Below are 56882 nucleotides of genomic sequence, written 5' to 3' on the forward strand. Positions count from 1 at the left end.
AGGAAGTGATTCAGTTTGTAGAAGCGATGCGTGAGGTAGGAGGCGATCGCGTTTCTTTAGCGATCGAAGAGTAAACTATTATGCGTTCTCGCAAAAAGCATCCCAGTTCGCGCCTTCCTGAAGTCAACTTGATTCCGATGATGGATGTATTGATGACGGTTTTAACGTTCTTCATCATCATTTCCATGACGCTGACGGGACGGCAGGTAGTGAATGTAGAGCTGCCAGAGTCTATTTCTCAGGGGCCTGAAGAGGCGGAACTGCTGTCAGAGGACAGCCAGCCCCTCGTAGTGGGGCTGAGCCAAGATAATCAAATTGTGCTAGACAATGAGGCGGTGAACTTGACCCAACTGGCCCAGACGGTACGGGCTTACGGGGCTGAAAATCCTGACGGCCAGATTATCTTGAAGGCGGATAAGACGCTGCCCTACAGCCAGGTGGCGAAGCTGCTGAATGATATTCGAGACATGGGGGCAAATCGGGTGTCGCTGGCGGTGGAGTAAGCAGCCCGTGGCGATATGATGAACTAGGTTTTGGGAAAGAAAAGCATGGACGGCGATCGCTACGCCCAGTTCACCGAGGCATATCGTAATCTCAACCTGTTCCCTCTGGTTAAAGCGGACGAGATTGAAAGATTTCGGGTGGCTTATGGGGAGCGGGCGCGGCTGCGGCTAGAAGATGAAATTCTGGCGATGGAGGCTGACGGCAAGCTAATCTTCACCGGACATCGCGGCTGCGGTAAATCGACTCTGCTCAATCAGCTAGCGAGAAATCTGCGTCAGCAAAACCTGTTTGTCGCCAGCTTCTCGATTGCCGACATGGTGGAAATGTCGGACGTAAACCACATCAACATTCTCTATTCCATTGCCCTAAAGCTGCTGAGTCAGGCCACTAAGCGACAGGTGCCGATTCCAGAAGGTACCAAAAACGCTCTGCTCAACTGGTTTTCTCAAACCAAGTCTCGCACTTATAGTGAGCAGCTCAAGCAAGAGCTGTCAGCCGGAGTCAATATCTTTGACTTCTTCACTGGCAAGCTGCAAAAAGAGGGGGCTTTTCGAGAAGAGATTAAAGAAACCTACGAGCGCCGCGTTTCGGAGCTTTCTCAGCAGATAGATCGCATCGCCATTGCCATTCAAAGCACCACTAAAAAAGAGGTGCTGGTCATCATTGACGATCTCGACAAGCTGGATTTGGCAGTGGTTGAGTCCATCTTTCAGGACAATATTAAGGCTCTGTTTTCGCCCAATATTCGGGTGGTTTTTACGATTCCCATTGCCGTTGTGCGTGAGCCAAGGCTGCTAGCTACGCTGGAGTCTGAAAGTCGGATCTCGCTGCTGTCGGTGACGAAGTTTTTTACGCAGGATGTGGCTCACCAGCCGGAAGCTGAGCCAATCGAAAAAAACGTGCAGATGTTGCAGCGGGTTCTAGAAAAGCGGATTGCGGCTGACCTGGTGGAAGGCGATATTTTGCGACAAATTGTGCTGCTGAGCGGTGGCGTGCTGCGGGAACTGGTGCGGCTAGGGCAAGAGTGCTGCCGTGAGTGCATGTTGGAGCTGCGGCTAAATCCAGAAGTGACTGACCTGAAGATTAACGCTGAGATTTTGACGGCAGCGGTGAAGTCTTTGCGCAATCAGTTTGCGCGGCCCTTGGGCAGTAATCTCTACGGTTTGCTAGTGGAAACGTACAAGCAGTTTACGCCGCCGGATGCGAAAAGCGATGCGTTCTTAGAGATGCTGCATGGGCTGTATGTGCTGGAATATGAGAATGACGATCTGTGGTATGACCTGCATCCTTTGGTAGCGGATCTGCTGCGGCGTAAGGATTTGATTTAGGTTTCGACTTCGCTCAACCACCAGGGTTTTGACTTTGCTCAACTATCAGGGTTTCGTTTCACTTGACCGGCAAGGCTGCGCCTAATTAACAGCAACTCCATCTAATCAGCAACAACCAACTCGTTCACAATAGACATATTCAATCCATGCTCCCTGAGCGGAGTCGAAGGGAGCGTTTCCCTCAACCCATCCCCCTCATTTCGCCCCCATGCCTGTTTCTGACCTGAATGCGCTGAATCAACGCGAGTTTCGCAAGCTGGTGCTGTCGGTTAAGGCGAATACGCAGCAGTTGGAGCTATTGCTGGCAATCTGCGACGATCGCAATTTGCAAGACACGCTGATCTCAGCCTACGAAGCAGAACTCCAAGCTGAAGGGATTACGCCGCTGCGAGCGCGGCTAAACCTAAAGCAGCCCAGTTTACGGGCAACGCTGGAGGCTCTAGCAGCTCAGGAACCGGCGCTGCAAGCAGGCGATCCGGCAGTGGTGACGGTGCTGAATGCGGGGGAGCTGCTAGGGGTGCGGCTAGCGGCGGAGAAGTCGGAGCAGGAGCGCTTTTTCTTTTCCTTGCAGTGGACGCGGGAGGCGCTGCGGCAGTTTCACTTTCCGATTGTGCTGTGGCTGCCGGATGGAATTGCCACCCGCTTGGCGCAGCAGGCTCCCGACTTTTGGAGCTGGCGGACGGGGGTGTTTGAGTTTGTGGCGGCGGGGCGAGAGGTGGCAGAAATACCAAGGCTGATGCCCCTAATGCCGGAGCGGGAGCCGGTGGATGAGAGCGCTCAGGTACCGCTGGTGGATTTGCTGGCTCAGGTGGCTGAGCTAGAGCAGTCTACGCCAGAGTCGCCGCTGTTGGTGACGCTGTATAACGAGGTGGGGCAGGCGTATGAGCGGCGGTATGAGTATCAGCAGGCGTTGGAGTTTTATGAGAAGGGGTTAGCACTGGCTGAAAAGAAGGGAGATTTGGCGGGGCAGGCTAAGTCTCTGAAGAATATAGGCAATTCACTACAATCCTGCGGGCGACCGTTTCAAGCTGTTGAGTTTTATGAGAAGGCAATAGCGATTAATCAGGAAATTGGCGATTGCAATGGCGAAGCCAGTTCTTTTATGGGTCTAGGGAATGCGTACTATTGGCTGGGACAGTACCAGCGGGCAATCGACTTTTACCAGCAGTTTTTAGAGATCAAGCGCGAAATTAGCGATCGCAACGGTGAAGCCAGTTCTTTGATGGGTTTAGGGAATGCGTACGATTCGCTGGGACAGTATCAGCGGGCAATCGACTTCTATCAGCAGGCTTTAGAAATTTTCCGTGAAATTGGCGATCGCAACGGTGAAGCCAGTTCTTTGATGGGTCTAGGGAATGTATACGATTCGCTGGGCCAGTATCAGCGAGCCATCGACTTCCAGCAGCAGGCTTTAGAAATTTTCCGTGAAATTGGCAATCGTAATGGCGAAGCCAGTTCTCTCTGTAATCTAGGGAATGCATACTGTTCGTTGGACCAGTATCAGCGGGCCATCGACTTTTATCAGCAATCCTTAGAGATCTTTCGTGAAATTGGTAACCGCAACTTCGAAGCAAATTCTCTCAACAATCTAGGGAATGTGTACGGTTCGCTGGGACAGTATCGGCGAGCAATTGACTTCTATCAGCAGTCTTTAGAAATTAAACGCGAAATTGGCGATCGCAATGGCGAAGCAAATTCTCTTATGGGTCTAGGGAATGGGTACTATTCGCTGGGCCAGTATCAGCGAGCCATCAACTTTTATCAGCAGTCTTTGGAGATTAAACGCGAAATTGGCGATCGCAATGGCGAAGCAGCTTCTTGGTTCAACAAGGGTAATGCACTAGCTAGAATTGACCAGAAGTGGGAAGCCCAATCATCTTACGAAAAAGCACGGGCTTTGTACGAAGAGTTAGGACTACAGAAAATAGTTGAGCGGTGTGACACTGCTATTCGAGAATTAGGAAAAAAGTAGTTGTTCCTACCAAGCAAGCACCTGCTATTGGCGGCGAACCTGCAAAACCGCGAAATCGGCGGCGAGTGCCGATAGCGATTTGGTTTGTGCTTGGCTTGGGACTGGCCCTGCTAATCTGGTGGCTATCTCAGTAAAGCGCTTTCAGATCCCTGGATTCTGCCAGCGTAGTTCAATAAATCACAACAAAGCTGAAGAATCCAGGGATCTCGGCAGGCTCGCTCTCACCTCTTAATCTCGCCGTCGCTGTGCCCAGAGGCTGATCACCTCATCTTCTTGCGGCGTCTGCTCCGGTTTGCTCCAGCGGCTCATCTCCACAAAGCCGAGCGCGTGTAGTCGTCCCATCATGCCTCGTACCCAGGACGGTGCACCGATTAAAATCATCTGGTTCGATCGCGTTTTGGTTTCGTCTGCCTGTTGATCCATTTTTCATCTAGATTTGGTTAACGTTCGGTATTCGCCGGTAAGGGGCAAGCGCACGCTGCTCCTACCGGGCAGGTTCGTGATTGACTAGGAAAAAATGGGCCATATCGATACAGCCGATCAACACAGCCCATAACCACCATGTTTGTAGTTGCAAACAAGACAAGTCTATCACAAGTGTTTGTAGCTACAAACATTTACGTTGCTCAAACCCTCTGACACCATTGATTCATGGCAAAAGCGGGTGAAGCGCTCAGAAATGTTTTGAAAGTACACGGCATTAGTCAAAACAAACTTGCCGTCACGATGGGCATTAATCGCTCCACGGTTCATCAATGGATACACGAAGTTAGCGATCCGCAAGCCGAAGCCGTCACTGAAATCGCCGCTGCCCTCTATCGCCTCAACCCTGCCGCCGCCAAAGACTTTATTCAGCGCTACTTCAGCCCTACCCATCAGGCTCTTTTCCCTGATGCCGACAGACTTTAGCCCTGACTAGCCCGCCTTATTTCTCAGCCCGTACCGCCCGAAACATGCCAAAGCGACACAGTCCGGCACCAAACCCCAGACGCATCAGCAAGATAGTCGGCACTTCCCGCACCGACTTAATGAACCCCGGCAAGCCAAACTGTAGCCAGCCCTGAGGGCGGATAATTCCCTGCCAGATAGTGTCTAGCCAAGACGGCAGCGTTTCTTCTGTCCAGTCAGCAGTGACAACCTCACCCGCAACCAGTCCGGTTTCCTCCAAAAGCTCCGCAAAGCCCTCAATGCTAGCAAAGGCCGGATGCGACCACTGATCTAAGAGCTGCCGCATTACCGGCCTTTCCCAAAAATTCAGCGGTCGGCGGCGATCGTCGCGCTGATTCCAGTCAGCCACCACTAAAATGCCGCCGGGCTTCAGCACTCGCAGCAGTTCCTTCGCAAAAACCGCCTTATCGGGCATATGCGGCCCAGCCTCAACCGACCACACCACATCAAAGCTGCCGTCTGGAAAAGACAGGGCCATCGCATCGTCTACCTGAAACCGAGCACTTACCCCTGAGGGCGTAAGCTGCTGTGCCCGCCTCACTTGCTGGGGGCTGATGGTAATGCCCGTCACGTCAAAGCCATAGTCGCGCGCCAAAATGCGGCTGCTGCCGCCAATCCCGCAGCCCACATCTAGAACCGTGGTTTCTGCCGGGAGCTGGTCTAACCTCCCCCAACGCACCATCTCATGCACAAAGTCTGACTTGGCCCTGAGAAAATCTTTGCGCCCCGGCGGCGAGCCGTAGTGCCCCAGGTGAATATGTTCGCCCCAGTAGTATTCCAAAATGCCGTCTTCCGTCCAGGCATCATAGGCATTGGCGACGGTGTTAGATGACTGGTAGCGGCGAGCGGTGATCAGGTACAGCAGACCCCCCAGAATGACAAGGGTTAGCAGCACCCCAAGCGCAACAGAGAAACTCATGGAGCCGTTATATTTCGTAACAGTTTGTCTATTGTATAGCGATCGCCCCCTAGGCGCGACCCTGCCAACCTCTATCGCAGGGCAAACTTACGAACCGCTAGCAGACTCCCCATCAGGCCCACAACGCTGCCTAAAGCAAAGAGAGAAGTGGGCAGCAGCAGGGTTTGCTGGGCTGAGAGCTGTAGGCCATCAATCAAAAATTGAATGAAATCTGGCTGCTGGGTCGCAAACTTTTCTAAAAAGTGGTGAATCGCCAGCATCAGCCCCCAGGACAGCCCGGCCCCAATCACGCCGAAAGTAGCTCCCTGCAAGATAAAAGGCAGATAAATCCAGGCGCTGGTAGCTCCTACAAGCTGCATCACCTCAATTTCGTGGCGACGGGCCATGACGATGAGGCGGATTGTGGTGGTGATGACGGCGATCGCGGTCAGGCTCAAAATTACAATCACAAACAGGCTAATCCACTGTAGCCCCTCATTGAGCTGTGCCAGTCGCTGCACTGCCTCCGTGACATAGAGGACTTCATCAACTCCCTGCATCTGATTCAGCTTGCTGGCTAAGGTGGCGACCTCGGCAGAGGAACGGGCCTTGACCTTTAGCTCATCTACCAGCGGATTGCCGTTGAGCTGCTCGGTGGCACCCGCAATGTCAGAAATGCCTAGCTCTTTAACCAGATTTTCCCAAGCTACTTCCTTGCTAACTGTCTCGACGGCGATCGCCTCCGGCATCTGCTCGATGTTGGGCGCTAGGATATGCGCGTCGAAGCCGCTTTCCAGATAGACCGAGACTTCGAGCTGACTGCCAAACTGGTTGAGTAGCCCTTCCATCTGCCAGGTAGACTGCAGGCTGATGCCAAAGAGAAACAGCAAGACCGTCATGGTGCTGACCGCGGCCCAGTTCATCCAGCCGCCCCGACGCAGCCCCAGCAGAGTTTCTCGAATTAAGTAGTCCGCTTTGGTAAAAAGCTTCAGCATTGGCTCACCTCCGAACTATTGGAAAAGCTTCATCAGCACACCCGTCAGTCCGCCCATTAGTTTGGCATGTCTATTGCGGATTGGGAATTAGCGAGTTGAAAAAGTTTGGATTGAAGCGGGGAGATACAGGAAGGGCAGAGAACGGGTACGCTTTGCTTAACCCATCAGCGAGAGCCAGGGACAATATTTTATCGGTCTAACTCGAAGTGAGTTTGTGTTGTTAGGATAGAAAAGATTGAACAATATTTTTCATAGCTTATGGCGGCCTCAGTTTTAGTTGAAAAGAAAAAGCTAAAGAATCCACCCCTAGACATTCATTTTTTGGGCGATCGGGCGCTACGTCAGCCAGCGAAGCGAATTTCTCGGGTAGATGAAGAGGTGCGGCAGCTAGCGAGAGAAATGCTGCGCACAATGTACAGTGCTGATGGTATTGGCCTAGCAGCGCCGCAGGTAGCGGTGAACAAGCAGCTCATCGTCATTGACCTAGAGCCTGATAATGCGGCCAATCAGCCCATCGTGCTGATCAATCCCAAAGTCACCCACGCTAGCAAAGAGCTTTGCACCGGGCAGGAAGGCTGTCTGAGCATTCCAGGGGTTTATCTAGACGTTATTCGGCCCGCCGCGATCGAGGTTTCGTTTAAAGATGAAAACGGTCGGCCCCAGAAGATTAAGGCAGCGGACTTACTGGCCCGCGCGATTCAGCACGAAATGGATCACCTCAGCGGCGTCATGTTTGTCGATCGGGTTGACAATGCCCTGGCGCTCAACCAGGAACTCCAGAAAAATGGTTTCTCGGCCAATGACGTGCAGCACTACAGCAGCAAGTAAGTAATTTTGCTTGTTTGAGCGGCGATCCGGTTTAATAGGAGAAGCTATCGTAGCGATCGATTAGCGTGGCGATGGTTCGGCCAGGTGACAGCGATCGCCGCTGTTGCGCTTTGCGGTTCCGTGTAGACAAAATTTAATTATTAGCGATTCAAAATATGATGACGCCTAAAAGCGGCCTTTTTTTGGCCGGAGCCTGTCTAGCCGCGATCTCAGCCGTGGCTGCTATTTTTGAACTCTCTTCTGGTGAACCCGATTGGGGCGCTACCCCTACGATTGCGCTCTTAGCCGTCTGCGTTCCGCTAGTGGTTCTCTTTTTCATTGCGGCAGTTCGCGATGCCCGCGCCAATCAGCAGTAGTTGTCGGCTTAATCGCGCGTAGAAGTCACCTCATCGCCTGCAAGCCTCGTAGCTGCAAGGCTTTGTCCTGTAGCGGTGGCAGCAGTGCTAGCGGCACGTGGAGCTGATTCAAGCCCGTATGCTCGCTAAAGTCTTTGGCCGGGCCGTGATAGTCGCTGCCGCCGGTAGCCAGCAATTCATACTGGCGGCATAGCTTCAGCAGTTTTTCCACCTGGCGCGGTCGATGGTTGGGATGATAAACCTCAATTCCTACCAGTCCGGCCTCAACCAGCTCCGGCAAAACCGCTTCTACGCTGCCGCCTCTAAAGAGATAGGGGTGGGCCCACACCGGCACCGCGCCGCAGTTGCGCAGCAGCTGAATTCCTGCTGTCACTGAAAATTTTTCGTAGGGCACATAGGCTGGCCCTTGATCCCCCAGCCAGCGCTCAAATGCTTCCTGCGTCGTTTTGACATAGCCAGCCGCTACCAAAGCTGCAGCAATGTGGGGTCGTCCCGGAGACATGGCGGCTGACATAGGCGGCAGCTCAACCGGATAGCCCAGTTCAGCCAACTTTTCTACCATCTTTTGGGCTCGCCGCCGCCGCCCAGCAATTCGCTCTTGCAGAGGATCCTGGAGGCGATCGCGGTCGGGGTAAAAGCCTAGAATATGGAGCGATCGCTCTAGATGAACTGTGCTCAGCTCTAAACCCGGCACTATTTCAAGCGGATAAGGCGCCGCCGCCGCGATCGCCTCGTCCCATCCGGCCATAGTGTCATGGTCAGTAATGGCTAAGGCTTTAACGCCCGCGGCTAGGGCTGACTGAACAAGCTGAGTGGGCGTTAGCGTACCGTCGGAAAAGGTCGTGTGGCAGTGCAGTTCTAGCATGTTAGCTGTAAGCAGATACCTTTATCCTAGCGCCTAAATTTACGTCAGGTTGGCGTGGCATCAGCGCTGGGGTGAGGGGAGCTTAGCTGCTTAGTTGCTAACAGATATGATTTGAATTTAAATGATGCCGCTCAGCATCAGGCGGCGTGAATTAATATGGCTCAATACTGGCCTTGAAAGCCGTGATGGTAAAGATATGGAATTAAAAGTGTAATTTAATACAGTAAACACGTAAGTGATGATAACCTGTTGAACGGCTAAGCTTTAACTAGCCGCTGGATCGCCTTAGCTATCGCTATACCTCTTGTTCAAAAGCAGGGAGGATCCTAACCCTTCCCGCTGGTGCCTTCAATTCTGAACTGCGTAACTTCTGTTTGTTTGGCCGTATAGGTATGAATGTCAAGCCTTGGAAAATCCGCAACCAGACTTTTCTCTGGGGGCAGCGTACGTACCTTATGGGTATTCTTAACGTCACGCCGGATAGCTTTAGCGATGGCGGTCAGTTCAATAGCTTAGAGATGGCCGTCAGCCGCATTTGCTATTTGGTCAGCGCCGGAGCTGATTTGATTGACATTGGCGGCCAGTCAACCCGTCCGGGGGCTGAGCAAATTTCAGTTGAGGCCGAACTACAGCGAGTAATTCCGGTGATTCGAGCGGTGCGGCGCGATCCTAATCAGGCTCTTAGCTCGACTGTGATTTCGGTAGATACCACTCGCGCTGCTGTAGCCCAGGCTGCTGTTGAGGCCGGAGCTGATATCATCAACGATATTTCTGGCGGTACGTTTGAGCCTGAAATTTTCAAAGTCGCGGCGCAGCAGCAGGTGCCCTACATCATGATGCATATTCGCGGCACGCCGCAAACGATGCAGCAGATGACTGACTACACAGACGTCGTGGCTGAAATAACTGCTTTTCTGCAGCAGCAAACTGAGCGGGCGATCGCCGCCGGTCTTTCTCCTGAGCAGATTGCCGTAGATCCGGGCATCGGCTTTGCCAAAACCTACCCGCAAAATTTAGACATTCTGCGGCGGCTGCCAGAGTTTAAGTCCCTCAACCTTCCTATTTTGGTGGGGACTTCGCGCAAGAGCTTTATCGGCTGGATTTTGAACCAGCCTGATCCCAGTCAGCGGGTTTGGGGCACGGCAGCCACCTGTGCCGCAGCGATCGCCGGAGGAGCCGATATTTTACGAGTTCACGACGTTGCCGAAATCCATGATGTCCGCCGGGTCGCAGATGCTATCTGGCGCAACTGCACGCCTTAGTGAGGCGGTACCTCAACCCAGCGCCCCTGCTGGCTAGACTGGTGGGTCAAATCCATGAGTAGTTGCGAGTAGTAGCCCTCTGGCAAAGCAGGGGCTGTTACCTGACCGCGATCGATACAGTCTACCCAGTGATTTACCACTCGGATAAAGGGGGCCAGACGACCATCTTCGTAGGTTTGAGGAAAGGCCAGCCGTTTGGGAATTTCTAGCTCAGTTAGGGGTTCTCCGGCAGGGGCCCCATAGAGCTTGAAGCCGTGAACATAGTCGCTGGAATTGCTGCTGCCCAGGACAAGGGTGCCGCGATCGCCGTAGATCTCTAGCCAGTGTCCTCTCCCCTCATAGGCCACGGCGCTTAAAGCCATCTGACAGGGCGTGCCATCCTGCAGGTCTAGCATGAGGGTGCAGGTGTCATCGGCATCAACGGGTTTGAGTTCGCCGCTGACGGGATCGGGGCGCTGGGTAATGGTGGTGCTGAGGCGAGCGCAAAGTTGTTGCACTGGGCCAAACAGCCAAGCAATATAGTCAAAGGCATGGGAACCAATTGCGCCTAAAGCCCCACCGCCTTTATCTTTCAAGGCGTACCAATTCCAGGGGCGATCGGGATTGGCGCGGCTGCCAGCCAGCCAGTCAATCTTAATTAAACGCTTGTTGCCGACATAGCCTGCGGCCAGCAATTCGGCTAAACGCTGCCAGGCGGGTACGAAGCGAAACTCAAAATCCATCACGCCGATGAGATTGCGGGCCTGGGCTAGCTCATTGAGTTCCCGCGCTTCAGCCGCCGAGAGAGTTGTGGGCTTTTCTAGCAGCAGGTGCTTGCCCGCCTCTAGCGCCATTTTTGCCATCGGGTAGTGCAGAAAGGGCGGGGTTGAAACGGCAACGGCCTCGACTTCAGGTAGGGCCAAGGCTGCTTCGACGCTTGGGCAGGCGTGAGGAATATCGTGGGCCTGGGCGATCGCTTTGGCTTTGTCTAAGTCACGGTGATAGACGGCGACGGGACGGGTGCGGTGATGGGCCTGCAGTCCGGGAATGTGAATCTTCTGACCGAAGCCAGTACCAATAACGGCAACGCCGAGTGTGGATGTCTCTGTAGCCATGCTTACGCCCCTGGGCTGTTCTCAATTAGGGTACAGTTTGGGCAATGCCTCTGACAACTTAGCCGCATTGCTATTTGCTGGCAGATAGTACAAAATTACTGTGTGCTTTCTGGGCGACTGCAGCGATCGGATTTCAGATATGAATGCTTTAACGCAGTGTTTATCAACAGCCGAAATCAGCCAGCGCATTCTCGACATGGCGGTGACTGGGGTTTACCGGGAGTCGGTGATCGAGGCGTTCTATCCGCTGGCTACGAAGAAGCAGATTCGTCAGGCGATCGCCCAGGCCAAGCAGCTTGGGGTGCGATCGGTGCCGCAGCTGCGGGATGAAACCCTGGGCACCTACTATCAAATTGATGCCAGCAGCTATGCGGCGGCTCAGGCGGTTGTCAGAGCCGAGATTGCGCGGGGAGCAGAGGCGTCTCCGGCAGAGCGGTTGTTATTGGCGACGCAGGCGCTGCGAGCGATGCTGGGGGTTTCGGTGACGTTTGCCCTATTGCTGGGCGTTTGCAGCACTCTACTGTGGTTAAACGGTCAACTACTCTGGGGAACGGGGACGCTGCTGGGAAGCCTGAGCGCGGCGGGAATTTGGCTGATTCAGAAGAGGCTGGCAAGGAATCTGATATGAGCAATGGCTGAGCAATTTCTCGCTTTTGACAGACGTTTGCCAGCGGGCGATCGCGCTATCTTGACTTTGATAAACATGCAACAGCCCCTATGCAGCCTGACTCTCCGCCTAACCCTGAACGCCACGAAATTGTCACAACTCACGGTTTATCAGACCGACGGGCTTTTGCCGAAACTCAGCGGACAGTCATACAGCTAGAGGGAACCGGCGTCAGCGACTTCCAGTTTTTTAATGCGCTAGCCGATCTCTACCATCGCCGTGGTCGCTCTGAACTGTCAGCCATGATGGCTGAAGCGGCTTATCACTGCTATCAGCAGTCAGACTAAGGCAGATTAGGGTGTAATCTCAGTAACCACCCGGCCACCACTGATGACTATTGTTTCCTCGTCTAGCTGTCCGACGGCGCGGGGGCCTCGTACCTGTACTGGCGGCTCGCTTTGCTGATAGTTGACGTTGCCTTCCGCGACAACTTGCTGAGAGTCTAGATTCCAGGTAACGCTGTCTGACTGTAGCTGGGACTGCTGGCCCTCCACAATATTGACGCCCTGAGTTAAATAGACGATCTGCTGATCAAGATTGAGTTCTCCCCGGCTGGCGCTGATCTGCACTTTTTGCTGGGGCTGGTTAGCTTGGAGAGCTGCCGGAATCACAACCTGAGCTTGCTCTACATTCCAAATCGCCACTTGGCTAAAAATTTCCAGCGGCAGTTCTAACAGCTCTAGCTTGACATCTTCAGTGAGCTGCACCACTTTCTCTGCTAGATCTACTTCCCCCTGCTGGCCTATAACGCGATCGCTTACCTGATTGTCCTTAAGCTGCTCGACTTTAATTTGGCGATCGCTCCTGACTTGCTCTTCATTAATCAGCCAAGTGAGCTTTTCGGCCTCCATTCGCAGAAAAGGCGCTTCGGTGGTGTTGGCAACTACGTTTTGATCAAGCTCTAGCCGATTTTCGCGGTTATAGATTTTGGCTGACTGGGCCGCCGCTTTGAGCTGGGAGTGGGTGCCCGTGATTTGGTTACGCACCGTCATCAAATCTAGCTCTGGCTGCCATTCCAGCTCCTGCCCTTTGAGGACAATTTTGTTCTGAACGCCTGTCGCCAGAATATTGTCTTTCAGGAAAATAGATTTTCCATCCTGCCGGACTTCGCCGCGATCGGCTTTGACCCGGTAAATCACTTGGCCATCTTGAAATAGCTCACCATCCGGATTAGTCACCTTGGCCACTTTTTGATCAGGGCTGTAGGTGACTTCATCGGCATGAACCCGCCAAAGCAGGTTGCCGTTTTCGTCAGGCTGCTCCAGCGTGACATCTTTAAGGGTTAGTCCGGCTTCTGCAGTGTCATCGGCTGTACTTTCAGGCGTAGCCAGCGGGCGCTGATTGGCTAGCTGACAGGCGCGAACGCCCCCCAAAATCACCGCAATCAGAACCACTACACCGGCTAGGCGATACCATTTTCCCATGCTGATAGTGCTCGATGGCAGAGAATATTGCGCAGTTGCGACATGTGCTGTGTCTTAACCGCGATCGCGGCTAAAACAGCAACGTCACCTATTCTAGAACTCCACAGCGCTAGCTGAGTTCGTGCTGGTGTTCTTCCTCGTCCGAAAAGCCAAGGCTAGAGAGCGGGCGATAGGTGTAGGGATGGCTGCGGGGCGTTTTCCGGATGTCGTCTTTAATTAAGTCAAGGTCGATGTAGCGATCCGAGACATTAATCAGGCTGTCGCTGGTCATCGAGCGCAGACTGACAACCTCAACTCGGACGCCGCGATAGCTAGCCGCATCCACCGCATAGGCTAGGTCGCCATCGCCGCTGACCAACACGGCAGTGTCGTAGGCACCGACTAGCGCCATCATGTCTACCGCAATTTCAACATCCAGATTGGCTTTTTTGGAACCGTCTGGAAGCTGAACCAAATCCTTGGAAATGACCCGATAGCCATTGCGTCGCATCCACAGCAAGAACCCCTGTTGCTTTTCATTGGTGCGATCGACGCCGGTATAGAAGAAAGAGCGCAGCAGCCTAGATCCCGCCGTGAGGCGACAGAGCAGCTTGGTGTAGTCAATTTCGATGCCTAACTGCAGGGCTGCGTAAAACAGATTAGAGCCGTCAATAAAAATGGCAACCCGGCCTCGGTTTTCTAAAACCTGCTCTGGCGTGAAGAGGGCTTCGTGCTCGAAGCTAGAAGGATGATTAAGCATGATATTTTATATCCAAATTATTAAGGGTCCTAAAAACCACAAGTATAGTTCCTGGTTAATCGGCAGCTAGAAGTCCATCATTGCCAGGGGAGGAGGTGTTTCGCAGCTTGAAAAGTTCAGGCTGTTATAAACTAGGCGTTCTATATCTAAAGAAAGTTTTTATTTCTTACTCAGTGAAGATCCTAGAAAACTAGTTCTAGTATGCCTGCATAAAACTCAGATGGGCACTAATCTTTAACTTCTCTCAGGCTTTCGATAAAAATCTGAATCCGGATACCATCAAAACGGGAAAAAAAGGCGAATCTACTGAATTTGAATAGGTTGTCGACAAGTGTTAACAGTTCTCCACAAACAGAAATTTCTATTTGCCAGCTGAAGTTTTTCATCCACAGCGCTTTTGACCTATCTGCCTAACCAACTTGGTATAAGGCCAAATTAATGATGTCCATAATCAGCCCTGTATCCTCTACAACTGCTGCCTGGATAAACAGCTAACTTCATAGCCAGATCCATAATTTACTATGATCTATCCAAAAGCTGCACGGCAGCTAGGTTGACGCCCTATGGCGATAGCAGTCCCGACTTGGGGAGGATTTCGCTACTCTCAAAATTGATTATGATGGAAATGTAAACGTATGTAAATCTCTATTTTTACGCCGCTACTGATTATTTGTTTTCGAGGTCTTTGCAGGCTTCAAGGTTTTTTCAATGGCTTTGATTGCATCATTTCACGAAGATCTATCAAGACTGAAGCGCGCAGTCTAACTTTAGGATGATGCTTTATGTTCCCTTCGTTCCAACTAAAGATGCTGGATAGCCCTTTATCACTTTCGCATGGCTTGCTGACGCTGTTTGGGACTCAAACAACGGCTCACTATGCTGAAAGAATTCCGTCCGCTCAGGCGATCATTATCAGCAATCACCGCAGCTTTCTAGACGCGCCGGTGCTAATGGATGCGCTGCAGCGACCGATCCGATTTGCCTGCCATCACTACATGGGGCAGGTACCCCTGCTGAAAGAATTTGTAGAGCAGCTTGGCGGTTTTCCGCTGGCCGAACCTAAACAGCGGCACTTGAGCTTTTTCCGGCAGTCTGTTCGCCTGCTCAAAAGCCAACAGTCGGTGGGGATTTTTCCCGAAGGGACGCGGTCGATGGTAGAGATGGGTCATCCTGCCAGTGTTTATGATTTCCATCGGGGCTTTGCTCACTTAGCGCTGAGAGCACCGATTGAGGAACTGCCCGTTCTGCCAGTTGCGATCGCTTCTCCGGAAAAAGGCATGGTTTCGCCCATCCCCTTGCGGTTTTTTGGCCTATTCGATCCCTCTGAACCTCTGTTCGACCAGACAGGCTTTCATCCGGTCGTAATCTACGATCGCGTTGATGTGCTAATTGGTAAACCCATCTGGATTACGCCGACCCAGCGGCAGCAATATCGCGGTAAGCAGGCAACCGAAGTGGTCGAGGAACTTACCCTTGACTGCCAGCAGGCGATCGCTGGACTGTTGCGCCAGGGCTTATATTAGACCAAGGCAGCCGCCACCATTTGGGATTACGAGCTTCAATTAGCTATGCCGACAATTCAGTCTAATATTCACCTGCTGCGGCTGACCTCTATCCGTCCTCATTTGCCTGTGCTTTTGTTTCTACCCGGTATGGACGGGACAGATGTTTCATTGCGACCCCAGCTAGCCGATCTGCAGCTCTACTTTGACGTCTACTGCCTGATGATTCCGCCGGATGACGACTCAGACTGGGTGACCCTGGCCCGGACGGCAGCGGAGGCTCTCAGCCAAAATCATATTTCTGGACGCCCTGTTTACCTGTGTGGTGAGTCTTTTGGGGGCTGCTTGGCGCTACAGATTGCAGCTACCTATCCGCAAATATTTCACCACCTGATTTTGATTAATCCCGCTTCCTCCTTTGGCCAGCACTTTTGGATGGGTTGGGGGGCTGACCTGCTACCGGCGCTGCCTTACTATCTGTATTACGTCTCAGCCTTTGGGTTACTTCCTTTTCTTGCTGCCTTTGATCGCATTGAGATTCATCACTGCCAGGCTTTGCTGACCGCGATGCAGGCCGTGACCCAGAAAAGCGCTCGTGGACGGTTGAGGCTGCTCAGTTTGTTCAAACCCGACTGGGTCCGGTTGAGGCAGCTCAAGCAGCCAACGCTGATTGTAGCTAGCCGCGCCGATCGGCTTTTACCTTCAGTGGCAGAAGCGGAAAAACTGCAGCAAGCGATCGCTCAGGCCCAGATTTCACTTTTGCCGAACAGCGGCCATGTTTGTTTGCTGGAACGACAGGTAAAGCTAATTGATATTTTACAAACCCACAAATTCGTTCCAGATCAGGCATTTAGCACTTTGGATGCGAGGTATGATGAAACCTATAAAACAATTTAAACAGCCAGATCTTTGTCAAATTGCTTCACACTTTGTTACAAATAGGGTGGTACATCCATAGGTCTCGTAAAGGATGCTTGGCGGTTTGACCGGGTTCAAACAATCTCCTAATGCTGACTTCGGCGAACGGATGCTCAATTCCGTCGCCAGCCAGTCCATTCGTCACTTGTTTACATCTAGTGAGCAGGTAGAGGTGGAAATTCGCTGCTCTCCGGCGAGCAAGATGCTGCAGGGCAGCATTGATAGCTTCAAGATGCAGGGTAAAGGATTGGTGATTCGGCGTGAGTTTGAAACGAAGGAAATGTCTTTCGAGACTGACGCGGTGGCAATCGACGTTGGGGCACTGCTGGGGGGCAAAATTCGCCTGCGGCAGCCTACCCAAGCGATCGCTCAGGTGGTGCTATCCGAAGCAGCTATCAATAAAGCTTTTGAGGCTGAACTGGTACAAAAGCGCCTCACCAACGTCACCCATGAAGAGCTAACAAATCTGTCAGGGGGGGAACCTATTTCCTTTCGAGACGTACGGCTAAAGCTAAAGCCCAACCAGCGGGTAGAGATCTGGGCCGTTACTGATTTGCCTAATCGTCAGGATGTTCCTATCAGCCTGTCGGCTCAGGTGACAGTCGAGAAGCGACGGCGGATTCAGTTTGAGGATGCTCAGTTTGAACCGGACAATGTGCCTGATGATGTTCAGGGACTCTCTAAGGTTCTAACTCAGGGATTCGTGAAGGTGCTCAACGGTATGGTAGATTTAGAGCGCTTCAACTTAGATGGGGTGATGCTACGGGTCAACCGTTTGGAAACAAAAGGAACGGATCTCGTCTTCAGCGGCTACGCTCAGATTGAGCATTTCCCTGGCACTCAATAATCTCTCGGCATCTATCTATGCCCTTGCTTCGGCTTTTTACCCTAGGTGGGGTCGTTATCTGGCCCTTACTGGGCTTCTCTCTGCTAGCCACCGTGCTGATTTTGGAGCGCTGCTGGTTTTGGTGGAAGCTGCTGCAGCGTCAGGAGCCAGTCATTACAGCGGTGTTGAAAGCCTATACCAGCAATCCCCAGGTGGCTTTGACCAAGCTGAAGCAGAATCTGGATTTGCCTTTGGTGCGTATTTTTTTAGCGGCCCTTAGCCTGGGGCAGGCCACACCGGAGGAGTTTCGCCTAGCTCTGGAGACAGCCGCTCAGGCAGAGTTGCCCTTACTGAAGCGGTTCAACACTGTTTTTGACACGATTATTGGCGTCGCGCCCCTGCTAGGACTGTTGGGAACGGTCCTGGGACTCATTGAAGCCTTTGCCTCTTTACGACTGGGTGATGTAGGCGGCGTTGAGTCCGTAGGGGTGACGGCGGGAATTGGGGAAGCGCTGATTTCTACGGCTGCAGGGCTAATTGTGGCGATCGCAACGCTGCTATTTGCCAACCTTTTTCAGGGACTTTATCGACGGCAGCGAGCTTTTATGCAAGAGGCGGGCGGGCGCTTAGAAATTCTGCACCGCCGTCTCTATCGCCAGCAGCTACAGCCGCCTAGAGACCAGTATGGGGGAACTGTCCGGTAGCTCAATCTGGAGCCGGCATGGCCCGTGCTTACGGTAACGGCAATTCTTTGACGACCCTGACCTTACTGGCCTTTAAATGAGAGGTGATGGCGGCAACCGCTGCTTGCACATCCTGCTGGGCGATCGCCTGGTAGATTTCTTGATGCTCTTGTCGTACCTCTAGAACGCTGGGATTTTGCCGGGTCGTCTGCTGGCGCAGCAGCATCATTTTGCTGAAGACCTGCTCTAGGAGTGATATCAGACAGCGATTACCGGAGCTTTCAGCAATCAGGTGATGAAAGCGGTAGTCTAGCGCTAAAAGCTGCTGGCCTAAGTGACCGGCAGGCGATCGCTTGGCCCAGGTTTCTGCCTGCTCCACGCATTGGGCGAGGGCTGCTAGCTGGGTAGGGTTGGCCTGCTGGCAGGCTTCTGTCACAGAAAGCGTTTCTAGCGCGATGCGGCAGTTGTAAAGCTGTATAGCCTCTGTCGCTGAAACCGTCGCTACCCGCAGCCAGCCATTGGCATCAGCCGTGACCAATTCTTCCTGCTGGAGCTGGCGCAGGGCCTCACGGATGGGAGTTCGGCTGACCTGAAGCTGCTGAGCGATTTGAGTTTCAATCAGGCGATCGCCGGGGGTTAGGGCCCCGCTCAAAATACTTTCGCGCAGCGCTTCATAGGTCTGAGCATAGAGAGATTTGCGGCGCTGCAGAGATTTAGCTAGCGGCCCCAAAGCGTTGGCTCCCTGGAAGAATCAAGCATAAAAATAGTTGGAACAGATTTTTGTTCTGTATACAGGATACAAGGTAGACGCAGGGTTCGCTAAAATTCGGTTGTAATGTTTTGGTCTCAAACGACTGTGGCTTGGGGTTTCATGCCGTCGCCGGAGTCGGCAATTTTAGGTTGGAGCTAGGGTTTGCCAATAAGGAAGAATTTCAGTTTTGTTCTTTGCTAAGACAATAGTTTTAGATCAAGCGCAGTAGTTTATTGCTGACAAAGGTACCTCAATGGCAACTCTCAACATCAAAACGGCGACTGTCGAAACTGACAGCGGTGACATCAAAATTCCAGCTTATCTAGCTCAGCCGGTCGAAGTAGGCGCGTTTCCCGTCGTGGTGGTGATTCAGGAAATTTTTGGCGTCAATGCCCATATTCGCGATGTGACTGAGCGCGTTGCGAAAGAAGGCTACGTAGCGATCGCCCCTCACATTTACCATCGCCAGATTCCCAATTTTGAAGTTGGTTACAGCGATGAGGACTTGGTGCTAGGACGCAAATATAAAAACGGCACTCAGGCTGATGAGCTGCTGCGAGATATCCAAGGGGCGATCGCGTACGCTAGAGCTTTGGCGAATGCTAAGCCGGGAGGCGTCGGCTGTATTGGCTTTTGCTTTGGCGGACATGTCACCTATCTGGCAGCCACGCTGGCAGACGTGATAGCTGCTGCCGACTTTTACGGGGCGGGCGTGACGACGATGCAGCCGGGGCGAGAGCAGCCTACCTTGACCCTGACGCCCCAGATTAGCGGCACGCTCTACGGCTTTTTTGGTACCGAAGACCCGCTGATTCCGAATGAGCAGGTAGATCAGATCGAAGCGGCTCTAGAGCAGCACCAAATTCCGCACAAAATTTTTCGCTATCAGGGAGCAACACACGGCTTCTTTTGCGATCGCCGCGATAGCTATGATTCTCAAGCGGCAGCGGATGCCTGGGAAAAAGTTAAAACTTTCTTCAGCGAAAAGCTGTAGACCCTAAAATTAGGCAAAAAAAAGGAGAGCCGCGAGCAGCTCTCCCTACCATCAGGGTGCATCTACATACCAGATTATGACACATCTGGGAGGAGGGGTGTCACCCCCTATGTAAAGTTTTCTGAAGAAAAGGGCGGTTTTCCTATTGATTTAGCTTTTTGCCCAAAATCTGATTGGTCATTTTGGGATCGGCTCGGCCACTGGTCTGCTTCATCACTTGGCCGACAAAGAAGCCCTGTAGTTTCTTTTTACCGGCTCGGTACTTTTCTACTTCATCGGGATGAGCTGTCAGAATCTCGTCAATGATTTTCTCTAAAGCACCGCTATCCGAAATTTGGCTCAGCCCCTTATCCTCAATAATCTGCTTCGGCGAGCCACCCACTTTGAGCAAGTCGGGCAAAATCTCCTTGGCAATTTTGGTGCTGATAGTGCCATCATCAATCAGCTGCACCATTTCCGCCAGCATCGTGGGCTTGAGCGCAATTTCAGCAATTGTTAGCTTCTCTGCATTTAGATAGGCTGCTATATCCTGAGTGACCCAGTTGGCCGCCGCCTTGGCATCGGCGCCAGCGGTCACCGCCAGCTCAAAGTATTCAGTAATGGTGCGATCGTCGGTCAGCACGCGGGCGTCATAGGCAGACAGGCCTAATTCTTCTTCGTAGCGATGCCGTTTGCTTGCAGGCAGTTCTGGTAGTTCTGCTTGCCAAGCCTCTAGCTGCTCAGGCGTCACCTCAATCGGCGGCAGATCCGGCTCTGGAAAATAGCGATAGTCGCTAGAGCCTTCCTTCACCCGCATACTGCTAGTGCTTTGGCTGGCTTCATCCCACAGCCGGGTTTCCTGAACCAGAGTCTCGCCTGCTTCAATAGCGGCAACTTGGCGCTCAATCTCGTAGTCGATCGCCTTTTGAATGGCGCTGAAGGAGTTCATATTTTTGATCTCTACCTTCGTGCCAAATTCTTGCTGTCCTACAGGGCGTACGGAGATATTCACGTCGCAGCGCAGCGAACCTTCCTGCATATTGCCGTCGCTTACCCCTAGGTAGCGGACAATCCGCCGCAGCTCTTGGGCATACTCAGCCGCTTCCTGCCCCGATCGCATATCGGGTTCAGAGACGATTTCTACTAGGGGCACCCCTGCTCGGTTAAAGTCCACCAGAGAATAGGCCGATCCGGCTAGGCGATCGCTGCCGGCATGTACCAGCTTGCCCGCATCTTCTTCCATGTGCAGGCGAGTAATGCCGATGCGCTTAGTTTTGGCCTTGCCGTTTTCGTCTAGCAGCGGTTTCCCTTTTTTGTCAGTCAGCTCAATTTCAATCCAGCCGTGTTCGGCAATGGGCAGATCAAACTGGGAAATTTGATAGTTTTTAGGCAGGTCGGGATAGAAGTACTGCTTGCGATCGAATTTGCTGTAGGGAGCAATCTGACAGTTAAGCGCAAGTCCTGCCTTGACGGCATATTCTAAAACGGTCTGATTCAGTACAGGCAGAACACCCGGCAGCCCCATGCAGATTGGATCAATATAGGTATTAGGCTCAGCCCCAAATTCTGTGGAGCTGGGCGAAAAGATTTTGGTTGCGGTACTGAGCTGGCAGTGAGTCTCTAGGCCAATGACAGCTTCGTACTGAGTTTTGGCAGGCGCAGTCGTCGTCATAACTTTCGTGCGATCTAAACCTATGCGCTGTTATTGTAGCGCTGACCTGTGAATGAAAACGCTTAGACCTGATAGATCCGGCTTCTTCTGTTGTAGACCGAACTGAAGCGATCGCCCAGGGGAGAAAACCGTTTGTTTGCGTTTGTCTACTTGGGTATTTAGATCCATAAAAGCAAAAGGGCAGACAAAAAAATGCCTGCCCTGGAAAAGTCTGGAACGAGCCACTCTAGCGACCGGCTCGTTTAATGATTGTCTTAGAAGGAGCTGCGACGATAGCTACCGCCACTGCTGCCAGATTCGCTTCGGGGTCTGGCCTTATTGACCTTCATTTCACGACCCATCCACTCGGCACCGTCTAGGGTTTCAATTGCCTTTTCCTCTTCAGCTTCAGCGGACATATCCACAAAGGCAAAGCCGCGTGGGCGTCCGGTTTCGCGGTCGGTGGGTAGGCTTACCCGATTAACGTTGCCGTATTCAGCAAATACTCGCTCTAGATCTTCGCGAGTGACATCGTAGGACAGATTGCCCACATAAACAGACATAGGAACATCTCCTTAGTCAACAACATGTAGCGAGTCAAACGGAGATGTACCTGTAATCGAAATCGAAATCGACATGGAAACAAGCGTGCTCTACCGAAAACTAACTCTCTCTAGCTTAGCACTATTGCACAAAGGCGTACTTTTGAAACCGCCAGTTTTGGGCTTGCTGATATGACCTTAAAAGAAGCTGTAGATCTAAGCAGATCGCCCAGGCCAAAATGCTAAACGGAATAATCTTTAAACAGCTCGATCTCAAACTTCTATTTAGCGTTTGCCAAGCTGCGCTCAGCGATGAGAACGATCTAAAAGTAAGTTAGAAACCTGTCCGTGCATGAAGGCAATGTTGGGATCGCGCTGAATTGCCTGATAGTAGCGCTGCTCAAATTCATTACCCTGCTCTGCCGGACGCAAAAGCTGGCGGGCATCTGTCAGCAGCGCATTCACCTGTCCCAAGGTCATGGGTTCTTTAGCATCTAAGGCTTCGTCAATTTGAACAATAAACTTAGATATTGCTCTTAGCCAGCTAAACCACTCATGTTCAACCACGAGCTGAAAAAATTCGCCGCTGGAGCGAATACGGCCATGCCTTTGTTCATAAACAATTTTTTCTGAATCGAGCAAGGCTTTGTGCAACTTTAGTAAAGCAGCTCGTAGCTGCCGCAGGCGATCAAAAGGAATGTTTGAGGCAGAGTCCATTACGGTTACGTTTCAAATCGGGCATTTCCTTCATCTTGTCACAGGATTTCCCTCAATTGAAATGTCACAGGAACAATACAAATTAGAGCTATAGAGAGATTATGGGGGAGTCTCTAACTTGGCTCTCAGCTCTGCCTTGATCCGGCTGAGAATTGATCTCTCATCTAAGGACTCTAAAATGCTGTTGACAATCGCCTTAGGGCCATCTGGCCCCCAAGAGGCTCCGTTGGCCAGATAAACCTTGATCACCTGGCCGATGCTATAGGTTGAGACTCCGGCTACGGCGGCCTGAGTAATGGCGACTGGCAGATAAGGCGCTAGGGAAAGTCCCCCTGTGGCTAAGGCCGAGGCGCTCAAGATAGATTTGAGTGAGCTAAGGCCGAACGTCACTAGCATTTCGCTAGCGCCTATGCCCCCTAGCCCAATTGCTACTTTTTGCAGCAGCTTCAGCGCCCCTGACTGAGTCATGGCAATGCCGTAGAGACGCGATAGGGTAAGAATCATGGCCACATCGATTACGGCCCCGCTCAGCATATCGGCTACGGTAATCGGATTGAGCGCCACGGCGATCGCCTTTGTCATCACCCCGTTCCAAATGGTGTCATCTGCCACGCGATCGCGAATCTGCAGCTTGCGGCTGACTAGCTGCTCATTGACCTCTCCGGCATAGAGCAGGCTATTTAAGGCCACCAGCGCTTTACCTTCGCGGTGTAGAATCTCCAAAATCTTGAGTTTGAGGTCGTCTACCTGAGGCTGGCCGCGCTCTAAGCGCGGCTGCAGCTTGCCCTCTGGCGTCCGGGTGGCGATCGCCACCAAAGGCGAAGCTGCTGTCATCACAATCTCATCGGGCGAAATCAGATCGCGCAGCCTATCATCTCGCAGTTTTTCGTAGACGAGCTGGCGGTCAGCGGGCGGATACTGATCAATCTTGTTGAAGATGAGCAGAATGGGCTTACTGGCGTCTCGGAGCTGCCTTAATGCCTCAAACTCTACCCGCGTAATATCTCCGGCGACAATAAACAAAATCAAATCGGCCTGATGGGCCACCTGTTTAGCTAAAGCAGCGCGGGCTTCTCCCTTCACTTCGTCAATGCCGGGTGTGTCAATTAGCTCAATACGGGAATTGCCTAAGCCCTGCAGGACTACTCGCAAAATTGTCTGGTTGTCCGTATGGGCGATCGCCTCTTGGTCTACTTGCCAGTCCACACTTTCGATCTGCTGGGTGACTCCGTGAGTTGGCCCGGTGGCAAATACGGGCTGACCGACTAGGGCATTGAGCAAAGACGACTTACCCCGGCCCACCATGCCAAAAACAGCAATATGAACCACCGTATTCTCTAACTTATAGAGCAGGCCATTGAGACTGCTAATTTGGGTCTCTAAGCCAGTGCGTTCGCGCGGCGTTAAATCTAGGCGATTGACCAAATCTCGCAGGGTCTGTTGTGCCTGCTGATAGTAAAGGTCCGTCTGCAGCTCAGAAAAGTTTTCAACAGCTTGAGTCAAATCGTCCTCTACGGCCAAGGTATCGGCTAGCGGGTCTAAATTGGCATCGGAAAAAGTTTCTGACATCGCTGTTGAGAGTTGCCTCCAGTCAAGCCAAGCAAGCTACCTCTTCTATGATGACAAATGCCAGAAACCGCCGTGAATTTGCTGCAAATCCCAGCCGCTTTACCTGGAATTTGCCTCAGCACAACTGATACCTATAAAAGAAGTGAGACAATTGGGATCGCCCATCAAGGATGCAAAATTGCATGGAGTTTAAAACAGCCGCTCAAGAAGCCTGCTACCAGCGTATTACCCCCTGGATGCACGAATTGTTTGAAGGTGCCGTTGTCACCTTTGAAGATGAACCGCTGTTTATTATTAATCTAGGATCGGCTGTCGCCTCGACGCGCGTGATTGCCTGGCAGGAAGATGAAGCGTTGGTGACGACCCGTTCCTATGTAGTCACAGATATTGAAATTACGCCGGATTTGACCCACTATTTGCTGCGAGAAAATAACAGCATTTATTTTGGTCGCTTTGCCCTCGATAGCGAGAACGACATTGTCTTTGAACACAGCCTTTTGGGGTCAACCTGCGACCTCGACGAGCTGAAGCATTCTGTGACAACTGTTATTCAGCTCGCCGACAGCTTTGACGATGAAATCGTGGTGCGCTGGGGCGGGAAACGGGCGCTTGATCGCTGGTCTTCCTGAGCGGACTAATGTGGCTAGCGAAATTAGAACTTGATCCGGATCAGTAGATGCCGAGTCAGCAAGAATTGAGTTATAAAGCTTTATAGTTTACGACTCAATCAAAGGCACTATGAGACGACAACTGTGGGTGTGGGGTTTGAGCCTGCTGGTTTTCTGTATTGCAACAGTCGGCATTGTGCGATCGCCTGGGTTTAATCGGCTGCAGCCTGTAGAAACGATCACCGGACTGCCGCTAATGGAAAAATCTGCCCACGCAGCCCTAAAGCCGACTGCTAAAACCGAGGCGAGTCAGGACTTAGATTTACAGTTAGAAATCAGTCAGATACCTGTAGAAGCCGGTCAGACGCCTGCGCCAGCCCCCGCTGCCACGCCGGTAGAAGCGCCCCCCGCGATCGCCCAAGCTGTCCCTAGCTATCAGCCCCGCGAAGAAATGGCGCTAGCAGATCCGACCAATTATGGCGATCGCTATGCCACTGATGCCTATGGTCGTCCAGCCTACAACGATTTTATTGCAGTCATTCATGAAACGGTTGGCTCAGCTCGCAGCGCCATCAATCTGTTTCAAACCCCCCACCCCAGAGACGAAGATCAGGTCAGCTACCATACCCTGATCGATCGCGACGGCACCGTTATCTATATTGTCCCTCCTGAAAAACGTGCTTTTGGAGCGGGCAACTCTGTTTTCAACGGCCCTAATGGCCCGGAAGCGGTGCTGACGAATCCGGACTTTCCGGCCTCAGTCAACAATTTTGCCTACCATATTTCCTTGGAAACCCCAGCAGACGGACGCGGTAACGGTCAGACCCACAGTGGTTATACCCAGGCTCAGTATGAGTCTTTAGCCTGGCTGATTGCCCGCAGCAGCATTCCCGATAGTCGCATTACCACCCATCGCGCCGTCGATCGCTCCGGCAACCGCATTGATCCGCGCAGCTTCAACTCCCAACTCTTCTATAGCCTGCTGCATCGCTATGCCGGTCGTAGCTGATGGTTGGCCTAATTTGTGGTTATCTTTACCGTTAGCCTACAATAGGCTTCTGGTACAGGATTTGGGATAACGCCTAGGAGGCGGTTTGGCAGCGCAGTTACAGTCATCAGCAAGTCGATCCTGGCCTTTTTGGCCAGCCGTGCCGCTTTATCCCTACGGCAAGCGACGGACTCTGCGCCAAGAGGTGGTCAAAGAAACCATTTGGACGTTTGACCAGTGCCAGGGCATCTTCTACGTGGCGGTGCCCATCCGCATGACGGTAGTACGGCTAGAGGCGGGCGGTCTGCTGGTCTATGCGCCAGTAGCACCCACGCAGGAGTGCGTCAGCCTGATGCGCGAGCTAGAAGCCACCTATGGTCAGGTGAAGTACGTTATTCTGCCAACCGTTTCTGCGATCGAACACAAGGTCTTTGTAGGGCCGTTTGCCCGCCGCTTTCCGCAGGCACAGGTTTTTGTGGCGCCGAATCAGTGGAGCTTTCCGCTGAACTTGCCGCTCAACTGGCTCGGTTTTCCCCTCAGCCGCACCACGTTTCTGCCATCAGATAGCGCCCAAGCTCCTTTTGCTGACGAATTTGACTATGCTCTGCTAGGGCCAATCAACCTCAATTTAGGTCCCTATGCTGAGGCGGCTTTTTTTCATCGGCGATCGCAGACACTCTTGGTCACTGATGCCGTGATGTCGATTCCCCACGATCCGCCCGCCATTTTGCAGGCGGATCCCTATCCCCTACTGTTTCATGCCCGCGACGATGCCCATGAAGCGATCGCGGATACTCCCGCCAACCGGATTAAAGGCTGGCATCGAATCGCGCTGTTCACTTTTTATTTTCGGCCCAGCGTTTTAAGCGTAGTGGGTCTAGGCAAAACCCTCCAAAATGCCTTCAAAGCGCCCAATCGCTCCAAAAAAGCCTACTTTGGCCTGTATCCTTTTCGCTGGCAGGCTGACTGGCCTCAATGTTTTGAAAAGCTGCGCGGCCAGGGACGGCTATTTGTCGCCCCGATTTTGCAAGGGCTGATTTTTAACCGTGGGCCGCAGGCCGTTCTGGGCTGGGCAGATGCGATCGCCCAGTGGCCATTTCAGCGCGTAATCCCTTGCCATCTTGATTGTCCCATTGCCGCCAGTCCGGCTGAATTTCGCCGCGCCTTTGAATTTTTAGAAAAGCCAGCTGCCGCCGCAACTTCCGATAATGCTTTTCTTCCAGAGGTAGATTTTGCCGTGATTCGCCAGCTCGATCAGCGGCTCAACCAGACCGGCCTGACCCCTCCGGCTGAAGTCAATTGGCCCTAAATTCCTAGTTTGCACGGAGACTTAGCTTGCCACAATCCATTCGCCAGGTTCAGCCGAAGCTGCAGTTTATTGCGCCCAATTTCAACCCTTGGATCTTGAAAGCGGTCTACTGGGTTTTGCCGGTCGTGATGCGGCTGCGGCTGCGCCCTTGGCTACCAGCGGGAATTTCGCGGGTCGAGGTTGAGCACATCGAAACGCTAGTTGAGCTATATCAGCAGTTTCAGGCCGGTAAGATCCGCTTTTTGATGGCCTGCCGCCATGTGGAGGTAGATGATCCGCTCTGCGGCCTTCATTTGCTCTCTCGTGCTGTGCCCAAGGCAGCCCAGCAGCAAGGTGTCTCTTTGCAGCAGCCTCTCCACACCCATTTTGTCTACGAGCGAGGCATGACGATTTGGGGCGGAGACTGGCTGGGCTGGCTGCTTTCGCGGCTGGGCGGTGTGCCTATTCACCGGGGTAGACGGCCTGACTGGACAGGACTGCGAGCAGCCCGCAAGCTGATGGCGGAAGGGCGATCGCCGATGGTGGTAGCCCCGGAGGGGGCCACCAATGGTCACAGCGAGCAGTTGGGGCCGCTGGAGCCGGGCGTGGCTCAGCTGGGCTTTTGGTGCGTGGAGGATTTGCAAAAGGCCAATCGACCTGAAGCGGTCGTAGTGGTGCCCATTGGTATTCAATACTATTACGAGCAGGCTGATTGGCAGCGGTTAGGGCAGCTCCTAGCTCAGCTCGAAACCGATAGCGGCCTGCCTGCTGAAACGACAGTTATGGGAACGGACAGTAGCGATCGCTGCTACCAGCGCCTTTTGCGTTTAGGGGAGCATTTGCTGACGCAGCTAGAGCAGTTCTACAGTCGCTTCTACCACCAGGTATTACCTGTACCAGCTTTGTCAGAGTCTGCTGCGCTGCCGGAGCGCCTAGCCGCCCGCCTAGATGTTCTACGCGAGACGGCTCTGCAAGTTGCCGAAACCTATTTCAATATTCGGCCTCGTGGCAACCAGGTGGATCGCTGCCGTCGCTTAGAAGAAGTCGGCTGGATGCATATCTACCGAGAAGATATCACCGATTTGCAGGCCCTTTCTAAGCTGGAACAGGGACTTGCGGACTGGGTCGCAGAGGAGGCTAGCCTGCGCCTGCTGCATATGCGTCTGGTTGAAAGCGTGGTGGCAATCAACAGTGAGTACGTCACCCAAAGGCCTTCCTTTGAGCGCCTGGCTGAAACAGCGCTGCTGCTGTTCGACGTGCTGGCGCGGGTGCGGGGCGATAAGCTGCCGCAGCGGCCACGTCTAGGCGATCGCTGGGTGCAGATGACCATTGGTGAACCCATTTCGGTGAGCGATCGCTGGCCCAACTACCAGGGCAATTCCCGCGCTGCCCGCCGCGCTGTCGCTGACCTGACGGAAGAGCTGCGAGTTGCTTTAGAGGGGATGATTCCTTAGTCATTATCGTAGGCGACCCTGTGCTCAAGCCTAACGCTTTGCCCTCAACAGTCATTATGGCTAACGTTGGCGATCGCCAGTGTCCCAATGCCTCACTCTTCAGCTAACCGTAGAATACTCTCAGCCAACTGCTGTCTGAGTTCCGTTTGGCTAGTAGCCGGAGCTTGACAGGTCAGTCCCTGACAGACTAGCCCAACGCTATCGGCAGGTAGAGACTTTTCCAGCTTATAGACGCTGGTGGGCCAATATTCTGGCAGCAGCGATCGCAGTACCTGAGCATCTGAGCGCACGAGAGTATGGTGATAATAGCTGTCTAACCCAGTGAGCAGACTAGGGCAGGCGCGGGGGGCTTTGGCGATCGCAGTGCTGAAGGCTTGTAAACTCTGTTCGGCGCGATCGAGGTAAGACAAATCTTCGCTGAGTAGAGCCAAACGAATTAGATTGCTCACCGCCACGCCGTTGGCGGCTGGTATGGCACTGTCCTGATAGGTACGCTCTCGCACTAGCAGATTTTCACTGGCATCTTCAGCGGTGTTCTGATAGCCGCCCAGCTTCTCATCCCAAAAGTTTTGGTCAAACTCAGCTTGCACTTTGGCCGCTGCTGCCAGCCAATCAGTCTCAGTTAGGCAGTCATCAAAGCCGATCTGCGCCTGCTGAATATCTAAGAGCGCTTTAACTAAACAGGCATAATCCTCTGCTTGAGCCGGGAGGACAGGGGCTGCTCCATAGTTCAGGCGATGGAGTCTATCTCCTTGCCACTGATGAGTCAAGATAAACTGAGCCACCTGACCGGCTAGCTCTAGATAGGCTTGCTGGTTGAAGACTGCTGCCGCTTTAGCTAACCCAGAAATCATTAGGCTGTTCCAGGCCACAATCATTTTGGTGTCGGTGACGGGGGGAATGCGGCCAGGCCAGTGAGTTGATTTAGCCGCTTGGTTATCCTGCGCGCTGAGGCAGGTTTTTAGCTCGGTGGGAGGGGTGCCGTAGCGGTGAGTAAACAACTTAGTCAAGGCGCTAATAACTGCCTGGCTCAGCTCGCCCGGCTGCTGCCGCTGGAGCACGTTAGCTCCTTCAAAATTGCCCGCTTCAGAAACTGTGAACTGTTCAGTGAGCTGCTGCAGTTCCGGCTCGCTCAGCAACGCCTGCAGCTCGTCATAGCGCCAAATATAAAATGCACCTTCTTCCGGTTCGATCGCCTCAGCATGAATGAAACTATCTGCGTCTTGGGCTGCGTAGAAATAGCCTGCTGGGGCCATCATTTCTCGCTGTAGCCACTGTACTGTCCCGGCGATCGCCCGTTCAAAGGCAGGTTCTTCGACCCCTGCACTCCACAGCTCAGCCAAATACTCTACGATTTGGCCGTTGTCATAGAGCATTTTCTCGAAGTGGGGCACCGTCCAAGTAGGGTCAACGGTATAGCGATGAAAACCACCAGCGACATGATCATAGATCCCCCCTAGGGCCAAATCCAAGCCACGCTGATAGCAGAGCTGATAGGCATTTTCGGGGGCTGCGCTGGTTTCAAACTGGGCATAGCGCAGGGCTGCCAGCGCTTGGGGAATCATGGGAAAGCTGTTTCCCGGTGTGGGTTTGAGCAGGCGCACATTAGCTGTCAGCCCAGATTTTAAGAGGCCCGCTGAAAGCGCGGCGGCGGGCAGCTCCCCGGCAGCGCCTTGCAGGTTCGCCAGAATTTGAGATTTGACCGTTTCTACCTCCCCTTGACGGCTGGTATAAAACTGGTGCAGTGCTTGCAACACCTGTAGAAAACCAGGTCTGCCGTACTTAGGCTCCGCTGGAAAATAAGTCCCCCCATAAAAAGGAACGCGATCGCTAGGGGAAAGAAATACGTTGAGCGGCCAGCCACCCTGGCCGGTCATCAGCTGCAGCGCCTGCATATAAAGACTGTCAATATCGGGGCGCTCCTCTCGATCTACCTTGATGGGCACAAAATGGCTGTTTAGGTAGCTGGCGATCGCCGGATCAGAAAATGCCTCCCCCTCCATCACCGTGCACCAGTGGCAGCTAGAGTAGCCAATCGACAAAAAAATGGGCCTGTCTTCCTGCTCGGCCAAAGCAAGCGCCTGATCGCACCAAGGCCACCAGTCAACCGGGTTGTCAGCATGTTTGCGCAAATAGAGGCTCTGAGACTGAGCTAAACGGTTAGACATGGCACTTTTGAAAAATTGGCAGTAGTCATAGTCATCAGCAAAGGGATAGTGCCTGACACTAGCAGTTATTTCCTAGCTGGGTCACTGCTTTCAACTGTACAGCCTTGCTGTCCGGCAGCAGCCTGAAATCCTTAGCGCCACAGGCGATCGCTTGCGGTTTGACCCTCAGGATTGAGCTAGCTTTTAGAGGGCGATCGCTTATTTCCGTTCCAGCCAAGCATGACTGTGTCCCAGATTGCCGTAGCCACAGCCCGTGACCGACGACAGCTCATACGCTAGATAGATTCTTTGGCGCAGAGGGATAGCGTCTTGACGCAGTTTAGGTAAGATGAGGACACAAAATTGTTGCGCTCATAGCAAATCAGCCGTGTCACATTCTCCTCAAGAACCTCCCTCCAACCGATCTCCGCTGGACTTTGATGAACTCCTAGCAGTGGTGATTTCACTGTTTACGGTGGGTTTGATCTTGCTCTTTGGCCTTTCCCGTCGAGGCACTCGCTTTAGCCTGACAGAAGGATTTCAAACCCAACCCTCTATCGAAGCTGATTCTGCTGAAACTGGTTTATCGCTCAGAGAGCGAGAGCTGGCCGACGAGGATCTAAGTGACTTAGACATTGATGATCCTGCTGTTGTCGGGGCTGTAGAGGGCGATCGCCCCACAAATCTCTTTCCCACACGGCTGAGAAGTTTAGGGCGTCAGGCCGAGCTAGATGAGTTAGAGACTGAAGCAGAAGAGGTTGCCCCTAGAAGCGCTGTTAATCGCCCTGCCGTTGTAGTGCCTACTCCTTCGGACAGAACCCCGCCCCCTCTACCGGCTCAAACCAATGCAGTTGAGCGGGAGGTTTCAGAACCGCTGGAGTTCAGCGATGTGGCTTCAGATTATTGGGCAGAGCCGTTTATTGACCGCCTCAGCTCGCGGCAAATCATCTCAGGTTTCACTAATGGCACCTTTCGGCCTGAGCAGCCTGTCACTCGGGCTGAGCTAGCTGCTCAGCTCACAAAGGCGTTTGCCATGTCCTCAAGTCAGGAAACCATCAATTTTACGGATATTTCAGAGGATTACTGGGCGGCGCAGTCTATCGATCAGACGGTTAAAGCTGGCTTTATGGAAGGTTATCCCGATAATGAGTTTCAGCCAGAGCAGTCCATCCCACGGGTGCAAGTTTTAGTGGCGATCGCAAGTGGTTTAGGACTGACAGCGCCAGAGGACGCTGAGTCGATCTTAGCCTCAACTTTTAGCGATGCCGATGCCATTCCAGAGTGGGCCGTCGATCAGATAGCCGCTGCCACTGAAGCAGGCTTAGTTGTTAGCCATCCCGATGCGTCTCAGCTCAACCCCAATCAGGATGCCTCTAGGGCCGAGGTCGCCGCCATCCTAAGCCAGGCTCTGGTCTATCTGGGAGAGCTAGAGAATATTTCTTCCCCCTATGTGGTGCAGCCCTAAACAGATCTATTTAGGGACCTGAGTAACGCGCCAGCTCAGCTTCAGGTTGAGCCAAAAGTTCCAGAGGGTGACTACTGCGATCGCAATCAGGTTGGCTAAATAGCGATGCTGCTGGTCGAAAAATACGTTGAATAAAAGATTGAGCAGCAGCACGTTCAAAATCAGTCCTGATAGGCAAACGGCATTGAACTTGAGGAAACGCTTAGCGCGAGGCCCCCAGCCCCGCTGAGACTGGGTGATGTCAGCAAATGTCCAGGCATCGTTCCAGAGAAAATTGTTGAAAATGGCAATTTCCGCCGCCACGATTTTGCTGCGCGTCAGGCCCCAGGCCAGCGTACTGGGATCGCTGAGCAGATAGAACACGGCCATATCCACAAATACGCCGCTCAGCCCGACGGCACAAAACCGGAAAAATCGTCCTATGGGCAGCTGGCGGCGGAGATGGCTGATGCGCCCCTGCGATCGCAGCCGGACTAAATGTTCCAGATAGGCCACATATTGCTTCCAGGTGACTTTGCTATCCCCTGCCTCCCGTTCCTGAAAAACATAGCCCACCTCCGCTGTCGTCTCGATCCGGCCTCGACCAATCACTTCTAGCAAGATTTTGTATCCCACTGGGTTTAGGTGTGGCCCCGCAATGGCCCGGCGCCGCACCATAAAGTAGCCGCTCATGGGATCGCTAACTCGGCCAACCACGTCGGGCAAAATCAGCAGCCCCAAAACTTGGGCACCCCGCGACAAAAAGCGCCGCACCACGCTCCAGTCGCTGACGCCGCCGCCGTCAACATGGCGGCTCGCAACGGCTAGATCAACGCCAGTCTGCATATGTTTCAATAACTGTATGAGGCTCTCCGGCGGATGCTGCAGGTCAGCATCAATCACCCCTAAAATTTCGCCGCGTGACACCTGCCAGCCTCGAATGACTGCTGAAGACAGTCCCTGCTCCGTTTCTCGCCGCATGACTCGCAGCTGCGGATATTGGGCTGTTAAATGCTGCGCCACCTGCCAGGTCAGATCGGGGCTGTCGTCATCCACTAGAATCAGCTCGTAGTCCCCTGGTAGGTAGACATTTAAGAGCTGAGTTAGCTGTCCGACGATCTTGGCAACGTTTTTGCTTTCGTTGTAGGTAGGAATGATCAGCGAAAGCTGCAGCGATGACACAGACGAATCAGCGGCCTCAATTTGTAAGGGGCCAGTGGGCGTCGGAATCAAAGCATTGGTGTAAGTCATTTTTAATACTGGAGGAGTAAAAATACTGAGGAAGTACTATGAAGGCTATTGAAGTGCTGTTTAAGAACGCTCATAGACAGTCAGGGTAAAGCGATCAAGGGGCATGGTGCCCGCCAGTTCTTGCTGCTCTACGGCCCTATAGTCTGGAGTGAGTGCTGCTGTGACTGACTGGCGAATTTGACGGGTTTCAGCCAGGGTTTCAGGCTGGTTCCAAAGGGGTTCATGCGCCTCTAGCCAGAGTACCCGGCGGTAGCGAGCGGCTGCCCCATCGGTCAAAACGCTGTTGAGCGCCGTTGGCAAACCCTTGGGTGGCGTGGCTAGTAAGTCAACAGGAGCCGCGGCTGGCAGATAGTAGGCTAAACGGCAGATATGTCCCCAAGCCTCTGAGTTAATTACCAGCAAAGTGGGTTCATTGACGACTGCCCCGGCAACTCGGTGAAAGACCTGCCGCGATCGCCCTACCATATCTCCCACATCAAGCCCCAGATAGACCAGCAGACAGATCATAATGACTGCCCGCTGCCATCGCTGCGGCAGTTGCACAATCCAGGTTGTGACCAGCAGCAGCAGTCCTGGCAAAATAAAAATAACGCTGCGTCCATATCCCCAGGCCAAGGTTGAGCGACCGCTCATCACATCTAGGCCCAGCGCCAACAGCAGCGGCAAGCCACCCAGCACCAGCGCCACGGCTGCCTGCTGCAGATGCCCGGACTGTACGAGCTGTTTAACCATGCCACCCAGCCCTAGCAGCAGCAGCAGCCCGATAATAACCAGAACCGATCGGGGCAGTTGGATAGCCCAGTCGCCTACTGTTAGCTGAGTACCAACCACTTCTAAGACGCCTATAGCGTGCTGTAGCAGGCTATCTAGAAGAGTCGTGCTGCTGGAAAATCGATCGAGATCGGCATTGTTGAGCTGCTGGGGCAAGCCCCACAGATACCAGGGCGCCACAATCAGTCCGCCTATTAGCAGGCAAAGCCCATACTGCCAGCCGCGACGACGCAGCCGCAAGGAGGGGGGTTTTTGCGGATTGAGCGTTAGGGTTGCGAGCAAGCCCAGCGCAACTAGCCACAGAGCATACAGGTAAAAAGTCATCAAGCCACCGACGATGGCAGTGGTCAAAACCCCGCACCATAGCCACTGCTGTTGGTTTGAGAGTTGCCTACGGCTGTGGTAAAGCTCTAAGGTGGCCCAGCCGCTGAGAGTCACCCAAAAAACGGTGGGCGCATACATCCGCACGTTGAGGGAATGAAACCAAAAGAAAGGATTTAACCCCAGCAAAGCAGCCAATACCAATCCCCCCCGATAGCCTAGGAGCGATCGCCCCATGCCAAAAGCCCCCATGATTGCCAGTAGGCTCAGTCCCAGATTGAGGCTGCGTAATCCAGCTTCGCCATTCCCTGCTATAAATAGCCAAACGTATTGGGAGAGAAAAAATAGCGGTGGATGGGGTTCTTGACCCACGATGCCCTGCAAAAGCGGTTTAATCTGCAGAAGGGCATCCTGCCAGCTTGCAAACGGGGGTAACTGTAATAGCTGGGCATAGTCAGACAAGGCTACCGGAAAATCAGGCGGTGCTGTGTAGTTTCCTCGCTGTCCGGTAGATAGCAGCAGTGACAAGACTTCGTCGTACCAGAGTTCTCGCCCACCCGCATAGAGAACGCGAATGAGGACAGCTATGGCGATAGCGACTAAAAGCAGAATTTCTAGACGCGGCTGCTTGATTTTTTTGGTTAGCATAGCCTGATGCTTGCTCTGACAGTAGTAGAGCAGTTTCCTCAGCAAAGATAATCTAGCAATAAGAGCACTTATTCCAAGGTACCCAAGCTGTAAACGCGACTTGCTGCTTTTGCTCGCCACAGCATTAAGTGAGTGATGGCTTAGGACTTAACGTCTTTCTCTCCCGTTTCTAGGTGCTGCAGCAGCTTGAGAGCTGACTGATAAGCCTCTTCGGTTAGCTCGCTCCGCTCTTTAGAATCATCTGCTAGCCCGTCAGATAGAAGCTGCAGCGCGCCTAATACCGTATTGAGGTGATTGCGAATTTCATAGGAAAACTGGGTCAGCCGCTCGTTTTGCGCTACCTTGATCATGCGCTGGGTAGATTCATTAAGCTGCAGCATATAAAGTCGTTTGTAGTAGGTGCCCTGCTGCAACAGCGCTTCGTGAGTGCCGACTTCAACCACTCGCCCCCCCTCTAATACGGCAATTTGATCCGCGTTTTGGATGGTGGAAAGACGGTGAGCAATGACCAGTGTTGTGCGATCGCGGCGCAGATCGTCTAACGCCTTCTGGACGATGCGCTCTGAAATGGTGTCTAGCGCGCTAGTGGCCTCATCTAGAATTAGGATGTCTGGGTCTTGGACTAGGGCGCGAGCAATCGCAAGGCGCTGACGCTGCCCCCCAGAAAGCAAAACGCCGCGATCGCCAATGATAGTTTCAAAGCCCTGTGGTAGACGATTAATAAACTCATAGGCGTTGGCCCGCTTGGCCGCATCCAAAACTTCATCATCAGTGGCTTGGGGCCGCGCATAGACGATATTGTCGCGGACTGAATCGTTGAATAAGAACGTATCTTGGCTGACAATCCCCATCCGGCGGCGCAGGCTGCCCAGCTCAAAATCCGCTAAATTGCAGCCATCAATCGTAATTTTGCCAGTATCGGGGTCATAGAAACGCGGCAACAGATCGGCCAGGGTAGACTTACCGGCTCCCGACGAACCAACCAGGGCCAAGGTCGAACCTTTTGGCAGGCACAGATCTATGTCTTTGACGACGAAGGTATCTGTTTGAGGATATCGAAAAGAAATATGGTTAAAGCGGATTTCCTGGCTGATCCCTTCAAACGGCACCGAGCCATTCTGCATAAAAGGCTTGTCGTCGCGGCGCAGAAAGTCATAAACCACCTCTACGCTGGCAGCGTTATTAGAAAACCGTCCACGAGCTGAATTGAGCTGACCGATAAAGGGGATAAGGCGCGATAGCAGGAATATATAGGTCAGCAAGATAGTAGCTAACGAGTCTAGGCGATTGGCAAAAATAGTGCGCCCAACTATCACCATCACAATCAGCGCTAGAATGCTGACGATTTCGTTAAGTGGCCCCAGCAGGGCAAAATTCGCCTGCGATTCAAAACTGGCTTTTTCGCGCTCGACAATCAGGTCTTTAATCCGGTTAAACTCTTTAGTCTCGTTGGCAGTTGACCTGACTAGGCGCATGCCGCTCAGCATTTCTAGCACCCGAATTGAATAGAGCTTAGAGGTTTCTGCCAGCCGTTCACCAAACTTTCTGGCGCGGGCGATCGCCGACTGATTGACAACAAAAACTAGGGAGAATATGAGAGTCGAAGCAATTGTGAGCTGCCACGAAATGGCCAACAGCAAAACAATAAAAAAGGCAATATTTAGCAGAATTCTGGCAATATCAATCAGGGTTTTAATCGCCGAGGCGGTGCGATTGACCTGATCGTTTAGTCGCTGGATAATATCCCCCGATCGCATTTTAAAGTGATAGTCCAAATCCACATCCAGCAAAAGGCTTAAGCCTTCTAGGCGGATGTCTCTTACCAGACTGCGAATCAGGCTAGCACTGGTCATTGAGCTGGCATAGTTGGCTGCATTCTTCAGAAAAATTGCGAAGAATACGATAGCGAGCATGAAGATGATGCGCTGACCGTCTGGAAAGCGATCGAAGAGGCTAAAAAAGTCCGCTAGCAGCGGTGGTAAGTTGGCAGGCTGCGCTAAATCCTGTCCTAAAAACTCCAGTAAGACAGGAATAATTAAGGTTGTGCCGACGCCATTGAAGACAGCTCCCGAAAATTCCAGCAGAATAGTTAGAAAAACTAAAACAGGATGCCTGAGCGTAAACTTGAGGAGTAATTTATTAGGAGATATCTGCATAGGGGTGCACTGAGGGACTATTTTTTAGCAATATTGAATCTCTGCTGGTATAAAAAATGATTCGCAATCGCAGTGAGAGACAGCCTGGGACTATCTGACCTTCCGAGCAACGGCATAGGGTTGAACTAAATCAAACAGCAAGCTGGCCATTGAATCAATACTGTAGAATTTTAGGCAGCGCTGTCTAGCCTGTTGCCCTTTTGTCACAGCTTGATGATAGTTTTGAAAAATTTGCTGCACCTGGGCTGCTAGCTGTCTGGGTGCTCCAGGCTCCACCAAATATCCCGTATCCTGCAGAATGGCGGCGATGTCGCCGACCCGAGTAGCCAAAACTGGCTTAGCCATTGACATGCCATCGGTCAGCTTGAGCGGGAACTGGGCCTGAGCGGCGGGGGTATCCTGCTGGGGTACTACCACCACATGAGCAGCGGCCACCACTTCTGGCATTTTGGCAGCTGGAAAGACGGGGAGCTTAATAATCCAGTGGCCCCAACGCTTCATGAGCTGTTCATCATAGTCATCGTAAGGACTGCCACCCACAATCACGAGCCGATATTCGGGCTGATCCATTAGATCAAGGGCCGTCAAAATATCTTCTAGTCCCTTATATGGCCGGGGTGCCCCTGGAAACATCAGCACTTTATAATCACTCAGCCCGTACTGCTGACGGCTAGCGGCTGGATCGTAATGGGCTGGATCAAACAGAGCCGTATCTTTACCATTGGGAATATAAACGCCGCCAAAGCGATCGCGCAAAAACTGCGTGTGCAAGGTAATGGCATCAGCCCAGGACGTGCAGCGCTCGATCCAGCGCAGATAGAGGGGGTGGTCGGGCTGTCTCAGAGCGCCCTCTGGCTTGAGCACATCCCGAGCCACCTGTCGCAGCGAAAACGGATACTGCCAGCGATCGCCCCCGTGCCAGCTCAACTCCCAGTCATCAATGTCCAAAAATATTGGCTTACGGGTTCTAAGCTTGTAGGTCAAAGCTAGGCCAAAGCTGCTGGGCTTGAGCTTATAGGCATAGACCAAATCTCCTGTGATCTGCTGCTGCAGTTTTTGGGCAGAGCGAAAAAACCGGGGGTAAACCCCGCCTGCTACTGCTGTAATGGGTAAATCAGCCGGGGGAGTGCCTTCGTCCGAAAAGCCTAAAATCTCAACCTGATAGCCAGCTTGCCTGAGTGCCTGTGCTAGCAAAAACGGTCTAACAGCGCCGCCCCAGCGGCCAGCACCCTGACGGGATAAATCACTGGCAATAATCGAAATCTTAAAACTGTCTCCGCCCATTAAGCGATTTCCTAGACGCTGTACATTGGCAAGCGTTAGTCAGTGTGCTGTTTAGAAATACCGCCTGACTTAGTTAAATCTGCGAGCAGATCAGTTCGGCGGTACTTCTAAGGCTAAAGTACCCAAATCGCCCTTCCGAAAATCGGTCAGCATTCGCCGGGCGGTGCGTTCAATATTTCCCTGATCCTGTACCTCTGCTAAAGCTGACAAGTAAGCTTCTCCATTGAGATCGCCAACCTCTAAGCCGTAGCGCTTGGCAAAGACGCGCTGGGGCATGAAATGGGGCGATCGCTGCTGCAGCTGCTCTACCAAATCAACTAGCTGAGCTGCTACCCGCTGATTGTCGTAAGCGGCTGTCCCAATATCATCGCAAATGGCCAGCTTGACAGCCGCCTCCTGATCTTTGAGATGCGCTGGCAGCACCCCCGGCGCATCCAGCAGTTCTAGCTCGTCTGAGAGCCGAATCCAGCGTAGCTGCCGGGTCACGCCAGGCCGTCTAGCGCTCTCCACTACCCGGCGTTTGAGCAGGCGGTTGATTAAAGCAGACTTGCCCACATTGGGAAAGCCAATGACAACGGCTCGCACCGGGCGTGGCTTCATACCGCGATCGCGGCGACGCTGGTTCATCTGCTGTCCGGCTGCCTGAGCCGCTTTGGCGACAGCGCTGACGCCCTTACCGTGCTGAGCATCAGTGAAGTAGGGCTGCTCCGACTGGGCCGTGAACCAGTCTGCCCAAGCCTGCTGCACTGCTGTAGACACCATGTCCTGGCGATTGATGACTAACACGCGGTTTTTGCCGCTGATCCACTGGCTAACTTGAGGGTGGCAGGTTGCTAGGGGAATTCGAGCATCTCGGACTTCTAGCACCACGTCTACTCGCTTGAGCTGCTCTACCAGGGCCTTTTCGGCCTTAGCGATATGACCGGGATACCACTGAATTGGCGGGGAAGTTGTCATAACGAGCTAGGCATGAAGGGGACGCGGCGTTAGCAAATGACCTTAGCTGACGCTTTAAGCTCTTATACCTTAGCGAACTACGGCACCACTAAAACGGGGCAGGGGGCGAGATTGATAACCCGATTGGTCACGCTCTCGGTTTTCGCCTCCTCAATCAAACCGATGCCGCGACAGCCCATGACAATTAAGTCGGCGTTGATCTCGTCCGCTACATCGCAAATGACAAAGGCGGGCTGTCCTTGCCGCTCCATCGTTTCGCAGGTGATCCCTTTTTCAGTAAACAGAGACTTAGCCTGCGCCAGCAGCCGCGCCACGGCCTCTGGAGAAGTTTGACTGACAGCCTGCCCCGATTCGTCAGGGGCAGACTCAACCACTGACAGTACAATCAGGCGACTGCGGTGAGCTTTAACCAAATCAACCGTCAGACTGGCGGCTTGCTCAGCTTCTGGACTCAAATCGATAGGAAACAAAACAGTATTAAACATGGCTTCACCCAGGGTGAACTCAGACTCCGGTAAAATGGTATGGATAGGCTTATATACCTAGTAGTGGTTGAAAGCCTAAAAGGTTCACTGCTTAGACTCTGTAATCTAGGGTAGGGCAAGGTTTGCCCCACTTTGGACTGAGTTGTGCATAACGTAATAAACGCATGTAGGAGGTTTGAAGACTGTGGCGAAGAAAACCGTAGCGAGTTTGTCAGCATCTGATGTTTCTGGTAAGCGAGTGCTGGTGCGAGCGGACTTTAACGTACCTTTAGACGATCAGGGCAACATCACCGACGATACTCGCATTCGAGCGGCATTGCCGACAATCCAAGATTTGACTGGCAAAGGGGCCAAGGTGCTTTTGACCAGCCACATGGGGCGTCCTAAGGGTAAAGTCGTAGACAGTATGCGGCTAGATCCAGTCGCCAAGCGGCTCTCAGAACTGCTAGGGCAAGACGTAGTCAAGTGTGATGACTGTATAGGCGATGAAGTCGCCAGCGCTGTCGGCAGCCTGCAGAACGGACAAGTAGCGCTGCTAGAAAATGTGCGCTTTTACGAAGGCGAAGAAAAGAATGATTCAGACTTTGCCAAGCAGCTAGCTGCCAATGCCGATCTCTATGTCAACGATGCTTTCGGCACTGCCCACCGTGCCCATGCTTCTACGGAAGGCGTGACCCAGTACCTCAGTCCTTCGGTAGCGGGCTATCTGATTGAAAAAGAGCTACAGTACCTGCAAAACGCGATTGAAAATCCCCGGCCCCCTCTAGCCGCAATCATTGGTGGCTCCAAGGTTTCTAGCAAGATTGGCGTGATTGAAACCTTGCTAGATAAAGTCGATAAGCTGCTGATTGGCGGCGGGATGATTTTTACCTTCTACAAGGCGCGCGGTCTTAGTGTGGGCAAGTCTCTAGTGGAAGAAGACAAGCTAGAACTGGCTAAGACTCTAGAGGCAAAGGCTAAAGAGAAGGGCGTTGATCTGCTATTGCCCACAGACGTAGTCGTTGCTGATAACTTTGCGCCTGATGCCAATGCTCAGACCGTCAGCGTCGATAATATTCCCGACGGCTGGATGGGACTTGATATTGGCCCCGATTCTATCAAGACCTTCCAAAATGCGCTGTCTTCCTGTAAGAGCGTGATTTGGAACGGGCCGATGGGCGTTTTTGAATTTGATAAGTTTGCTAAGGGAACTGAGGCGATCGCGCGATCGCTAGCCGAACTCACCGGCCAGGGCTGCATTACTATTATCGGTGGCGGTGACTCTGTGGCGGCGGTTGAGAAGGTGGGCGTAGCCGACCAGATGAGCCATATCTCGACCGGCGGCGGCGCTAGCCTAGAGCTGCTGGAAGGTAAGGTGCTGCCCGGCATCTCGGCCCTAGATGAAGCGTAGAAAATCTGCGGACAAATACCCTATCAAAATAGGGATTTAGCGTGACTAGCCGGTAGGGGTTTGGCAAACCAAATCTCTATCGGGCGTTTACGCAGTCGTCGTCAGCGATCGCTAGTGTTCAAAGATGCTGCTGTAGTGCAGCAGGTCTAATTCTACTAGCGTGGGCAGACAATCAAAGCAGCGCTGGGCCAGTTCCCAGCGGCCTTCGCGGTGGAGCATTTTGCTGAGCTGCTCCTGTAAGTTGTGCAGAAACCGCACGTCGTTAGCTGCATAGCTGAGCTGATCGGCGGTTAGATTGTTGGGGTTTCCCCAATCAGAACTTTGAGCAGACTTATCAAGCTCGATGTTTTCAAACTCTTTCACCAGTTCCTTGAGGCCGTGTCGGGGGCTGTAGGTGCGGCTGAGCTTGCTGGCAATTTTGGTGCAAAAGACAGGATTGACCTGAATTCCTAAGTGATGCTTCAGAGTTGCTAAATCAAACCGCGCAAAATGAAAAATTTTCAGGCTGTCAAGCGACTCTAGCAGACGCTTGAGGTTGGGAGCTGCGGTCTGGCCGATTTCAACCCGAATCGCCGTCACTCTATCCTCAGAGTCACAAAGCTGAACCAGACAGAGGCGATCGCGCTGGGGCAATAGCCCCATTGTCTCAGTATCAACGGCGATTCTGTCAGACTTTAAATAGAGGTCTAGGCGCTCGGCGGAAAGATCGCGATCGCAAACCTGAAAATTTTTGTTATCCATGCCTAGAGAGTTACCTGGATGTAGTGAGCAGCGCTCAGCCCTGCCGTGAACTAGACGCGGTAGACATGGCTGACCCTACCGCGAACGATTGCTGAAAGCTACTCTAAGTTGTCGAGCGCCTTAGCGACTGTCTGCACGTCTTTGTCGCCTCGGCCTGAGCAGTTAATCACGATGTAAGGACTGCCGGAAAGCTGAGGGCAGAGCTGATTGAGATAGGCAAAAGCGTGAGCCGTTTCCAAGGCCGGAATGATTCCTTCTAAACGTGAAACCTGTTGGAATGAATCTAGGGCTTCTTTATCCGTAACGCTGTAATACTCGGCCCGACCTGTCTCCATCAAATAGCTGTGCTCTGGCCCCACGCCGGGATAGTCTAGGCCAGCGCTAATTGAGTGGGCCTCAATTACTTGACCGTCGGTATTTTGTAGTAAATAGCTCATGGCCCCATGCAGCACGCCAACGCGCCCTGCCGTTAGCGTAGCGGCATGTTTTTCGGTGTCAACCCCTTCGCCTGCGGCTTCAATGCCAATAAAACGAACTGAGCTGTCTTCAACAAACTCATGAAACAGCCCCATAGCATTGGAACCACCGCCAACACAGGCCAGCAGAATGTCCGGTAGTCCCCCCCACTTCTCCTGACATTGACGGCGAGTTTCTTGACCAATAACGGCATGGAAGTCTCGCACCACCATTGGGTAAGGATGGGGTCCAGCCACCGATCCCAAAATATAGTGAGTCGTTTCTACATTTGTGACCCAGTCGCGAATCGCTTCAGAGGTCGCATCTTTGAGCGTACCTGTTCCCGCTGTGACTGGACGAACCTCTGCCCCCATTAGCCGCATCCGAAAGACATTCAGCGCCTGCCGCTCCATGTCGTGTTCGCCCATATAAATGACGCAGTCGATGCCAAAACGGGCACAAACCGTCGCGGTGGCTACTCCATGCTGTCCGGCGCCTGTTTCAGCAATGACCCGCTGCTTGCCCATGCGTTTAGCGAGCAGTACCTGTCCGAGGGCGTTGTTGATCTTGTGAGCACCCGTGTGGTTGAGATCTTCGCGCTTGAGATAAATTTGCGGCCCGGAACCATCAGGACGGGCATAATGCTCGGTTAGACGCTCAGCAAAGTAGAGCGGGCTGGGCCGCCCGACATAATCCTTCAGCAGTCCGTTTAGCTCAGTCTGAAACTCTGCGTCAGCTACATACTTCTGGTAAGCCGTTTCTAGCTCACTGAGGGCAGGCATGAGAGTTTCTGGAACATACTTGCCCCCAAATTGACCAAAGCGGCCTAGGGCATCGGGGCGGGCAGAGGTACCGGAGGATTGAGGCGACAGAGGAGTGCGAGTCACGGGATTTTTTTTGATAACAGCGCGTCCCTCATTATAAGGAAGGTAGGCGGAAAATAGGAAACGAGCAATCTGGATTTTGCGGTTGTGATAGACCTGGGCTGAGCTTGCTGAGCCAACCAGTCTTTGCGGAAAATTTACTGAGACTAAATACTTTTTGGTCAAAAAGTTTTGTGTAATAAAGATAACTACCTGTCACTACTGTCTACGAAGACTCCTGATTGAGTCTGAACTAGGGTGCTGTCTATCGTCTCAGGGTGATTTACCCAGTTCCAGTTCCTGAGTCGTTCTTAGAGCGGGTCGGCGTCATCAACGGATGATGTGGCCTGTTAGACAGCTATGCTACCTATGAATTTTTCATACGTACCCAAGCGACGGGTACGTATTCTTGCGGATTGCCCGAATACCTCATTGCAAGGATTTACGCTAATTGAGCTGCTGGTGGTCATCATTGTCTTGGGAATTCTCAGCGCGATCGCCCTCCCGACGCTTCTCAATCAAGCCCAGCGGGCTAAACAGGCCGATGCCCAGAGCAAAGTCGGCGCGATCTTGCGCGGTCAGCAAGCCTACTACATGGAGCACAGCCAGTTTGCCAACCGCTTAGAAGATTTAGGCATCGGTATCAGCCCTTCGGCCAGCTATCACTATGATTCCGATCACTTTAAAGCCTATCAAACCCTAAGTGGTCAAAGAGTTGACGGTGCTAGGGCCAGGGCTTTGCCACAAAATAATCTGAAAGGATACACGGGTAAAATCTGGATCGAAACTGAGGGCAGCCAGCCCATGATCTACTCCGTAATTTGCGAAGGGGATTTGGGCGCAAAGGACTTTATGCAATCTAGAACTTACTGTCCTTAACTACTTCCCTCAACTACTCCTGGACAACAATTTTTTCGGGATGCCTTTTCTGGTACCAGCGCAAAAACAGCTTTTCTAGCTCTACCCAGACAAACATGAGGCTGCTAAAGCCAAAGCAAATTAGCAGTTCCTCTGGGCTGAGAACGTGGGTGCCAAAGAAGTCCCGTAGCGGCTCGACGTAGATCAGCATAAGCTGGAGGACGGTAGTGATAATGACCGCTATCAGCACGAACGGATTAGAAAAAGGCGACATCTCTATCGTCAGCCGGGTGCTGGAGCGAACGGCGATCGCGTGGCCCATTTGGGCAATGCAGAGGGTGGTGAATACCATTGTTTTCCAGCGGCTGGGATCGAGGTCGTTGGCGGTGTGATTGTAGGCGTGGGTGAACGCCCAGTACATCAGGGCGACGGAAATGACGGTGAATACTAAGCCAATACGCACCATGTAAGCGCCCAGTCCTCTGGCAAAAATGCTCTCTTGCGGGTCATGAGGTGGGCGCTGCATCACGTTGGGGTCAGGCGGTTCTACAGCCAGCGCTAGGGCCGGAAAACCGTCTGTCACCAGGTTCATCCACAGAATTTGCAGCGGGGTTAGGGGTACGTCCGCCATGCCAATAATGATGGGCGAGGCGGCAATGGTGAGGACTTCGCCAATATTAGACCCTAGAATATATTTCACAAAGCGGCGGATATTGTTGTACACCACACGCCCCTCTTCAGTCGCGGCCACAATGGTGGCAAAATTGTCGTCTAGCAGCACCATGTCGCTGGCCTCTTTGCTGACATCAGTGCCGGTGATACCCATCGCAATGCCAATATCAGCCTGCTTCAAGGCGGGGGCATCGTTGACGCCATCCCCTGTCATTGCCACAATATGATGCCGCCGCTGCAGCGCCTGTACAATTCTGAGCTTATGTTCCGGCGAGACGCGGGCATAAACACCAATGTGATCGACTTCGGTTTCTAAGGTTGAGGGATCGAGCTTTTCTAGCGCTTTGCCGCTAAGGGTGCGATCGCCTGCCTGAATAATGCCAATATCTTCAGCTAAAGCTTGGGCCGTGAGCTGATGATCCCCGGTAATCATAATCGGTCGAATTCCGGCCTGCCGACAGCGCTGAACGGCTTGCTGCACCTCAGGTCGAGGAGCATCCTGCATCCCGACTAGTCCCAGCCAAATTAAATCTTGCTCTACATGAGCTTCATCGGCTTCGTCTGGGATAGTTTCTAGGAGCCGATAGGCCAAGCCCAAAACACGCAGTCCGCGACCGGCCATCTGTTCATTTGTCTGCAGGATGGTAGAGCGCTGTTCCGGCGTTAAAGGCTGCACCTGTGTCTGCTGCTGCAGTGATTGACAGCATTCCAACAGCAGTTCCGGAGATCCTTTGGCAAACATCAGGTAGGGCTGATCTGGCAGGTTAGCAAACGCCTTGGTCGCTAAGGCCGATTCGCCGTTTCCGGCCCGCTGCACGACGACGCTCATGCGTTTGCGTTCTGAGGAGAAGGGAAATTCGGCCACGCGCGGAAAAAAGCTTTCGTTACCTACCTGCCGAAATCCCCCTTTTGCGGCCAACACCAGCAGTGCCCCTTCAGTGGGATCGCCTAAAATAGCCCACTCGCCATGTTCCTTTTGCAAAATGGCGTCATTGCACAGCAGGCAGTCCAGTAAAAGGAGCTGTAGCTCTGGCTGATAGGGAGAAAGCGGCTGCGTGTCTTGGCAAAACTCGCCTTCTGGCTCGTAGCCTTCACCCGTAATTTGGCAGGTTAGAGATGCCGTGCTGACTGTCTGCACCACCATTTTGTTTTGGGTCAGGGTGCCTGTTTTATCGGAGCAAATGACGGTGACTGAGCCTAGGGTTTCCACGGCAGGCAGCTTCCGAATGAGGGCATGGCGTCGCACCATGCGCTGAGTGCCGATCGCCAGGGTCACGGTAATTACGGCGGGCAATCCCTCCGGCACCACGGCTACGGCCATACTCAGAGATACTTCTAGCAGGCTTTCAAAGGCTCCCCAGCCCGCTTGCAAAACGCCAACAATAACGACGATCGCGACTAAGATCAGTGACCCCGAAACTAAGGTATTGCCAAGCTGATCCATTCGCTGCTGCAGCGGCGTGGCTTCGGTTTCGACCGACTGCAGCATAGCGGCAATCCGCCCTAGCTCGGTTTCCATCCCGATATTCGTCACTAAGACGCTGCCGCGTCCGTGGACAACCTCAGTGCCCTGAAAGACTAAATTGACGCGATCGCCTAGGGCTGTATCTTCTGCTAAATTCATATTGGAGCGTTTGCTCACGGCATGGGACTCTCCCGTGAGCGCTGACTCGCGCACCTGCAGATTCATCGCCTCTAGCAGTCGTCCGTCCGCCGCGATCTGATCCCCGGCCTCCACCAGCAGAATGTCGCCGGGTACCAGTTCCTTGGCCGAAATTTCTGAGGTTTTACCGTGCCGGACGACCCGCACATTGGGCGCTGCCAGCTGCTTGAGCGCGGCTAAGGCTTTTTCAGCCCGGCTTTCTTGGAAATAGCCCAGCACGCCGTTGAGAATAACGATGGCAAAGATAGCGATCGCATCTTTGGGCACCTCATTGCTTCTAAAGGAAAGAATGCCGGAGACAATTGCTACGGCAATCAGCATCAGCAACATGATGTTAGTGAACTGATCGAGCAGGATCCGCCACTTATTGCGCCCCTCGGCCTCAATAATTTCGTTGCGGCCATACTGCTGCTGCCGCGCTTCAATTTGAGCGGCGGTGAGTCCTGCTTTGCGATCGCTCTCAAGCAGCCGCAGAGCTTCTTTTGAGGAAACGGTATGCCAACTGTTCAACAACTTGGGGAGAGAATCATTCATGAGATACACCGCAGCGCAAAGCGGCGGGGCAGGCGTCAATCAAGGCTTCAGATGCTTCAGTTATAATCCCAAACGCTGCTAACCGAAGTCTTTGGGCGCTAGAGCGTCATCTGTTTTAAAAAAGGCAGCAGGGTTTGGCTGACTTTCTCAGCCCAGTCTTCCTGGGCGTAATGCCCCACTTCTGCTAGAGCCGCAAATTCGCCCAAGGTAAACTGCTGGGCAAAGGTTTCAGCTGCGGCGGCATCCAGCCAGGGATCGCTGAGTCCCCAAGCCACGAGGACGGGCCGTTGCCAGTCCTTAAATCCGGCGGCAATTTCTGCTGTAATAGCTTTGAGCTGAAGGTTTCGCACTGTGACAAACAAGGCTCTACCAGCGGCGGAACTGGTGAGGAAGGGACGGCGATAGATATCTAGGTCAGCATCGTCTACCTGATAAGGGCCGCCCCCTTCTAAAGTGCGATCGACCAGCAGCGGATCCTGGGTAGCCATCTCACCGACTAACGGCAGTCCTAGCTGTTTGATGCGCCAGGGGAGCTTGGCTGTTGGTGAGAGCGGCGTGTTGAGCACAATTAGCCGCTCTATTTGCTCAGAATGCTGCAGAGCGTACTTAAGCCCCACTGAACCCCCCAGATAGCCTTGGACAACGAGGTGGAAACGATCGAGTGCCAAAGCGGCGATGAACTGCTCTAGCCCGGCTAAAAACGCAGCAGGGGTATAGGCAAAGGTGCGCTTGTCAGGCTTGTCAGAAAAGCCGTGACCAATCCAGTCAGGGGCGATCGCCCGAAATCCCTGAGCGGCGAGATCGGCCATAATATGGCGCCAGCTATAGCTCTGAGCGACGATGCCGTGCAATAGCAAAACAGGCAGTTTATCGCTCTCGCCAATAGGCGTTGCTTCCCGGTAGAACCAGTTAAGTTCTCCTGCCTGAATTTGATTCTCTGTCGCCGCCACAATGTCACCTAGGGGAATTCAGTGGCTTGAGCTTATCGCTTGAGCTGAATCCAGCGCAAGCAATGTAACAGGATGAGGCAATATCGTTAAGGCCGAATTATCTACCGTTTCGGCTGAATTTGCCGGGAGAATTGGGAGATATCCCAGGTTGTTAGGGCCGCAGTTGGCTGGGCCGGGGCGGGGCGATCGCAGATAGCCTGCCAGCTCTGTTTAATTAGCGGCACGGCGCTGATCGCAATCAGTCCTGCCACCAACAGGCCAACTAAACCGTCCATCCACGTCCACTGCCAAATCGCTACGGCGATCGCCGCCAAGATCACGCCAATGGAACTCAGCGTGTCAGCTATCACATGTAAAAATGCGCCGCGCAGATTGAGATCTTGCAGGCTTTCGCGGTGCAGCCAGTAAAGGTTGACGCCATTAACCGCCAATCCTACCAGCGCCGTCAGCAACATCGGCAGGCTGAGGATTTCGCTAGGGGGAGACTGCAGGTGTCGCAGCGCTTCCCAGGCAATCATACCGGCCATAATCAAGAGACTGACACTGTTAATCAGCGCTGCTGTGCCTTCAATTTGGGTCTGCTGCCCCACGGCCCATCGCGCCATCCAGGTAGCAATCAGCGCCAGCGCCAGCGCCGACGTATCCGCCAGCATGTGCCCTGAATCTGCTACGAGGGCCAAACTATGGCTAAAGCGTCCGGCTAACAGCTCAAAACCAGCAAAGCCGCCGACCAGAGCGATCGCACCCATCAGCAACTGGGCTTTGTGAGCGCTAGATTGAAGATGATGACATCTAGGATCTAAACAGGGCTGCATGGGAGAAACGGGTTGAAGGGACAGGGAAGTCTAATTTGCCTGACGCAGACTCAGGCTAAATAGATTCCTTTAAGCAGTGTAACTCGAAGCCCCTTTAAGCTAGAAAAGCCTATTCATCAGAGTTGTAGGTTCCGATGAGGTAGAGCAGCGCCATTCGTACGGCCACGCCGCTGGTGACCTGCTGACTCACCAAGCTCAGAGCTGGATCGTCCATGACATCAGAACTGATTTCAACTCCCCGGTTTGTTGGGCCGGGATGTAGCAGTTTAACCGCCGGGTGACAGTGGGCAAGGCGATCGCGGGTGATGCCAAACTGCTGGTGATATTCTCGCAGGCTGGGCAGCAGATGCTGGGTCATGCGTTCGCGCTGCAGCCGCAGGGCCATAACAAAGTCGGCATCTGCTAAGGCGGGCTGAAGCTGATGGTGAATCTGCACCTGACGAGGCTGATTGCTGCCGGCGATCGCCGTTTGAAAAGGAATGGCAAACTGGGTCGGCAGCAGCGTTGGCGGAGCGACTAGATGCACCGCAGCCCCACAGGCCGTCAGGCTCCACAAATTGGAGCGAGCTACCCGCGAGTGCAGAATATCCCCTACAATCACCACTTTTTTGCCTTTAAGCGAGTTGATGCTGGGCGCTTCTGGATCCAATACCGAACAGAGGGTGAATAGATCCAGCAAAGCCTGAGAGGGATGAGCGTGCTGCCCGTCGCCGGCGTTGAGTACGCTAACTGAGGCTCCTATGCGATCTAGCTCACGGGCGATCGCTAACGGGACGCCAGCTTCCTGATGCCGAATCACCATCAGGTCAGTCCCCATTGCCAGATAGGTCTTGGCCGTATCTAAAATAGTTTCGCCTTTGCTGAGAGACGAGGTACCGGGGGAAAAATTGAGAGCATCGGCAGAAAGCCGCTTTGCCGCTAGCTCAAAGCTGCTACGGGTACGGGTAGATGGCTCAAAAAACATGTTGGTGACAACTTGCCCCTGCAGCGCCGGGACTTTCTTCGTTCGCCGTGACAGAACTTGGCGAAAGCTTTCAGCCGTTTGCATTACCGTTTCGTACTCCGCTGGCGTGAAAGTTTCCAGCGAAATAATGTGCTGACGCTGCCACGTCTTCTCCACCATAGTGACTGACTCCCCCAGAAATTCAGGAACTGCAAGAATTGCTACAGTAAGGGCGTACCTTTTAGCCTCAGCGTATTCCGTACCCAGTATTCCATCTGATGAGACAGGCAAATCACCTATTCTGGTTTCTAGTAGGCGGCCTCGCTCTGCTGGCTACGAGTTGCCAGCCTATAGGCCAAAATAGCGATCGCCTCACCTCTACCCCATCTACTAGCACAGCCCTACAGCCTTCTACATCCGCCAACTCGGCACCGGCTGATCGAATTGCCGCGCCCAGCGAGGCGATGCCGACCACCACTGCGCCCCAAACCGCTATCACCATTTACCAAATAGATAGCACCTGCAGCAGCTTTGTCCCTCAAATAGTGCAGGTCGATGCTGATAGAGCGATGGAACAGGCAGTTAGCAAAGTGCTCAGTAATGAGCAAACGGGCATTGGTTTCGATTTAGCTGGCTACCGGGTCAGCGTTGACGAAGGCAGCCGGGAAGCCACCGTTGATTTGCGTCTGTCACCCCAGTCCCAGCGGCAGCTAGTTTCTCTTTCAAGCTGTGAACAGCTCGCTGTCTTCGGCAGTTTGCGAGAAACCCTGTTAAACAATTCTGACTGGAATATTCGCTCTGTTCGATTCACCGAGCGGGGCGAAGCCATCGCGCTTTAGGGCTTGAAAGCAGCCGCAGAATCAGCCGCATACCAGCATCAGAGCTGTTCGGCTGCCTAACTAAGACCAATTCGCGTCATTTGTACCAAGATGGCTAGATCGGGCACCATCGCCAAAAGCACGTACCAGCTTGCAGCCGATTAAATCAGGCTCAGCTTTAACTGCTGAGCGCGAGAACCATTCAGCCTCTATTAAGCCAAAAAGGGGCAAAACAGACATATCGCCTAGCTGTTGTTTTCAAAGAGGACTTGGTACGATTAAGCAAGGAATTAAACCCTGAGAGACTTGGCTAGCAGCTAGCCGAGTCTCACTATTAAATAAGCTTTATTGAGAAACTGGACTCAACATTTTATGGAACTCAAAGCGATTCTACTTATTCTCTCAGCTCTGTTTGTCCCTGCCTGCCTATTTTTTGGCGCTAAAAACGGTTTTTACAATACTGACGATTACCACGGTAATGGCTCTGCTCACTAGGTCATATGGTTACTAGCCATGATGACAGCCTGAGTTACTGCGCCTATCTCAAGGATTTACCGTGACTGATCTGTCTTGCTTGCCCTACGGTGTTGCTCACAACGCCGAGGGGGTTTGTTTGCAAGTGCGTATGGGGCCTCACCGCATCTTGTTGGACTGTGGTGCCGTAGGAGAGGCAATGCTGGACTGGGCTGAGGAAACTCAGCCCCCTGCAGATTGGGTCTTGTGCAGTCATGCCCATGCCGATCATGCCCGTGGACTACTGGAGTTTCATCGCCAGTTTCCTCAAGTACCGATCTATGGCAGCGAAGTCACGGCTCATCTCTTGCCGCTCAACTGGCCTGACCAAGCCGAGGCCGACTTTTGCCATGCGCTGCCCTGGCGGACGCCAGTTGAATTTGCTGAAGGCTTAAGCGTTCAGCTTTGGCCAGCCGGGCATCTGCCGGGCGCTGCGGCTTTTCTGCTGAGCTACGCGACCCCTCAGCGCACCTATACTCTCTTTTACACAGGCGATTTCTTCCTCTCTAATTCTCGGCTCGTCGAGGGCATGGCTCTAGATGATTTGCGCGGCCTCAAGCCTGACGTGCTGATTTTAGAAGGCAGCTATGGGGCTGTCCGCTATCCTCACCGCCGCCAGCAGGAGAATCAGTTGGCGGCTAGCATCAATCAGTTTTTAACCGCGAACTATGCGGTGCTGCTGCCAGTTCCCACAGTTGGGCTGGGGCAGGAACTGCTGATGCTGCTGCGCAGCCATCACCACTTTACTGGCCGTAATATCAACGTTTGGGTCGATACCACCGTTGCGGCTGGCTGTGATGCCTATCTGGAGCTGCTGCCCCATTTTCCCGGCAGCGTGCAAAACTTTGCCCGCTATCAGCCGCTGTTTTGGGATGAGCGAGTATTGCCACGGGTACGGCGGTTAGGGGCCGATGAGCTGCCCGATCTCTCAGTACCCAGCATTGTGGTGGCTCACCGCAATAGCAATCTCAGCCGCTACTGGCAGCAGCGCGATCGCCGCTGGGTTACTTTTATCCCCGAAACAGCCCCTTGGGATATTGCAGCGGCCAAATCTGACCTTCCTGATGCCGATCGCCCTAGTCCTCGCGTTGAATCCTATCTGCTCTCTAGCCACTGCGATCGCGCTGGGACAACCCAGTTTATTCACAATTTGCGGCCTCAGCACGTTGTCTTTGTGCATGGCTCGTTTAGCAACCTGACTGATCTAGCCAATCTAGAAGAGCTGCAAAGTCGCTATCACCTGCATTTACCCTCAGCTGGCACTTTAGTTGAGCTGCCCATTGGCGAGCTGTTTTTGCAGCCTGCTGCGCCAGAAACTGTCCATGAAGGAGAGCTTTCAGAAACCACTGATGAGGTTACTGTTACGCTGCCCTTAGCGATTACTAAAGATGAGCGCTGGCAGCAGCTAGCTGATACGGGGCTGGTGGAGGTGCGCTGGCAGGGGGACGATCTGGTGCTCAAAGGCATTACGCAGCGATCGCTGCTGCGGCGAGACGCCAGCTCTTTAACTCAGCTCACGATAGACTGCTGCGCCACCTGTGCCTATTTCAAGGAGCAGCGCTGCTGGAATCAAGCCTCTGCCCTGTTTCGATTTGAAGTTTCGCCCGCGGGCTACTGCCCCGCCTTTGAACCTGCAGCTGAATACCTCGATCTCTCTGATCAAGGGGATGAGTAGGCACAGAGGCAGGGGGCAGGCATTAGTCAGCGTTAGATTCTGGGTAGCGATCGCGAATTTGCTCAGACTCAGGGCAATCATCGGAAACAAACAAATCCACGTCGCCTCTGGGTACAGTAGAGAGCTTCTTGGTGATAGCGCCAATGCTTTCTAAGCGCACCATTTCTTCCCAAGAACAGGTTTCATCTTCCTCTTCACTTTCATAGCGAATGGTTACCAGCTCGCCTTCAATATCTAGAATCTGAGCACGTTCAATCCACCGCTGCTGATCCCGCAGAAAGATCCAGACCTCAGTTTCGTCACAGCAGAGTTGGTAGATCTTGCGGTGTAGCATGAATTCTCCTCAGCTAAAAACGCTTTGAACAATGATTTTGAGTAATAAACGGCAGTCACTATAGCTGCCTAAAAGCTGATCTCAATAATGGGCTAAAATATCTGCCCGACTGCCTCATCAGGAACTTAACAGAACGTGTCCTCTAGGGTAACTCATCATCCAGCTTCCCAAAATCAAGCGCCTTTTTAGTGTAAGTGTAATCACTTCGATTGCGGTAAAGAAACTGTAATTAAAACCAATGAGAATGAAGCTAAACGGTTCTCTTGAAGTCAAAGTTCAAGTCAAAGTTCTTTTTGATACCAAGCTGACTCTAGTTTAGCAAGGGGAGCGGTCAGTGGTGGTAGCTGGGGTTTGACTATCGCCAATAGGAAAAAATAGAGAGAGTCGCTAGGATAAAAACCAGCTCTCTCAAAAAAGTACAAGCTCTATGCTGTTACATCTAAGCACTTGGCCTGAGGTGGAAAATTATCTACAGCGATCGCCAGGCATTATTTTTCCCATTGGCTCTACAGAGCAGCACGGCCCCACCGGATTAATTGGTACTGATGCCATCTGCGCCGAAGCGATCGCCAAGGGCGTCGGTGAAACCGTCGAGGCTCTAGTAGGGCCAACGATTAACGTCGGTATGGCGCTGCATCACACGGCTTTCCCCGGCAGCATTAGTCTGCGCCCCAGCACTTTGATCGCGCTGCTGCAAGATTACGTTAAACCGTTGGCCCGCGCCGGATTTACCCGTTTTTTCTTCATCAACGGCCACGGCGGCAATGTGGCAACGCTGAAGGCGGCTTTTTCTGAAACCTACGCTGCCTTGCTGGACTTAAACATGGCCCAGGCCGACCAGGTACGCTGTCAGGTAGCGAACTGGTACATGTGCGGCCCTGTCATGCAGCTAGCACGAGAACTTTACGGCAGTCAAGAAGGCTCCCACGCCACTCCCAGCGAAGTGGCCCTGACGCAGTATGTTTATCCTGAGGCAATTAAGGCGGCCAAGCTGGAGCCACAGGTAGCCCCAGCAGGACATCGGATCTACAATGCGGTGGACTTTCGGCGGCACTATCCAGACGGTCGTATGGGGTCTAACCCAGATTTAGCCACGCCTGAACATGGTCAGCGGCTCTACGAAGCAGCAGTCAAAGATTTAAGCAACTCGTATTTGAAATTTATCGCGCCGGACGATGCCTGAGGTAAAGGCCGGTAGCGCCCCCGACTACCGCGATCGCCGATAAAATATGCACTACGTTGAACGGTGTGCCTGGAAAAAACCAGGAGTCGGTGCGCAGAAATTCGATGAAGAAGCGGCCTAAGGGATACCAGATGCAGTACATCAGGGCAATATCCCCGTCTTTGAGCTGTTTGGCAAACCGGCGTGATAAGGTAAACAGCACGATGAAGCCGACTAGATTCCACAGCGACTCATAGAGAAACAGGGGATGAAAGCGAGTGGCCTCTGGGTAGGCGCTGAGGTCGCGGTAGGGACCAATGCGGTGAGCTGGATCAATTCTCAGACCCCAGGGTAAATCGGTGGGGGGACCGTAGAGTTCCTGATTGATGAAATTACCCCAGCGGCCAATAGCTTGAGCCAGCGGGAGCGGCAGAGCGATCGCGTCTAGGTATTTCAGCAGGGGCAGTCTGCGGATGCGAGCATAGAGCCACAGAGCAATACCGCCGAAAATAAACGCGCCAAAAATGTGAATGCCGCCGCCCCAGATTTGCAGGATTTTGATGGGGTTAGTGAGGTAGTAGCCAATGCCCTCAGCCGTGCGGGGAGATTGAACGAACACATAGTACAGACGCGCGCCGATAAAGCCGGGGATTAGCACCCAAATCAGCATATCCCAGAATTTTTCTGAGTCTTCGCCCTGACGCTCTAACCGTCTGCTGGCAATTAGGGCTGCGGCAAAAATGGCCGTAATCATCAGCAGGCCGTACCAGCGCAGCGCAAAGGGGCCTAGCTCAAAGATAATCGGATCAACAGGAGGATACATAGCCGCGCTAACTTACTCGCCAGTGATTGAAAGCTGATCAATCCAGATGCGAGGACAAACACCGCCGGGCGTCACTTCCACCTCAGGTTCCACGTGAATAATCGATTTCAGCACGTCGCGAAAGTCGCCAGCCACCGTAGCTGATTCCACGCTGACTCTCTCTCCTTTGTTAAGCAGCCAGCCGTCAAACGGCAGAGAGAAAGAACCCTGCAGTGAGTTGACCCCGGCATGTAGCGCCTGTAAATCGTCAATTAGAATCACGTTTTCTGCTGTCGCTAAATCAAAAGACGAACTGGCAGATTCTCCTGGCAGGACGTGATAGAAATGGGGCCCAACGCTCACTTTAGCGCCAATATCAGCGTGTCCAGTAGGCTGAGCCTTGAGGCGCTTAGCCGTGCCAGCGCTGTGGAGAAAGTTGGCTAAGACTCCCTGCTCAATTAGGGAAATACGGCGGGTTGGGGTGCCTTCACCGTCAAAGGTTTCAGCCGAGACGTTTTCTGGATGCAGGGCGTCATCGTAAACCGAAAGCAGCGGTGAGGCGATCGCAGTGCCCAGTGATTCAGGTGTGGAGAGACTGCGCTTATCTAAAATGCTTTGAGCATTATAGAGATTGGAAAATGCCCCTAGCAGACTCAGAAAGGCTTCGGCTGAAAAGACGACCCGGTATTTGCCAGAGCGGATCTTCTCGTAGTTGAGATGGCTGATAGTCTTTTCCGCTGCCTCGGTCAAACAGCCGCTAATATCTAGCTCTTTTAGGCTATGGTCTACCCGCATGGCCCCGGCAGAACGAGGTTTGCGGCCCGGCTGCTCGGTCTTGCTGTAGAGATAGAGGGAAGCGTAAGAGCGGCCTTCATTGCGCAGGGCACCGGCGCTGTTGAGATAAAAGCGATCGACATCCCGCTGGGCAAGGCCGTTGTAGGGGACGCTAGCGATCGCCTCGTGAGCGTCTAAAAGCTGCCGTTCTACGTCAATCAGTTTTTCTAATAAATCAGAAACCGGCACGGGCGATCGCTTCTCTATGTTGACCTCAGCCGTCGGTTCTGTGGCCTCAGGGCTGAAGTCGGGAATATGCGCTTTAGCACCAAAAGTGCTGGCTTCCTGAGCAGTTTTAAGCGCCAGTTCTAGGCCAATCGGATCGACGTCCGTTGTCGTGGTCACCCCAATCAGATTGTCCTGGTTCCAAACCCGCACAATCACGCTAGAGCGATTGGAGGCTTTCACCTGCTTCGGTTCGCCGCGATCTACCTGCACGCTGGTTTCGTCAACCGAGGAACCGTAGATATCGTATTTATTGATTCCCAGCTTCTTCGCTGTTGACGCCGCGCAGTCGGCAATGTTTTGAACAGTAGGCATAAGAAACGTCAAAAATTAAGCTTGCAATCGAACCGTTTAGCGACCGCCTACGGTAATAGAGTCAACTTTGATGTGGGGCTGGCCCACCGTCACGTATATGCTGCCGCTGACAGAACCGCAGAAGCCTGCTGCTAGCCCCAAATCGTCGGAGCACATAGAAATTTTGTTCATAATCTCAGTGGCTTCGCCAATCAGGGTAGCGCCCTTCAGCGGCTTAGTGACCTTGCCATTCTCAATCAGGTAGGCTTCGTCTACGGCAAAGTTGAACTGCCCGGTAGGGCCGACGCTGCCGCCGCCCATCTTCTTGCAGTAAATGCCTTTCTCAATTGAGTTAAAGAGGTCGTCGAGTGAATAGTCGCCGGGCGCAATGTAGGTGTTACGCATCCGTGAAGCAGCGGCGTAGGTGTAGCTCTGACGGCGACCGCTGCCGGTGCGGGGATGGCCAGTACGGATGGAACCAGCCCGATCGGACAGGAAGTTTTTCAAAATGCCGTTTTCAATCAGC

General features: G+C 53.0%; 54 protein-coding genes (2 of these 54 running past the window's edge). 25 read left to right on the forward strand and 29 right to left on the reverse strand.

Annotation, left to right across the window (positions count from 1 at the left end; translation table 11 throughout):
* From QJQ48_RS07220 to QJQ48_RS07235, 4 genes are all read left to right on the forward strand, one after another.
* Nucleotides 1-74: the final stretch of an ExbD/TolR family protein gene (locus tag QJQ48_RS07220; RefSeq protein WP_346290535.1), read on the forward strand. 343 nt of this gene lie to the left of the window's left edge; the window shows 74 of its 417 coding nt (coding positions 344-417); its start codon lies beyond the left edge, outside the window; it ends in the stop codon at nt 72-74.
* 6 nt (nt 75-80) lie between these two features.
* Entirely contained in the window at nt 81-503 is a 423-nt protein-coding gene (locus QJQ48_RS07225) for an ExbD/TolR family protein (protein WP_346290536.1), read from the forward strand.
* 30 nt (nt 504-533) lie between these two features.
* Nucleotides 534-1832: an NACHT domain-containing protein gene (locus tag QJQ48_RS07230; RefSeq protein ID WP_346290537.1), complete on the forward strand. Its 1299-nt coding sequence runs from the start codon at nt 534-536 to the stop codon at nt 1830-1832.
* 208 nt (nt 1833-2040) lie between these two features.
* On the forward strand, nt 2041-3804 hold the full coding sequence (locus QJQ48_RS07235) for a tetratricopeptide repeat protein (RefSeq protein WP_346290538.1): 1764 nt from the start codon (nt 2041-2043) through the stop codon (nt 3802-3804).
* 228 nt (nt 3805-4032) lie between these two features.
* On the opposite strand, the gene QJQ48_RS07240 is transcribed toward QJQ48_RS07235, so the two are convergent.
* Complete coding sequence (locus QJQ48_RS07240; RefSeq protein ID WP_346290539.1) at nt 4033-4227, reverse strand: hypothetical protein; 195 nt, start codon at nt 4225-4227, stop codon at nt 4033-4035.
* A gap of 228 nt (nt 4228-4455) precedes the next feature.
* Between QJQ48_RS07240 and QJQ48_RS07245 the strand changes: the two genes are divergently transcribed.
* Entirely contained in the window at nt 4456-4713 is a 258-nt protein-coding gene (locus QJQ48_RS07245; RefSeq protein ID WP_346290540.1) for a helix-turn-helix domain-containing protein, read from the forward strand.
* Between the two features lie 16 nt (nt 4714-4729).
* On the opposite strand, the gene QJQ48_RS07250 is transcribed toward QJQ48_RS07245, so the two are convergent.
* Both QJQ48_RS07250 and QJQ48_RS07255 read right to left on the reverse strand, forming a co-directional pair.
* On the reverse strand, nt 4730-5671 hold the full coding sequence (locus QJQ48_RS07250; RefSeq protein ID WP_346290541.1) for a methyltransferase domain-containing protein: 942 nt from the start codon (nt 5669-5671) through the stop codon (nt 4730-4732).
* Nucleotides 5672-5742: 71 nt separating this feature from the next.
* On the reverse strand, nt 5743-6645 hold the full coding sequence (locus tag QJQ48_RS07255) for a cell division protein FtsX (RefSeq protein ID WP_346290542.1): 903 nt from the start codon (nt 6643-6645) through the stop codon (nt 5743-5745).
* Nucleotides 6646-6903: 258 nt separating this feature from the next.
* On the opposite strand from QJQ48_RS07255, the gene def reads away from it, so the two are divergent.
* Together def and QJQ48_RS07265 are read left to right on the forward strand one after the other, a co-directional pair.
* Nucleotides 6904-7473, forward strand: a complete 570-nt coding sequence (def, locus tag QJQ48_RS07260) for a peptide deformylase (protein ID WP_346290543.1) — start codon at nt 6904-6906, stop codon at nt 7471-7473.
* Nucleotides 7474-7631: 158 nt separating this feature from the next.
* Nucleotides 7632-7829, forward strand: coding sequence for a hypothetical protein (locus tag QJQ48_RS07265; RefSeq protein ID WP_346290653.1), 198 nt, complete (start codon nt 7632-7634; stop codon nt 7827-7829).
* Nucleotides 7830-7854: 25 nt separating this feature from the next.
* Here the strand turns inward: QJQ48_RS07265 and QJQ48_RS07270 are convergent, their stop codons facing one another.
* Entirely contained in the window at nt 7855-8694 is an 840-nt protein-coding gene (locus QJQ48_RS07270; protein ID WP_346290544.1) for a PHP domain-containing protein, read from the reverse strand.
* Between the two features lie 392 nt (nt 8695-9086).
* On the opposite strand from QJQ48_RS07270, the gene folP reads away from it, so the two are divergent.
* Nucleotides 9087-9956: a dihydropteroate synthase gene (gene folP, locus QJQ48_RS07275; RefSeq protein WP_346290545.1), complete on the forward strand. Its 870-nt coding sequence runs from the start codon at nt 9087-9089 to the stop codon at nt 9954-9956.
* Here folP and QJQ48_RS07280 read toward each other — a convergent pair.
* Complete coding sequence (locus QJQ48_RS07280; RefSeq protein WP_346290546.1) at nt 9953-11050, reverse strand: Gfo/Idh/MocA family protein; 1098 nt, start codon at nt 11048-11050, stop codon at nt 9953-9955. The genes folP and QJQ48_RS07280 overlap by 4 nt on opposite strands.
* Nucleotides 11051-11189: 139 nt before the next feature.
* Here QJQ48_RS07280 and QJQ48_RS07285 point away from each other — a divergent pair, with 139 nt between their 5' ends.
* The gene (locus tag QJQ48_RS07285) at nt 11190-11678 is read left to right on the forward strand and encodes a hypothetical protein (protein ID WP_346290547.1); all 489 of its coding nucleotides are present in this window, start codon (nt 11190-11192) and stop codon (nt 11676-11678) included.
* 89 nt (nt 11679-11767) lie between these two features.
* The gene (locus tag QJQ48_RS07290) at nt 11768-12004 is read left to right on the forward strand and encodes a hypothetical protein (RefSeq protein ID WP_346290548.1); all 237 of its coding nucleotides are present in this window, start codon (nt 11768-11770) and stop codon (nt 12002-12004) included.
* Between the two features lie 6 nt (nt 12005-12010).
* On the opposite strand, the gene lptC is transcribed toward QJQ48_RS07290, so the two are convergent.
* Both lptC and QJQ48_RS07300 read right to left on the reverse strand, forming a co-directional pair.
* Entirely contained in the window at nt 12011-13141 is a 1131-nt protein-coding gene (gene lptC / locus QJQ48_RS07295) for an LPS export ABC transporter periplasmic protein LptC (protein ID WP_346290549.1), read from the reverse strand.
* Nucleotides 13142-13250: 109 nt separating this feature from the next.
* Complete coding sequence (locus QJQ48_RS07300; RefSeq protein ID WP_346290550.1) at nt 13251-13880, reverse strand: LabA-like NYN domain-containing protein; 630 nt, start codon at nt 13878-13880, stop codon at nt 13251-13253.
* A gap of 806 nt (nt 13881-14686) precedes the next feature.
* Here QJQ48_RS07300 and QJQ48_RS07305 point away from each other — a divergent pair.
* The 4 genes from QJQ48_RS07305 (at nt 14687) to QJQ48_RS07320 (ending at nt 17830) form a co-directional block, all read left to right on the forward strand.
* Nucleotides 14687-15403, forward strand: coding sequence for a lysophospholipid acyltransferase family protein (locus QJQ48_RS07305; protein WP_346290551.1), 717 nt, complete (start codon nt 14687-14689; stop codon nt 15401-15403).
* Nucleotides 15404-15448: 45 nt separating this feature from the next.
* Nucleotides 15449-16279: an alpha/beta fold hydrolase gene (locus QJQ48_RS07310; RefSeq protein WP_346290552.1), complete on the forward strand. Its 831-nt coding sequence runs from the start codon at nt 15449-15451 to the stop codon at nt 16277-16279.
* A gap of 73 nt (nt 16280-16352) precedes the next feature.
* Nucleotides 16353-17147 (forward strand): LmeA family phospholipid-binding protein, encoded by a 795-nt coding sequence (locus tag QJQ48_RS07315; protein WP_428843030.1) that lies wholly within the window; start codon nt 16353-16355, stop codon nt 17145-17147.
* Nucleotides 17148-17164: 17 nt separating this feature from the next.
* Nucleotides 17165-17830: a MotA/TolQ/ExbB proton channel family protein gene (locus QJQ48_RS07320; protein ID WP_346290554.1), complete on the forward strand. Its 666-nt coding sequence runs from the start codon at nt 17165-17167 to the stop codon at nt 17828-17830.
* 28 nt (nt 17831-17858) lie between these two features.
* Here QJQ48_RS07320 and QJQ48_RS07325 read toward each other — a convergent pair whose 3' ends face one another.
* A complete protein-coding gene (locus QJQ48_RS07325; RefSeq protein ID WP_346290555.1) occupies nt 17859-18539 on the reverse strand; it encodes a GntR family transcriptional regulator in 681 nt (226 codons plus the stop codon).
* Between the two features lie 274 nt (nt 18540-18813).
* Between QJQ48_RS07325 and QJQ48_RS07330 the strand changes: the two genes are divergently transcribed.
* Nucleotides 18814-19554, forward strand: coding sequence for a dienelactone hydrolase family protein (locus QJQ48_RS07330; protein WP_346290556.1), 741 nt, complete (start codon nt 18814-18816; stop codon nt 19552-19554).
* 142 nt (nt 19555-19696) lie between these two features.
* Here the strand turns inward: QJQ48_RS07330 and gatB are convergent, their stop codons facing one another.
* From gatB to QJQ48_RS07350, 4 genes are all read right to left on the reverse strand, one after another.
* Nucleotides 19697-21205 (reverse strand): Asp-tRNA(Asn)/Glu-tRNA(Gln) amidotransferase subunit GatB, encoded by a 1509-nt coding sequence (gatB, locus tag QJQ48_RS07335; protein WP_346290557.1) that lies wholly within the window; start codon nt 21203-21205, stop codon nt 19697-19699.
* A gap of 254 nt (nt 21206-21459) precedes the next feature.
* Complete coding sequence (locus QJQ48_RS07340; RefSeq protein ID WP_346290558.1) at nt 21460-21747, reverse strand: RNA-binding regulator; 288 nt, start codon at nt 21745-21747, stop codon at nt 21460-21462.
* A 285-nt stretch (nt 21748-22032) separates the two neighbouring features.
* Nucleotides 22033-22443 (reverse strand): hypothetical protein, encoded by a 411-nt coding sequence (locus QJQ48_RS07345; protein WP_346290559.1) that lies wholly within the window; start codon nt 22441-22443, stop codon nt 22033-22035.
* Nucleotides 22444-22542: 99 nt separating this feature from the next.
* Nucleotides 22543-24012 carry a DUF697 domain-containing protein gene (locus QJQ48_RS07350; RefSeq protein ID WP_346290560.1) on the reverse strand — a complete coding sequence of 490 codons (1470 nt, stop codon included), beginning with the start codon at nt 24010-24012 and terminating at the stop codon, nt 22543-22545.
* A 182-nt stretch (nt 24013-24194) separates the two neighbouring features.
* Here QJQ48_RS07350 and QJQ48_RS07355 point away from each other — a divergent pair, with 182 nt between their 5' ends.
* The 4 genes from QJQ48_RS07355 (at nt 24195) to QJQ48_RS07370 (ending at nt 28350) form a co-directional block, all read left to right on the forward strand.
* Nucleotides 24195-24641: a T3SS (YopN, CesT) and YbjN peptide-binding chaperone 1 gene (locus tag QJQ48_RS07355; protein WP_346290561.1), complete on the forward strand. Its 447-nt coding sequence runs from the start codon at nt 24195-24197 to the stop codon at nt 24639-24641.
* Nucleotides 24642-24750: 109 nt separating this feature from the next.
* Nucleotides 24751-25629 carry a peptidoglycan recognition protein family protein gene (locus QJQ48_RS07360; RefSeq protein WP_346290562.1) on the forward strand — a complete coding sequence of 293 codons (879 nt, stop codon included), beginning with the start codon at nt 24751-24753 and terminating at the stop codon, nt 25627-25629.
* A gap of 139 nt (nt 25630-25768) precedes the next feature.
* Nucleotides 25769-26917, forward strand: a complete 1149-nt coding sequence (locus tag QJQ48_RS07365) for a DUF4336 domain-containing protein (RefSeq protein ID WP_346290563.1) — start codon at nt 25769-25771, stop codon at nt 26915-26917.
* A gap of 26 nt (nt 26918-26943) precedes the next feature.
* Nucleotides 26944-28350 (forward strand): lysophospholipid acyltransferase family protein, encoded by a 1407-nt coding sequence (locus QJQ48_RS07370; RefSeq protein ID WP_346290564.1) that lies wholly within the window; start codon nt 26944-26946, stop codon nt 28348-28350.
* A gap of 92 nt (nt 28351-28442) precedes the next feature.
* Here the strand turns inward: QJQ48_RS07370 and QJQ48_RS07375 are convergent, their stop codons facing one another.
* Nucleotides 28443-30518 carry a thioredoxin domain-containing protein gene (locus QJQ48_RS07375; RefSeq protein WP_346290565.1) on the reverse strand — a complete coding sequence of 692 codons (2076 nt, stop codon included), beginning with the start codon at nt 30516-30518 and terminating at the stop codon, nt 28443-28445.
* A gap of 367 nt (nt 30519-30885) precedes the next feature.
* Here QJQ48_RS07375 and QJQ48_RS07380 point away from each other — a divergent pair, with 367 nt between their 5' ends.
* Nucleotides 30886-31962, forward strand: a complete 1077-nt coding sequence (locus tag QJQ48_RS07380; protein WP_346290566.1) for an S-layer homology domain-containing protein — start codon at nt 30886-30888, stop codon at nt 31960-31962.
* 6 nt (nt 31963-31968) lie between these two features.
* Here the strand turns inward: QJQ48_RS07380 and QJQ48_RS07385 are convergent, their stop codons facing one another.
* The 6 genes from QJQ48_RS07385 to QJQ48_RS07410 all read right to left on the reverse strand — a co-directional run bounded on the left by QJQ48_RS07385 (nt 31969) and on the right by QJQ48_RS07410 (nt 39814).
* Nucleotides 31969-33192, reverse strand: coding sequence for a glycosyltransferase (locus tag QJQ48_RS07385; protein WP_346290567.1), 1224 nt, complete (start codon nt 33190-33192; stop codon nt 31969-31971).
* Between the two features lie 60 nt (nt 33193-33252).
* A complete protein-coding gene (locus QJQ48_RS07390) occupies nt 33253-34932 on the reverse strand; it encodes a glycosyltransferase family 39 protein (protein ID WP_346290568.1) in 1680 nt (559 codons plus the stop codon).
* Between the two features lie 140 nt (nt 34933-35072).
* A complete protein-coding gene (locus tag QJQ48_RS07395) occupies nt 35073-37088 on the reverse strand; it encodes an ABC transporter ATP-binding protein (protein ID WP_346290569.1) in 2016 nt (671 codons plus the stop codon).
* A 90-nt stretch (nt 37089-37178) separates the two neighbouring features.
* The gene (locus tag QJQ48_RS07400; protein WP_346290570.1) at nt 37179-38372 is read right to left on the reverse strand and encodes a glycosyltransferase; all 1194 of its coding nucleotides are present in this window, start codon (nt 38370-38372) and stop codon (nt 37179-37181) included.
* A gap of 90 nt (nt 38373-38462) precedes the next feature.
* Nucleotides 38463-39329: a ribosome biogenesis GTPase YlqF gene (gene ylqF / locus QJQ48_RS07405; protein ID WP_346290571.1), complete on the reverse strand. Its 867-nt coding sequence runs from the start codon at nt 39327-39329 to the stop codon at nt 38463-38465.
* Between the two features lie 77 nt (nt 39330-39406).
* Entirely contained in the window at nt 39407-39814 is a 408-nt protein-coding gene (locus QJQ48_RS07410) for a universal stress protein (RefSeq protein ID WP_346290572.1), read from the reverse strand.
* A 184-nt stretch (nt 39815-39998) separates the two neighbouring features.
* On the opposite strand from QJQ48_RS07410, the gene QJQ48_RS07415 reads away from it, so the two are divergent.
* Nucleotides 39999-41204: a phosphoglycerate kinase gene (locus tag QJQ48_RS07415; RefSeq protein WP_346290573.1), complete on the forward strand. Its 1206-nt coding sequence runs from the start codon at nt 39999-40001 to the stop codon at nt 41202-41204.
* Between the two features lie 111 nt (nt 41205-41315).
* Here QJQ48_RS07415 and QJQ48_RS07420 read toward each other — a convergent pair whose 3' ends face one another.
* The gene (locus QJQ48_RS07420) at nt 41316-41945 is read right to left on the reverse strand and encodes a ribonuclease H-like domain-containing protein (RefSeq protein WP_346290574.1); all 630 of its coding nucleotides are present in this window, start codon (nt 41943-41945) and stop codon (nt 41316-41318) included.
* Nucleotides 41946-42043: 98 nt separating this feature from the next.
* On the reverse strand, nt 42044-43288 hold the full coding sequence (gene trpB, locus QJQ48_RS07425; protein WP_346290575.1) for a tryptophan synthase subunit beta: 1245 nt from the start codon (nt 43286-43288) through the stop codon (nt 42044-42046).
* Nucleotides 43289-43633: 345 nt separating this feature from the next.
* Here trpB and QJQ48_RS07430 point away from each other — a divergent pair, with 345 nt between their 5' ends.
* Nucleotides 43634-44143, forward strand: coding sequence for a type IV pilin-like G/H family protein (locus tag QJQ48_RS07430; RefSeq protein ID WP_346290576.1), 510 nt, complete (start codon nt 43634-43636; stop codon nt 44141-44143).
* Nucleotides 44144-44156: 13 nt separating this feature from the next.
* On the opposite strand, the gene QJQ48_RS07435 is transcribed toward QJQ48_RS07430, so the two are convergent.
* From QJQ48_RS07435 to QJQ48_RS07450, 4 genes are all read right to left on the reverse strand, one after another.
* Nucleotides 44157-46991, reverse strand: a complete 2835-nt coding sequence (locus tag QJQ48_RS07435) for a cation-translocating P-type ATPase (RefSeq protein WP_346290577.1) — start codon at nt 46989-46991, stop codon at nt 44157-44159.
* Nucleotides 46992-47089: 98 nt separating this feature from the next.
* Nucleotides 47090-47941, reverse strand: a complete 852-nt coding sequence (locus QJQ48_RS07440; protein WP_346290578.1) for an alpha/beta fold hydrolase — start codon at nt 47939-47941, stop codon at nt 47090-47092.
* Between the two features lie 101 nt (nt 47942-48042).
* On the reverse strand, nt 48043-48756 hold the full coding sequence (locus QJQ48_RS07445) for a cation diffusion facilitator family transporter (RefSeq protein ID WP_346290579.1): 714 nt from the start codon (nt 48754-48756) through the stop codon (nt 48043-48045).
* Between the two features lie 109 nt (nt 48757-48865).
* Nucleotides 48866-49879, reverse strand: a complete 1014-nt coding sequence (locus tag QJQ48_RS07450) for an aspartate carbamoyltransferase catalytic subunit (RefSeq protein ID WP_346290580.1) — start codon at nt 49877-49879, stop codon at nt 48866-48868.
* 98 nt (nt 49880-49977) lie between these two features.
* Between QJQ48_RS07450 and QJQ48_RS07455 the strand changes: the two genes are divergently transcribed.
* Nucleotides 49978-50538, forward strand: a complete 561-nt coding sequence (locus QJQ48_RS07455; protein WP_346290581.1) for a sporulation/spore germination protein — start codon at nt 49978-49980, stop codon at nt 50536-50538.
* Nucleotides 50539-51073: 535 nt separating this feature from the next.
* On the forward strand, nt 51074-52705 hold the full coding sequence (locus QJQ48_RS07460) for an MBL fold metallo-hydrolase (protein WP_346290582.1): 1632 nt from the start codon (nt 51074-51076) through the stop codon (nt 52703-52705).
* A 22-nt stretch (nt 52706-52727) separates the two neighbouring features.
* Here QJQ48_RS07460 and QJQ48_RS07465 read toward each other — a convergent pair whose 3' ends face one another.
* A complete protein-coding gene (locus tag QJQ48_RS07465) occupies nt 52728-53039 on the reverse strand; it encodes a DUF6679 family protein (protein ID WP_346290583.1) in 312 nt (103 codons plus the stop codon).
* A gap of 427 nt (nt 53040-53466) precedes the next feature.
* On the opposite strand from QJQ48_RS07465, the gene QJQ48_RS07470 reads away from it, so the two are divergent.
* Nucleotides 53467-54222, forward strand: coding sequence for a creatininase family protein (locus QJQ48_RS07470; protein ID WP_346290584.1), 756 nt, complete (start codon nt 53467-53469; stop codon nt 54220-54222).
* On the opposite strand, the gene lgt is transcribed toward QJQ48_RS07470, so the two are convergent.
* The 3 genes in view from lgt to QJQ48_RS07485 are tightly spaced (at most 36 nt apart) and all read right to left on the reverse strand, a layout consistent with a single transcriptional unit that may run on beyond the window.
* Nucleotides 54200-55024, reverse strand: a complete 825-nt coding sequence (gene lgt / locus QJQ48_RS07475) for a prolipoprotein diacylglyceryl transferase (RefSeq protein ID WP_346290585.1) — start codon at nt 55022-55024, stop codon at nt 54200-54202. The genes QJQ48_RS07470 and lgt overlap by 23 nt on opposite strands.
* A 12-nt stretch (nt 55025-55036) precedes the next feature.
* Nucleotides 55037-56377 (reverse strand): TldD/PmbA family protein, encoded by a 1341-nt coding sequence (locus tag QJQ48_RS07480; RefSeq protein ID WP_346290586.1) that lies wholly within the window; start codon nt 56375-56377, stop codon nt 55037-55039.
* 36 nt (nt 56378-56413) lie between these two features.
* Nucleotides 56414-56882: the 3' portion of a TldD/PmbA family protein gene (locus QJQ48_RS07485; RefSeq protein WP_346290587.1), read on the reverse strand. Its footprint extends 1016 nt past the window's final position; only the last 469 of its 1485 coding nucleotides appear in the window; its start codon lies off the right edge, out of view; it ends in the stop codon at nt 56414-56416.

This window comes from Sphaerothrix gracilis Ecp01 (assembly GCF_030405905.1).
Lineage (GTDB): Bacteria > Cyanobacteriota > Cyanobacteriia > Phormidesmidales > Phormidesmidaceae > Sphaerothrix > Sphaerothrix gracilis.

Excerpts from the sequence above, each read along its gene's own strand:
- QJQ48_RS07225 (WP_346290536.1), top strand. The coding sequence starts at position 81 with ATGCGTTCTCGCAAAAAGCATCCCAGTTCGCGCCTTCCTGAAGTCAAC.
- QJQ48_RS07235 (WP_346290538.1), top strand. The coding sequence starts at position 2,041 with ATGCCTGTTTCTGACCTGAATGCGCTGAATCAACGCGAGTTTCGCAAG.
- QJQ48_RS07240 (WP_346290539.1), bottom strand. The coding sequence starts at position 4,227 with ATGGATCAACAGGCAGACGAAACCAAAACGCGATCGAACCAGATGATT.
- QJQ48_RS07245 (WP_346290540.1), top strand. The coding sequence starts at position 4,456 with ATGGCAAAAGCGGGTGAAGCGCTCAGAAATGTTTTGAAAGTACACGGC.
- QJQ48_RS07250 (WP_346290541.1), bottom strand. The coding sequence starts at position 5,671 with ATGAGTTTCTCTGTTGCGCTTGGGGTGCTGCTAACCCTTGTCATTCTG.
- QJQ48_RS07255 (WP_346290542.1), bottom strand. The coding sequence starts at position 6,645 with ATGCTGAAGCTTTTTACCAAAGCGGACTACTTAATTCGAGAAACTCTG.
- def (WP_346290543.1), top strand. The coding sequence starts at position 6,904 with ATGGCGGCCTCAGTTTTAGTTGAAAAGAAAAAGCTAAAGAATCCACCC.
- QJQ48_RS07265 (WP_346290653.1), top strand. The coding sequence starts at position 7,632 with ATGACGCCTAAAAGCGGCCTTTTTTTGGCCGGAGCCTGTCTAGCCGCG.
- QJQ48_RS07270 (WP_346290544.1), bottom strand. The coding sequence starts at position 8,694 with ATGCTAGAACTGCACTGCCACACGACCTTTTCCGACGGTACGCTAACG.
- folP (WP_346290545.1), top strand. The coding sequence starts at position 9,087 with ATGAATGTCAAGCCTTGGAAAATCCGCAACCAGACTTTTCTCTGGGGG.
- QJQ48_RS07280 (WP_346290546.1), bottom strand. The coding sequence starts at position 11,050 with ATGGCTACAGAGACATCCACACTCGGCGTTGCCGTTATTGGTACTGGC.
- QJQ48_RS07285 (WP_346290547.1), top strand. The coding sequence starts at position 11,190 with ATGAATGCTTTAACGCAGTGTTTATCAACAGCCGAAATCAGCCAGCGC.
- QJQ48_RS07290 (WP_346290548.1), top strand. The coding sequence starts at position 11,768 with ATGCAGCCTGACTCTCCGCCTAACCCTGAACGCCACGAAATTGTCACA.
- lptC (WP_346290549.1), bottom strand. The coding sequence starts at position 13,141 with ATGGGAAAATGGTATCGCCTAGCCGGTGTAGTGGTTCTGATTGCGGTG.
- QJQ48_RS07300 (WP_346290550.1), bottom strand. The coding sequence starts at position 13,880 with ATGCTTAATCATCCTTCTAGCTTCGAGCACGAAGCCCTCTTCACGCCA.
- QJQ48_RS07305 (WP_346290551.1), top strand. The coding sequence starts at position 14,687 with ATGCTGGATAGCCCTTTATCACTTTCGCATGGCTTGCTGACGCTGTTT.
- QJQ48_RS07310 (WP_346290552.1), top strand. The coding sequence starts at position 15,449 with ATGCCGACAATTCAGTCTAATATTCACCTGCTGCGGCTGACCTCTATC.
- QJQ48_RS07315 (WP_428843030.1), top strand. The coding sequence starts at position 16,353 with ATGCTTGGCGGTTTGACCGGGTTCAAACAATCTCCTAATGCTGACTTC.
- QJQ48_RS07320 (WP_346290554.1), top strand. The coding sequence starts at position 17,165 with ATGCCCTTGCTTCGGCTTTTTACCCTAGGTGGGGTCGTTATCTGGCCC.
- QJQ48_RS07330 (WP_346290556.1), top strand. The coding sequence starts at position 18,814 with ATGGCAACTCTCAACATCAAAACGGCGACTGTCGAAACTGACAGCGGT.
- gatB (WP_346290557.1), bottom strand. The coding sequence starts at position 21,205 with ATGACGACGACTGCGCCTGCCAAAACTCAGTACGAAGCTGTCATTGGC.
- QJQ48_RS07340 (WP_346290558.1), bottom strand. The coding sequence starts at position 21,747 with ATGTCTGTTTATGTGGGCAATCTGTCCTACGATGTCACTCGCGAAGAT.
- QJQ48_RS07345 (WP_346290559.1), bottom strand. The coding sequence starts at position 22,443 with ATGGACTCTGCCTCAAACATTCCTTTTGATCGCCTGCGGCAGCTACGA.
- QJQ48_RS07350 (WP_346290560.1), bottom strand. The coding sequence starts at position 24,012 with ATGTCAGAAACTTTTTCCGATGCCAATTTAGACCCGCTAGCCGATACC.
- QJQ48_RS07355 (WP_346290561.1), top strand. The coding sequence starts at position 24,195 with ATGGAGTTTAAAACAGCCGCTCAAGAAGCCTGCTACCAGCGTATTACC.
- QJQ48_RS07360 (WP_346290562.1), top strand. The coding sequence starts at position 24,751 with ATGAGACGACAACTGTGGGTGTGGGGTTTGAGCCTGCTGGTTTTCTGT.
- QJQ48_RS07375 (WP_346290565.1), bottom strand. The coding sequence starts at position 30,518 with ATGTCTAACCGTTTAGCTCAGTCTCAGAGCCTCTATTTGCGCAAACAT.
- QJQ48_RS07385 (WP_346290567.1), bottom strand. The coding sequence starts at position 33,192 with ATGACTTACACCAATGCTTTGATTCCGACGCCCACTGGCCCCTTACAA.
- QJQ48_RS07390 (WP_346290568.1), bottom strand. The coding sequence starts at position 34,932 with ATGCTAACCAAAAAAATCAAGCAGCCGCGTCTAGAAATTCTGCTTTTA.
- QJQ48_RS07395 (WP_346290569.1), bottom strand. The coding sequence starts at position 37,088 with ATGCAGATATCTCCTAATAAATTACTCCTCAAGTTTACGCTCAGGCAT.
- QJQ48_RS07400 (WP_346290570.1), bottom strand. The coding sequence starts at position 38,372 with ATGGGCGGAGACAGTTTTAAGATTTCGATTATTGCCAGTGATTTATCC.
- ylqF (WP_346290571.1), bottom strand. The coding sequence starts at position 39,329 with ATGACAACTTCCCCGCCAATTCAGTGGTATCCCGGTCATATCGCTAAG.
- QJQ48_RS07410 (WP_346290572.1), bottom strand. The coding sequence starts at position 39,814 with ATGTTTAATACTGTTTTGTTTCCTATCGATTTGAGTCCAGAAGCTGAG.
- QJQ48_RS07420 (WP_346290574.1), bottom strand. The coding sequence starts at position 41,945 with ATGGATAACAAAAATTTTCAGGTTTGCGATCGCGATCTTTCCGCCGAG.
- QJQ48_RS07430 (WP_346290576.1), top strand. The coding sequence starts at position 43,634 with ATGAATTTTTCATACGTACCCAAGCGACGGGTACGTATTCTTGCGGAT.
- QJQ48_RS07435 (WP_346290577.1), bottom strand. The coding sequence starts at position 46,991 with ATGAATGATTCTCTCCCCAAGTTGTTGAACAGTTGGCATACCGTTTCC.
- QJQ48_RS07445 (WP_346290579.1), bottom strand. The coding sequence starts at position 48,756 with ATGCAGCCCTGTTTAGATCCTAGATGTCATCATCTTCAATCTAGCGCT.
- QJQ48_RS07450 (WP_346290580.1), bottom strand. The coding sequence starts at position 49,879 with ATGGTGGAGAAGACGTGGCAGCGTCAGCACATTATTTCGCTGGAAACT.
- QJQ48_RS07455 (WP_346290581.1), top strand. The coding sequence starts at position 49,978 with ATGAGACAGGCAAATCACCTATTCTGGTTTCTAGTAGGCGGCCTCGCT.
- QJQ48_RS07465 (WP_346290583.1), bottom strand. The coding sequence starts at position 53,039 with ATGCTACACCGCAAGATCTACCAACTCTGCTGTGACGAAACTGAGGTC.
- QJQ48_RS07470 (WP_346290584.1), top strand. The coding sequence starts at position 53,467 with ATGCTGTTACATCTAAGCACTTGGCCTGAGGTGGAAAATTATCTACAG.
- lgt (WP_346290585.1), bottom strand. The coding sequence starts at position 55,024 with ATGTATCCTCCTGTTGATCCGATTATCTTTGAGCTAGGCCCCTTTGCG.
- QJQ48_RS07480 (WP_346290586.1), bottom strand. The coding sequence starts at position 56,377 with ATGCCTACTGTTCAAAACATTGCCGACTGCGCGGCGTCAACAGCGAAG.